Annotated in this window: 52 protein-coding genes and 1 pseudogene (1 of these 53 cut by a window edge); 23 read left to right on the forward strand and 30 right to left on the reverse strand. The window is 74.3% G+C overall.

Features of this window, described 5'->3' with window-relative positions:
• The 6 genes from OP18_RS36530 to OP18_RS36555 all read right to left on the reverse strand — a co-directional run.
• A partial coding sequence (locus OP18_RS36530; RefSeq protein ID WP_033363790.1) for a glycoside hydrolase family 16 protein occupies positions 1–972 on the reverse strand: 972 nt, incomplete at its 3' end.
• Between the two features lie 145 nt (positions 973–1117).
• On the reverse strand, positions 1118–1513 hold the full coding sequence (locus OP18_RS57930) for a hypothetical protein (protein ID WP_162189880.1): 396 nt from the start codon (positions 1511–1513) through the stop codon (positions 1118–1120).
• Positions 1514–1758: 245 nt separating this feature from the next.
• Positions 1759–2106: a PadR family transcriptional regulator gene (locus OP18_RS57935; protein ID WP_033363738.1), complete on the reverse strand. Its 348-nt coding sequence runs from the start codon at positions 2104–2106 to the stop codon at positions 1759–1761.
• 40 nt (positions 2107–2146) lie between these two features.
• Positions 2147–3205 carry a hypothetical protein gene (locus OP18_RS36545; RefSeq protein WP_033363739.1) on the reverse strand — a complete coding sequence of 353 codons (1059 nt, stop codon included), beginning with the start codon at positions 3203–3205 and terminating at the stop codon, positions 2147–2149.
• A 9-nt stretch (positions 3206–3214) separates the two neighbouring features.
• Complete coding sequence (locus OP18_RS53565) at positions 3215–3982, reverse strand: trypsin-like serine peptidase (protein ID WP_052387869.1); 768 nt, start codon at positions 3980–3982, stop codon at positions 3215–3217.
• Between the two features lie 107 nt (positions 3983–4089).
• Positions 4090–4818: a hypothetical protein gene (locus OP18_RS36555; RefSeq protein ID WP_033363740.1), complete on the reverse strand. Its 729-nt coding sequence runs from the start codon at positions 4816–4818 to the stop codon at positions 4090–4092.
• 266 nt (positions 4819–5084) lie between these two features.
• On the opposite strand from OP18_RS36555, the gene OP18_RS36560 reads away from it, so the two are divergent.
• On the forward strand, positions 5085–5618 hold the full coding sequence (locus OP18_RS36560) for a GNAT family N-acetyltransferase (RefSeq protein WP_033363741.1): 534 nt from the start codon (positions 5085–5087) through the stop codon (positions 5616–5618).
• 76 nt (positions 5619–5694) lie between these two features.
• On the opposite strand, the gene OP18_RS36565 is transcribed toward OP18_RS36560, so the two are convergent.
• Entirely contained in the window at positions 5695–7347 is a 1653-nt protein-coding gene (locus OP18_RS36565) for a methyl-accepting chemotaxis protein (protein ID WP_033363742.1), read from the reverse strand.
• 133 nt (positions 7348–7480) lie between these two features.
• Between OP18_RS36565 and OP18_RS36570 the strand changes: the two genes are divergently transcribed.
• Positions 7481–9142: a hypothetical protein gene (locus OP18_RS36570; protein WP_033363743.1), complete on the forward strand. Its 1662-nt coding sequence runs from the start codon at positions 7481–7483 to the stop codon at positions 9140–9142.
• A 123-nt stretch (positions 9143–9265) separates the two neighbouring features.
• On the opposite strand, the gene OP18_RS36575 is transcribed toward OP18_RS36570, so the two are convergent.
• The gene (locus OP18_RS36575; protein WP_052387870.1) at positions 9266–10690 is read right to left on the reverse strand and encodes a condensation domain-containing protein; all 1425 of its coding nucleotides are present in this window, start codon (positions 10688–10690) and stop codon (positions 9266–9268) included.
• A 442-nt stretch (positions 10691–11132) separates the two neighbouring features.
• Positions 11133–11318: a hypothetical protein gene (locus OP18_RS57940; RefSeq protein WP_156090049.1), complete on the reverse strand. Its 186-nt coding sequence runs from the start codon at positions 11316–11318 to the stop codon at positions 11133–11135.
• A 171-nt stretch (positions 11319–11489) separates the two neighbouring features.
• On the opposite strand from OP18_RS57940, the gene OP18_RS36580 reads away from it, so the two are divergent.
• Complete coding sequence (locus tag OP18_RS36580) at positions 11490–12521, forward strand: LacI family DNA-binding transcriptional regulator (RefSeq protein WP_033363744.1); 1032 nt, start codon at positions 11490–11492, stop codon at positions 12519–12521.
• Positions 12522–12546: 25 nt separating this feature from the next.
• On the opposite strand, the gene yicI is transcribed toward OP18_RS36580, so the two are convergent.
• Positions 12547–14895, reverse strand: a complete 2349-nt coding sequence (yicI, locus tag OP18_RS36585) for an alpha-xylosidase (RefSeq protein ID WP_033363745.1) — start codon at positions 14893–14895, stop codon at positions 12547–12549.
• 153 nt (positions 14896–15048) lie between these two features.
• On the opposite strand from yicI, the gene OP18_RS36590 reads away from it, so the two are divergent.
• Both OP18_RS36590 and OP18_RS36595 read left to right on the forward strand, forming a co-directional pair.
• Complete coding sequence (locus tag OP18_RS36590; RefSeq protein ID WP_033363793.1) at positions 15049–15396, forward strand: MmcQ/YjbR family DNA-binding protein; 348 nt, start codon at positions 15049–15051, stop codon at positions 15394–15396.
• 9 nt (positions 15397–15405) lie between these two features.
• The gene (locus OP18_RS36595; RefSeq protein ID WP_033363746.1) at positions 15406–15660 is read left to right on the forward strand and encodes an acyl-CoA-binding protein; all 255 of its coding nucleotides are present in this window, start codon (positions 15406–15408) and stop codon (positions 15658–15660) included.
• Between the two features lie 16 nt (positions 15661–15676).
• On the opposite strand, the gene OP18_RS36600 is transcribed toward OP18_RS36595, so the two are convergent.
• On the reverse strand, positions 15677–16921 hold the full coding sequence (locus tag OP18_RS36600) for an EstA family serine hydrolase (protein WP_033363747.1): 1245 nt from the start codon (positions 16919–16921) through the stop codon (positions 15677–15679).
• 109 nt (positions 16922–17030) lie between these two features.
• On the opposite strand from OP18_RS36600, the gene OP18_RS36605 reads away from it, so the two are divergent.
• Positions 17031–17426, forward strand: coding sequence for a hypothetical protein (locus OP18_RS36605; protein WP_033363748.1), 396 nt, complete (start codon positions 17031–17033; stop codon positions 17424–17426).
• Positions 17427–17563: 137 nt separating this feature from the next.
• Here OP18_RS36605 and OP18_RS53570 read toward each other — a convergent pair whose 3' ends face one another.
• The gene (locus tag OP18_RS53570; RefSeq protein ID WP_052387871.1) at positions 17564–18844 is read right to left on the reverse strand and encodes a hypothetical protein; all 1281 of its coding nucleotides are present in this window, start codon (positions 18842–18844) and stop codon (positions 17564–17566) included.
• Positions 18845–18970: 126 nt separating this feature from the next.
• On the opposite strand from OP18_RS53570, the gene OP18_RS36615 reads away from it, so the two are divergent.
• Positions 18971–19810 carry an alpha/beta hydrolase family protein gene (locus tag OP18_RS36615; RefSeq protein ID WP_033363749.1) on the forward strand — a complete coding sequence of 280 codons (840 nt, stop codon included), beginning with the start codon at positions 18971–18973 and terminating at the stop codon, positions 19808–19810.
• Between the two features lie 52 nt (positions 19811–19862).
• Here OP18_RS36615 and OP18_RS36620 read toward each other — a convergent pair whose 3' ends face one another.
• Both OP18_RS36620 and OP18_RS36625 read right to left on the reverse strand, forming a co-directional pair.
• Positions 19863–20159, reverse strand: a complete 297-nt coding sequence (locus OP18_RS36620) for a MoaD/ThiS family protein (RefSeq protein ID WP_033363750.1) — start codon at positions 20157–20159, stop codon at positions 19863–19865.
• Complete coding sequence (locus OP18_RS36625; protein WP_033363751.1) at positions 20156–21271, reverse strand: WD40/YVTN/BNR-like repeat-containing protein; 1116 nt, start codon at positions 21269–21271, stop codon at positions 20156–20158. Before OP18_RS36625 ends, OP18_RS36620 begins: the two co-directional genes overlap by 4 nt.
• Before the next feature lie 269 nt (positions 21272–21540).
• On the opposite strand from OP18_RS36625, the gene OP18_RS36630 reads away from it, so the two are divergent.
• Positions 21541–21762, forward strand: a complete 222-nt coding sequence (locus OP18_RS36630) for a hypothetical protein (protein WP_245635648.1) — start codon at positions 21541–21543, stop codon at positions 21760–21762.
• A gap of 138 nt (positions 21763–21900) precedes the next feature.
• Here the strand turns inward: OP18_RS36630 and OP18_RS51555 are convergent, their stop codons facing one another.
• The 3 genes from OP18_RS51555 to OP18_RS36645 all read right to left on the reverse strand — a co-directional run bounded on the left by OP18_RS51555 (position 21901) and on the right by OP18_RS36645 (position 27866).
• Positions 21901–25071 (reverse strand): helix-turn-helix transcriptional regulator, encoded by a 3171-nt coding sequence (locus tag OP18_RS51555; protein WP_043788164.1) that lies wholly within the window; start codon positions 25069–25071, stop codon positions 21901–21903.
• Positions 25072–25081: 10 nt separating this feature from the next.
• Positions 25082–26608: a long-chain-fatty-acid--CoA ligase gene (locus tag OP18_RS36640; RefSeq protein WP_052387873.1), complete on the reverse strand. Its 1527-nt coding sequence runs from the start codon at positions 26606–26608 to the stop codon at positions 25082–25084.
• A gap of 85 nt (positions 26609–26693) precedes the next feature.
• Entirely contained in the window at positions 26694–27866 is a 1173-nt protein-coding gene (locus tag OP18_RS36645; RefSeq protein ID WP_033363752.1) for an acyl-CoA dehydrogenase family protein, read from the reverse strand.
• 47 nt (positions 27867–27913) lie between these two features.
• Between OP18_RS36645 and OP18_RS36650 the strand changes: the two genes are divergently transcribed.
• Entirely contained in the window at positions 27914–28678 is a 765-nt protein-coding gene (locus OP18_RS36650) for an alpha/beta fold hydrolase (protein ID WP_033363753.1), read from the forward strand.
• A gap of 10 nt (positions 28679–28688) precedes the next feature.
• Here the strand turns inward: OP18_RS36650 and OP18_RS36655 are convergent, their stop codons facing one another.
• The 3 genes from OP18_RS36655 to OP18_RS36665 all read right to left on the reverse strand — a co-directional run bounded on the left by OP18_RS36655 (position 28689) and on the right by OP18_RS36665 (position 31522).
• On the reverse strand, positions 28689–29885 hold the full coding sequence (locus OP18_RS36655) for an acyl-CoA dehydrogenase family protein (RefSeq protein ID WP_033363754.1): 1197 nt from the start codon (positions 29883–29885) through the stop codon (positions 28689–28691).
• The gene (locus tag OP18_RS36660) at positions 29886–30662 is read right to left on the reverse strand and encodes an SDR family NAD(P)-dependent oxidoreductase (protein WP_033363798.1); all 777 of its coding nucleotides are present in this window, start codon (positions 30660–30662) and stop codon (positions 29886–29888) included.
• A gap of 95 nt (positions 30663–30757) precedes the next feature.
• Positions 30758–31522, reverse strand: coding sequence for an SDR family oxidoreductase (locus tag OP18_RS36665; RefSeq protein ID WP_033363755.1), 765 nt, complete (start codon positions 31520–31522; stop codon positions 30758–30760).
• Between the two features lie 76 nt (positions 31523–31598).
• Here OP18_RS36665 and OP18_RS36670 point away from each other — a divergent pair, with 76 nt between their 5' ends.
• Together OP18_RS36670 and OP18_RS36675 are read left to right on the forward strand one after the other, a co-directional pair.
• Positions 31599–32588 carry a glycosyltransferase gene (locus OP18_RS36670; RefSeq protein ID WP_033363756.1) on the forward strand — a complete coding sequence of 330 codons (990 nt, stop codon included), beginning with the start codon at positions 31599–31601 and terminating at the stop codon, positions 32586–32588.
• A gap of 347 nt (positions 32589–32935) precedes the next feature.
• Positions 32936–33559, forward strand: coding sequence for a hypothetical protein (locus OP18_RS36675; RefSeq protein ID WP_033363757.1), 624 nt, complete (start codon positions 32936–32938; stop codon positions 33557–33559).
• A gap of 72 nt (positions 33560–33631) precedes the next feature.
• On the opposite strand, the gene OP18_RS36680 is transcribed toward OP18_RS36675, so the two are convergent.
• Entirely contained in the window at positions 33632–35035 is a 1404-nt protein-coding gene (locus tag OP18_RS36680; protein ID WP_033363758.1) for a S28 family serine protease, read from the reverse strand.
• Positions 35036–36282: 1247 nt separating this feature from the next.
• Here OP18_RS36680 and OP18_RS36685 point away from each other — a divergent pair.
• Entirely contained in the window at positions 36283–37683 is a 1401-nt protein-coding gene (locus tag OP18_RS36685) for a DUF1996 domain-containing protein (RefSeq protein ID WP_052387874.1), read from the forward strand.
• 149 nt (positions 37684–37832) lie between these two features.
• Here OP18_RS36685 and OP18_RS36690 read toward each other — a convergent pair whose 3' ends face one another.
• The 3 genes from OP18_RS36690 to OP18_RS36700 form a co-directional block, all read right to left on the reverse strand.
• Positions 37833–39425 carry a beta-1,3-glucanase family protein gene (locus OP18_RS36690; protein WP_156090050.1) on the reverse strand — a complete coding sequence of 531 codons (1593 nt, stop codon included), beginning with the start codon at positions 39423–39425 and terminating at the stop codon, positions 37833–37835.
• A gap of 212 nt (positions 39426–39637) precedes the next feature.
• A complete protein-coding gene (locus OP18_RS36695) occupies positions 39638–40753 on the reverse strand; it encodes a GGDEF domain-containing protein (protein WP_156090051.1) in 1116 nt (371 codons plus the stop codon).
• A 169-nt stretch (positions 40754–40922) separates the two neighbouring features.
• Positions 40923–41741 (reverse strand): PIG-L deacetylase family protein, encoded by an 819-nt coding sequence (locus tag OP18_RS36700; protein WP_211273780.1) that lies wholly within the window; start codon positions 41739–41741, stop codon positions 40923–40925.
• Positions 41742–41800: 59 nt separating this feature from the next.
• On the opposite strand from OP18_RS36700, the gene OP18_RS36705 reads away from it, so the two are divergent.
• Positions 41801–42916 (forward strand): glycosyltransferase family 4 protein, encoded by a 1116-nt coding sequence (locus OP18_RS36705; RefSeq protein WP_033363762.1) that lies wholly within the window; start codon positions 41801–41803, stop codon positions 42914–42916.
• Positions 42917–43029: 113 nt separating this feature from the next.
• Positions 43030–43617, forward strand: a pseudogene (locus OP18_RS61140) (phosphatase PAP2 family protein); the annotation flags it as partial.
• Positions 43618–43746: 129 nt separating this feature from the next.
• Here OP18_RS61140 and OP18_RS36710 read toward each other — a convergent pair.
• Positions 43747–44787 carry a lysylphosphatidylglycerol synthase transmembrane domain-containing protein gene (locus tag OP18_RS36710; protein WP_052387876.1) on the reverse strand — a complete coding sequence of 347 codons (1041 nt, stop codon included), beginning with the start codon at positions 44785–44787 and terminating at the stop codon, positions 43747–43749.
• Positions 44788–45032: 245 nt separating this feature from the next.
• Positions 45033–45845 carry a TIGR02452 family protein gene (locus OP18_RS36715; protein ID WP_313900920.1) on the reverse strand — a complete coding sequence of 271 codons (813 nt, stop codon included), beginning with the start codon at positions 45843–45845 and terminating at the stop codon, positions 45033–45035.
• A 119-nt stretch (positions 45846–45964) separates the two neighbouring features.
• On the opposite strand from OP18_RS36715, the gene OP18_RS36720 reads away from it, so the two are divergent.
• The 5 genes from OP18_RS36720 to OP18_RS36735 all read left to right on the forward strand — a co-directional run bounded on the left by OP18_RS36720 (position 45965) and on the right by OP18_RS36735 (position 48379).
• Positions 45965–46216, forward strand: coding sequence for a DUF6343 family protein (locus OP18_RS36720; RefSeq protein ID WP_033363763.1), 252 nt, complete (start codon positions 45965–45967; stop codon positions 46214–46216).
• 54 nt (positions 46217–46270) lie between these two features.
• Positions 46271–46408: a hypothetical protein gene (locus OP18_RS57945; RefSeq protein WP_156090052.1), complete on the forward strand. Its 138-nt coding sequence runs from the start codon at positions 46271–46273 to the stop codon at positions 46406–46408.
• Positions 46409–46528: 120 nt separating this feature from the next.
• On the forward strand, positions 46529–47158 hold the full coding sequence (locus OP18_RS53580; RefSeq protein ID WP_156090053.1) for a hypothetical protein: 630 nt from the start codon (positions 46529–46531) through the stop codon (positions 47156–47158).
• 184 nt (positions 47159–47342) lie between these two features.
• Positions 47343–48116 (forward strand): class F sortase, encoded by a 774-nt coding sequence (locus OP18_RS61145; RefSeq protein WP_245635646.1) that lies wholly within the window; start codon positions 47343–47345, stop codon positions 48114–48116.
• Positions 48117–48139: 23 nt separating this feature from the next.
• Positions 48140–48379, forward strand: coding sequence for a hypothetical protein (locus tag OP18_RS36735; protein ID WP_033363764.1), 240 nt, complete (start codon positions 48140–48142; stop codon positions 48377–48379).
• 26 nt (positions 48380–48405) lie between these two features.
• Here OP18_RS36735 and OP18_RS54545 read toward each other — a convergent pair whose 3' ends face one another.
• Together OP18_RS54545 and OP18_RS36745 are read right to left on the reverse strand one after the other, a co-directional pair.
• Positions 48406–49515, reverse strand: coding sequence for an EcsC family protein (locus OP18_RS54545; protein WP_063745690.1), 1110 nt, complete (start codon positions 49513–49515; stop codon positions 48406–48408).
• A gap of 101 nt (positions 49516–49616) precedes the next feature.
• Positions 49617–50081: a MarR family winged helix-turn-helix transcriptional regulator gene (locus OP18_RS36745; RefSeq protein ID WP_033363765.1), complete on the reverse strand. Its 465-nt coding sequence runs from the start codon at positions 50079–50081 to the stop codon at positions 49617–49619.
• Between the two features lie 76 nt (positions 50082–50157).
• Here OP18_RS36745 and OP18_RS36750 point away from each other — a divergent pair, with 76 nt between their 5' ends.
• The 4 genes from OP18_RS36750 (at position 50158) to OP18_RS36765 (ending at position 54238) form a co-directional block, all read left to right on the forward strand.
• Entirely contained in the window at positions 50158–51420 is a 1263-nt protein-coding gene (locus OP18_RS36750; RefSeq protein WP_033363766.1) for an FAD-dependent oxidoreductase, read from the forward strand.
• 62 nt (positions 51421–51482) lie between these two features.
• The gene (locus tag OP18_RS36755; protein WP_052387879.1) at positions 51483–52532 is read left to right on the forward strand and encodes a serine hydrolase domain-containing protein; all 1050 of its coding nucleotides are present in this window, start codon (positions 51483–51485) and stop codon (positions 52530–52532) included.
• Positions 52533–52648: 116 nt separating this feature from the next.
• The gene (locus OP18_RS36760; protein ID WP_033363806.1) at positions 52649–53893 is read left to right on the forward strand and encodes a L,D-transpeptidase; all 1245 of its coding nucleotides are present in this window, start codon (positions 52649–52651) and stop codon (positions 53891–53893) included.
• 138 nt (positions 53894–54031) lie between these two features.
• Positions 54032–54238: a hypothetical protein gene (locus tag OP18_RS36765; protein ID WP_156090055.1), complete on the forward strand. Its 207-nt coding sequence runs from the start codon at positions 54032–54034 to the stop codon at positions 54236–54238.
• A 309-nt stretch (positions 54239–54547) separates the two neighbouring features.
• Here the strand turns inward: OP18_RS36765 and OP18_RS36770 are convergent, their stop codons facing one another.
• Entirely contained in the window at positions 54548–55279 is a 732-nt protein-coding gene (locus tag OP18_RS36770) for an SDR family oxidoreductase (RefSeq protein ID WP_033363768.1), read from the reverse strand.
• Between the two features lie 2 nt (positions 55280–55281).
• On the reverse strand, positions 55282–56026 hold the 3' portion of the coding sequence (locus tag OP18_RS36775; RefSeq protein WP_052387881.1) for a glutathione S-transferase family protein. 185 nt of this gene lie beyond the right edge of the window; the window shows 745 of its 930 coding nt (coding positions 186–930); its start codon lies beyond the right edge, outside the window; its stop codon occupies positions 55282–55284.

The following is a 56026-nucleotide window of genomic DNA, read 5'->3' on the forward strand; positions in this document are numbered from 1 at the left end:
GCCGTTGCAGTCCCAGATCTGCAGCCGGTTGCCGTCCACGGCGTTGGAGCTGGGCACGTCGATGCACCGGTTGCTGCCCTGGCCGATGATCGGGCCGGCCGTCCCGCCGCCACCGCCGCTGGAGTAGCCGTACACGCGCACGTAGTCGACCGTGAGCGTCTGCGGGAACTGGGTGGTGCCGTCGGGGTAGCCCGGCCAGTAGCCGCCGACCGCGAGGTTCAGCAGCATGAAGAACGGGTGGTCGAAGACCCAGCGGTCGCCGCCCAGGTCGGCCGGGGTGCGGGTCTGGTACAGGTTGCCGTCCACGTACCAGCGCAGGACGTTGGGCTCCCACTCGACCGCGAACGTGTGGAACGCGTCGGCGAACGGCGCGCCGATGCTGTAGCCGGCGCCGATGCCCTCGGCACCGGAGTAGCCCGGGCCGTGGATCGTGCCGTGCACCTGGTTGGGCTCGCGGCCGATGTTCTCCATGATGTCGATCTCGCCGCTGTTCGGCCACGGGTTGCTGCCGATGTCCGCGCCGAGCATCCAGAACGCCGGCCAGATGCCCTGCCCGCGGGGCAGCTTCATGCGGGACTCGAAGCGGCCGTACGCCTGGGTGAACCGGTCCGCGGTCAGCAGCCGGGCCGACGTGTACTGGCACGTGCCGTAGTGGCACTGGTAGTTGGCCGGGTTCTCCCGGCGCGCGGTGATCACGAGCTGCCCGGCGCCGTTGAGCGAGGCGTTGCTCGTGCTGGTCGTGTAGTACTGCTGCTCGTTGTTGCCCCAGCCGCCCCCGCCGACGTCGTACTTCCACTTGCTGCCGTTGGGGGCGCTGCCGGCCGGTCCGTCGAACTCGTCGGACCAGGTGAGCCCGCCGATCGCGGCCTCGGCCGCGGTGTTGCCCGCGTCCCGCACCGCGACCGCGGTGAGGAACGTCATCAGTGTCGCGCCCAGCATGAGCAGGGTGCGAGCCTTGACACGAAGTTGCATGTGGCGCCCTCCCGAGGACTTGGCGGCGTCCGTACGGTTACCGTAAGCAACCTTCACAGATTGACTTCGGTCGAACGTACAAACTCGCGGCCCACCCCGTCAAGAGAGCGCTCTCAGTGGTGTCGTGCCTGCTCTCGGTATGCATTCACCGGTGCAGGGCTCGCCTGACGTGGTGCCTGCGGGCCCGCACCGCGAGGTCGACCAGCGAGACGAGCACGATCAGCCCGGTGAAGCCCTTGGCCGTCTGGTCGGTGGCGGCCGCCGTGAAGACCGGCCCCGCCCCGAGCACCCAGGTGAGCCCCGCGCAGGTCAGCAGGGTGTGCACCGTGTCGACGTGGTGCAGCCTGGTGCCCCACCGCCCGTGCCACACCAGCGCGGCCTGCACCCCGATGCCGGTGACCAGCAGCGCCAGCAGGACCGGCCCGCGCAGCTGCAGGAAGCCTTCGTCGTACGCGAACGACGCCCGCACCTGCGGCGCGGCCCGCTCCCCGACGATCCCGCCGAGCACCCTGGCCGGGTCGAGCAGCACCAGCGTGCCCACGACGAAGCACACCACCCCCGCCGCCCGGCCGGCGCGGCTGATCCGGTCGGTGGGGACCGGCCGCGGCCGCCACCCGTCCCGCGGCCGGCGCCGCCGCGCCCACGCCGCGCCGGCGAAGCCGGCCAGCAGCAGCCCCAGCCAGGCGAGGGCGACCGGGACCGCCTGTCCGGTGACCCGCTCCAGGTCCCGCTGCGCGGCGGGGCAGGAGCTCGACCACCTCGGCCACGTACCCGTCGATCAGCTCGTCAGCGCTCATCGCACCGCTCCCCTTCCAGCAGGAGGTCCAGCGCCGTGTTGAGCCCCCGCCAGGTCGCGGTGAGCCCCTCGAACAGCTCCGCACCGTCGGCGCTGAGCTCGTAGTAGCGCCGGGGCGGGCCTTCGGCGGCGCGCCACTGGCTGCGCAGCACGCCCTGCGCCTCCAGCCGGCGCAGCAGCGGATACAGGGTGCCCTCCTCGATCGGCAGCCCCTGGTCGAGCAGCAGCTGGCGCAGCTCGTAGCCATACCGCAGCGTCCGCAGCTGCGACAGCACCGCGAGCACGAGCACCCCACGCCGCAGCTCCTGCTCGAGCTTCTCGGCCGCCCCGCTTACCATGTGGCGCACAGAACCATGTGCCGCACAGCTCACGGGACGGCTACCGGCTGGACGCCAGCAGGGACGGGCGCAGCTCCGACAGGTCCACGATCGGCGCCAGATACGCCGTGATGTCCTGGATCGCGCGGTCGATGCGCTCGGCGGACCGCCAGCTGGTCGACACCCTGCTGCTGCCGGCGACGGTGGGCAGCCCGCAGATGTCGAAGCCGGCGCACCGCACGCGCCTGCGCGCGGCCGCCTCGATGAACGCCTTGACCGTGGCCCACACCTCGTCCGGCGGGTAGCTCCCGTCGCCGTAGTCGGTGAAGCTGGACGACTCGACGTCCCGGTCGACGGTGAGGTAGAGGTCGTACCCCGTCCACGTCTTCCTGCCCTCGTCGCCCAGCAGCTCGATGACCTTGTCGAGCTGGGCGGCCATGTCGCCCGCACCGAGCTTGACCTTGGTGCTGGGCCGCCCGGCCAGGAAGGCGAAGCTGTCCTGCCATGTGTCGGCCCCGGTGAGCTGCTTGTTGCCGATGCCCACGTACACGTCCGCCACCGGCGCGGGATACACCTCGCCGACCTGGCGCAGGACGTACATCCCCCAGTTGTCGCAACGCAGAGGATCGGTGACGACCGTGTTCGACCTGATGTCGTTGTGGGCGTCGAAGTTCACGACGATCTTCGCCCGGCCCGCCGGGGTCGCCGAGAACGCCCACGCCGCCAGCGGCACAGACAGGTGGTGACACTCGTTGGAGTCGATGATGGCGAAGAAGGGATTCGTCTGCGGCACCGTCGCCAGCCATGCGCCGAGCGCACCGCAGAACGGCACGGCGCGGGTCGCCCCGTTGTGCTGGTTGTCGGCGTTGCGGGAACCGACGGGCTTGTCGAACAGCCGCTCGCCGTGCAGCCACGCCCTGCGGATGTCGGGCGGGAGGTTGGCGGCGTCGTTGCTCGCCGCGTCGATGTACATCACCGGATGCGGGTTCTGCCCGCCCGGCAGGACGGCACCGATCTTCTCGATCATCGGTTTGACATGCTTGTCCGACCATTGGCCTTGCTCAGGGGTGTAGTCGAGGCCCCACCGGCCGGCGTTGAAGAAGATTGGATCGATCCGCATGGACGCCTCCTATCGGGCCAGGCCCGCGGGCGCGAGCCGGGCCCCGTCGGTGGCCGGCATCCAGGCCATGATCTGCGCGTAGACCTCGGTGTTGATCCGCACCGCGAAGTTCGCTTCGTCGCCGAAGCCGGCGACATGGATGCCGACGACGCTGAAGGTGGGCTTCGGCGGTGGGCTCGCCATGCGGATGGCCGCGCCGCTCTGCCCGGGAAACGTGCTGATCCGGTAGAAGAGCAGGTGCGGGTCGGTCACGGCGGGCAGCTTGCCGGATCCGTTCCACATGGTGCCGGGGGTCTTGTCCCCGGGATACCCGGCGATGTTCACCTCCGCCCCGCGCAGCTGCTGATCGGGGGCGGCCACGATCTCGGGGTACAGGCCCCTGGCCGGGTCGAGGGGCTTCGACAGGGTGATCAGTCCGAAGTCGTAGATGTACCGGGTGGCGTCGAGCACCTGGCCGGGCGGGTACGGCGAGCCGGCGAGCCGGTACTCCTCGGGCACCTGCCACTCGCGGGCGGGCACGGGCGGACCGAACGGCGCGGTGCCGCCGTTGAGCGCGAGGGTCACCTCGACCGAGCGGGCCCTCCCGCCGTATTCGTCGCAGTGCAGGGCGTGCGCGCAGGTCAGGACCCGGTCGGGCGCGACCAGCGTGCCGGTGCCCAGCAGCACCGCGCCGCTGGGGAAGGTGCTGCTGACGTAGGCGACCCAGCAGGCGGGGGCGACATCGGTCGGGTCGTACTGGACCCGGTTGTCGTCGGGAAACACGGTCTGGACGGACATCGGCGCTGACTCCTTCGGGCGGGCGGCTTGGGCGTTCGGGCGGGCGGAACGTGCCGTGCCGCCACACACGTGCGGCACGGCACGTCCTCACCTCGGGTCCGGCGGGGTCAGGAGGCGAACGCCTTCTCCCGCTCCGCGTTCAAGGCGACCAGCGCCGGGTCCTGGATGATCAGCAGGCTGTTGAGCATCTCCCGGGAGGCGATCAGCTGCCCCCACGGCTTGCCGGCGTAGGACCAACCGCCGTCGATGTTGTAGCTCACCTCCCTGACCCCGTCGGGCGCCTTGGTGAAGTCCACGAAGATGCCCTGCGTGACGGCCTGCTGGATCACCGTTCCGTTGCTGTACGGGCGGGTCGCGAAGAAGAACGCGGCCTTGAGGATCGGCTGGAACAGGTCGGTGCTGTTGCCGTAGAGGGTGAACGCTCCGGACGGCTGGTAGTTGCCGTTCGTGTCCAGGGTGCAGATGCCGGCGGTGAAACGCTGCTGGACCCCGTTGTCGATCTCGAGGCAGCCGGCCTGGCCGCCCTGGTGGACCTCGCCGGTGCCGGCGGGACTGTCCACTGTGAGCACCGAGCCGAGGTCGGCGGGGTAGTTGTTGGTGGCGGTGATGACCGTGCCCTGACCGTAGGTGCTCTGCTTCGAGGTGTACATCGAGTACTGCTCGCGCCAGGACACCACCGTCTGCTTGCCGATGGTGTCCGTCTTGAGCCAGATGGTCGGCTCGCCACCGGGTGCGGAGGTCGCGACGGCCCGTAGCCCGTAGAGGGCGTAGTTGCCCGCGGTCAACGCTTCGACGGTGTCCTGGTCCATGTCGATGGTCAGTTTGTAGGTGTCCACATCGTTCCCCGTCATCGATCCGGGCACGGCTCTGCCACGGATGAGGTTTCATGGATGCGTGCGGCATGCCTGCCGGCGAGATGCGCCTGGGTCGCGACCAGTGCTGTCGTTGCGCGTCTGATTCTTCCCCAGTCCGCGTTTGGCCCGTCGCAGGATTGGTGAAACTGCTCCCCACCTGGGCAAACGCGTCCAGGCCGGGTCCCCGCGGTGACGACACGGCCGCAAAATCCGTTGACGGCGGAAAGCGGCGGCCCGACGGTTCGGTGATGATGATTCGACGTGAACGCCCCGGCGATGTCGACGCGATCCGCGCGGTGACGGCGGCCGCGTTCCGCGGCGTCGCGCACAGCGCACCGCCGGTGGAGCCGGGTGGCGATCCAGGCGAGGCGACGCTCGTGTCGTGGCTGCGCGAGGATGCCGGCTGGATCCCGCAACTGTCGTTGGTCGCGATCGAGGACGACCGGGTCGTCGGCCACGTCCTCGCGACGCGGGCGCATGTCGAGGCCCGGCCGGCCCTGGGTCTGGGGCCGCTGAGTGTCCTGCCGCGCCGCCAGCGGGCCGGCGTGGGCACCGCCCTCATGCACGCGGCGCTCGGCGCGGCCGACGCGCTCGGCGAGCCTTTGGTCGGGCTGCTCGGCGACCCCGCGTACTACCGCCGGTTCGGGTTCGTCGCGGCACAGCCGGTCGGGATCGCCGCGCCGGACCCCGCCTGGGGTGACAACTTCATGGTCCGGACCCTCAGCCGGTACGACGGCCAGACCGGCCGTTTCCGGTACGCCGGACCGTTCGACCGGCTCTGAGCCCTTCGCCGCACGGGGGCGCTTCGGGTCCGCCGCGCCCCCGGTCACCGCCGTCGCCGCCGGTGATCAGGCCCGGTCAGATGCGGAACCGGCCGACCGCCCGCTGCAGGTCCGACGCGAGACCGTTCAGCTCCGCGACCGTGGCGTCGACCTCGCTCAGGGTCGCCGTCGTGGTGTCCGCGGCGTCGGCGACCCCGGCGATGTTGCCCGCGATGTTCGCCGCCCCGTGCGCCGCGTCGCTGACGCTGCGGCTCATCTCGCTCGTGGTGGCGGTCTGCTCCTCCACGGCCGAGGCGATGGTGAGCTGGTAGTCGTTGATCCGCGCGATGATGCGGCTGATCTCGCCGATGGCGCCGACGGCGTTGGCGGTGTCGGACTGGATGGCCTCGACGCGGCGGGAGATGTCCTCGGTCGCCCGGGCGGTCTCCTGCGCGAGGTCCTTGACCTCGGACGCGACGACGGCGAAGCCCTTGCCCGCCGCGCCGGCCCGGGCGGCCTCGATGGTGGCGTTGAGGGCCAGGAGGTTGGTCTGCTCGGCGATGGAGGTGATCACCTTGACCACGTTGCCGATCTCGGCCGAGGAGTCGCCGAGCTTCGACACGGTACGGTTCGTCGACTCCGCCACGCCGACGGCCTCGGAGGCGACCTGGGCGGCGTTGTTGGCGTTCTGCGCGATCTCGCGGATCGACGCGCCCATCTCCTCGGAGCCGGCGGCGACCGTCTGGACGTTGTGCGAGACGGTGCCGGCGTCGCCCGCCACCACGTTCGCCCGGGACGCGGCGGCCTTGGCGCTGTCCGCGATGCGGGTCGTGACGCTGGTGAGGCGGCCGGTGCTCGCGCCGAGGGTGCCGGCCGCGGCGGCCAGGGTCTGCACGGTGCGCCCGACGCTCTCGTTGGCCCGGTTCATCGCGGCGGCCATCGCGCCGAGCTCGTCGCGGGCGTACACGTCGGCGCGCAGGGTCAGGTCGCCGTCGGCGACGCCGCGCAGGGTGTCGGAGACGGAGCGCAGCTGCTGGTGCATCCGGCGGGCGATGGCGAGGGCCAGCAGCAGCGCCAGGCCCAGCCCGACGAGCAGCGAGCCGATCGTCCAGTCGCGCGCGGTGGCGTAGTCGCCGGCGGCCTCGGCCGCCATCGCGTCGGACTCGACGATCTCCTGCTGCTGCAGCTTCGCGAGGGAGGTGTTCATCTGCGCCTCGAGGTTCTGCCACAGGGTGTTGCGGGCGACCGGGTCGGTGGGCACGGTCACCCCCGCCGGTGCCGTCTTCTGGAAGACCACGACGTCGCGGAGGTTGCTGTAGTCGGTCCAGGCCTTGGCGAAGTCGTTGAGCGCCGACTCGCGGGTGGTGGAGCCGGCCAGCCGGGTCCGGTACCTCGCCACCGCCTCGTCGATCATCGCGTCGCCGTCGGTGATCGCCTTGTCCGCCCGCGGGGCCAGCGACGGGTCGTACGCCGCCCAGGAGAACAGCGACTGGCCCCGGTAGTTCTCGCTGACCCCCTGCCGGATCACCACGAGCTGCTCGACGCTTTCCAGGTGCCGGGACTTGAGCTGGCCGAGCCGGTCGTTGAGCTGCGCCATGCTCGTGATCGACAGGATGCCGACGCCGATCGCCACGAGGGCCATGAGAGCGACGCCGATCAGGTTCTTCGTGCCGACGGACCGGTCGGCCACCCAGCCGACCAGAGCGGCGCGCCGGACCGTCACCTCGACGGTGTTCGTGCCAGTGCTCATGTGCCATCCTCGCCACGGACGCCGGAAGAAACGGGACCGTCCGCAGCATCGGCCGGGCGGCGGCACCGTTGAGGAAATCCCGTTCATGCGGTCAATCGCCCCCGTGCCCCGTTCGCCCGGGTAGAGCGGCGTGATGTCCGACGACGTGCGGCTGCTCATCCGGTACGAACCGGTCATCCGCTACACGGCCGGTGAGCTGTTCCTGCCGACGACCGTGGACGGGTTCCTCCGCCAGGCGTCGCTGTGGCGCGGCGCGGGGTGCCTGGTGCCCGCCGGCGAGCTGGACACCGGCACGCTCGCCGAGCACGGGCGGCGGCTGCGCGGCGAGCCGCTGCACCTGCGGTTCGTGGACCGTCCGCTGCGTGGGCGGGCGTACCGCGACTGGCGCCGCGACATCGGCGCGACCACGATCCGCCCCGGTGACCGGCTCGCCGCGGTGGGGCTCGCCTCCCGGCTCGTCGACGCGGCGCTGCGCGTGTCGCTGCTGGTGCGCGGGTCGGTGCCCGGCGGGACGCGGGCCGCGGCGCAGGTCCGCTACGCCGCGCGGCCCTCGCCGGACGTGCGCCCCTACTACGGCCGGGTGTCCCGCGACGGCGGCTACCTCGTGCTGCAGTACTGGTTCTTCTACGCCATGAACGACTGGCGCTCCACGTTCGGCGGCGTCAACGACCACGAGGCCGACTGGGAGCAGGTGACGGTGTTCGTGGCACGGCCCGGCGGGCCACCCGCCTGGGTGGTCTTCTCCAGCCACGACAAGCTCGGCCCCGAGCTGCGCCGCCGCTGGGACGACCCGGAACTGGAACGCGTCGGCGAGCACCCCGTCGTCTACGCCGGCGCCGGGTCGCACGCGGGGGCGTACCGGCGCGGCGACTACGTCACCACGGTCAGCTGGCCGTGGCTGGAGGCCGCCGGTGCCTGGTGGCGTGCGGCGCGGCGGCTCGTCGCCCCGGACGCGGCGGCCGGCGGGGACGGGTTCGGCCTGCCGTTCCTGGACTACCACCGCGGCGACGGCCCCGGCATCGGCCCCGGCGAGCGGCACGCGTGGACCCCGGTCCTGATCGGCGACGACACCCCCTGGGTCCGCGACTACCGGGGGTTGTGGGGCCTGGACACCGAGGACCGCTTCGGCGGCGAACGCGCCCCTGCCGGCCCCCGCTACGAGCGGGACGGCACCGTGCGGGCGTCATGGGGGTACCCGGTCACGTGGGCGGGCCTGGACGCCGAGGGCCCCGACCCGGACGCCGCCGCCGGCGCCCGGCTGCGCGAGGTCACCGCGCTCATCGACCAGCACCGCGAGCGGGCCCGCCGGCTGCGGGCCGCGGCGAAGGCGGCGGGCCGCCCCGCCCCGCCGCGCCCCGACCCTGACCTGGTGCGGCTGCAGGCGGAGCGGGTGGCGTTGCAGGACGGCGACCCGCCCCCGGCCCCGGCCACACCGGCCCGCCGGCTCGCGCCGCCACCGGGGCCGGCGCGGCGCCGGTTCCTGATGCTGTGGTCGGCGGTCTCGGCGTCGGTCGTGCTCGGCGGCGCGGCGCTGATCGTGCTCAACCCGCCGCTCGGCGTGTTCTGGTCGGCCGTCGCGCTGCTGGGGGTGCTGGTCGCGGTCGAGGCCGTCGCCCGGGGACGGCTGCTGCGGCTGCTGCGGTGGTGTGTCATGGCGGCGGTGGTGCTGCTCACCGCCTGGACCCTCGTGGAGGCCGCCGCCCGGCACTGGCGCGTCACCGTGGCGGCGCTGCTCGCCGTGGGCGCGGTGGCGCTGTGGGTCGCCAACCTCCGCGCCTGGCTCGCCCGCCGCTGACCGGAGCGCCCCCGGCGCGGCGCACGCGCCCGGCCGACCTTCCGCATCGCTCGCGCGCGTGACCGGCCGGCCGCGACCCGCCACGACCGCGCAGTGGCGCCCCGGCGCGAGCGCGGCGCCGGTTCAGCGCGCCGGGACGGCCGGCTCCGCCAGGGGGGTGCCCGCGTCCGGTCCGGCCGCGGGCTTCCGCGGAGCGGCCGGACCGGACGGCGCCGGGTCGAGGGCGGCGGTCACGATGAGGGACTCGATGCCGCGCAGACAGGTCTCCACCATCGTCGGGGAGACCGCCGCCGTGTCGACCCGCCAGGTGAGCTCGACCGCGTCGGTGGCGGCGTCGACGTGCAGGAAGCAGGTCGGATCCCACTCGTCGGAGCTCGGCCCCCAGCGCAGCGCGCCGGCGGCGAAGGCGTCGGCGATCCGCGCCGCCGACGGCACGCCCGCGGCGGGGGCCTGGGCGGCGGAGCGGCGCCGGTCGTTGAAGTAGCAGCCGGTGTCGAGGTCCACGCCGCGTTCGGTGCCGACGCGGTCGACGAGGGACCACAGGTCGCGGGGGTGGTAGTAGGCGTACATGCCGGCGGTGAGCTGGGCCTTGAACGTCCGGGCGACCGCCTCGTCGAACGTGCACCCGCCGGTGTCGATGACGGCGAGCCCGGCCTGTGCCAGGTTGCTGACGGACTCGGCGAACCCGGGCCGGAAGCGGTTGCTCACCACGATGCGGAACGCGCCGACCGGCTGGCCGGACAGGCGGCCGAGCATGACGGCGTACGCGGCGAGCAGGATCGTGCCGGTGTGCACCTTGGTGCGCGCGGCGACCGCGGCGAGGGCGAGGTGCGTCGCGGGTGAGGTGAGGGTCGCCTCGCACCACCGCGGCGGCTGCGGGGTGAGCGGCACCGGGAAGCGCCGGGGTTCGATCGCGCGCAGGTGCTTCTCCCAGTACCGCAGCGACGCCTGGTGGGCCCGGCGGGCCGCGGGGCCCTGCTGCGCGGCGGCCAGCTCCAGCGGCTGGACGCCGGCGACCGGGGCGAGGTGCCGGCCGGTCGCGGTGTCGAGGTTGGCGAGGTCGGCGATGAGCGCCTCGAACCCGTACCCGTCGATGACCATGTGGCAGTACAGCGCGACGAACCACAGGGCCCGGTCGGGGTTCCCGGCGTCGGCGACCACCGCCATCCGCACCGGCCAGTCGGTGTACGGGTCCCACGGCGCCGCCTCGTACGCGGCGCGGATCGTGGCGGCGAGGGCCTCGGGGTCGCCGTCGTCGTCGTACACCTCGAGCGTGACCGTGCCGGAGTTGGACAGGATCTGCCGGGGCGGGCTGTCGCCGTCGCCGTCGCCGGGGAGCAGGCGGGTGCGCAGCGACTGGTGCCGGCTCATGATGAACCCGAGCGTGGCGACCACGTCCCGGACGGTGGTGCCCTCGTCGAGGGGCATCGTGCCGCCGGCCCATTCGGTGGCCTGGACGACCCGCATCGAGCGCCACGCGGCGAACTGTCCCCAGGTGAGCTCCCCGACCCCGCTGCCTTCCCCCGCGAAGGGGACCGTGATGCGCATTGTCACGAGGGTTTCCAGTTCTTCCGGTGAATGGTTGAAAACCTGCGCCGGCGTCGTTTATGACAAACGCCGCCGGCGCAGTATCGGCGACAGTTGTCAGCCTCAGAGCGAGCGCACGGCCTTCATGGTCTGCCCCCTTTCGCATGGCTGCCCGTCGATCCGTTGACACGGTCGCGGAGCGTCCGGCAATGCTCGGGAGCCTAGCGTTTCCCGAGCATCAGGAGAAAGGGCGAGCCGAATGATCCAACGGTAATTGCGGGTCAATGTCCGCATTCAGGGTACCCGAAAGAGGGTCCCAGCAAGGGGGACGAAATGGATTCTACATTGAGCAGAATCCATGATTGACGTTTACCGTCGTCAATTCACACCGGTCCGGAAATTTCCGCACCACGGGGCGAAAAAGGACACGCCCCGTGGTGGGGGTCGCCGGGCCGCGGCACGGTCAGCCGCGGGTGACCGCCACGCCGAGCCGCCGCTGGTGCCGCCGGCCGGCCGCCAGGATGCCCAGCGCGAAGACGAACATGCTGGTCAGGACGGTGTAGAGGCGGCCTCGGGGCGTTGAACGCGACCATGAACGCCGGCGGTGCGCCACGTCCGGCCCGCTGGGTGGCGCCGGGGCCCGTACCACGACCGGGAAAGTTTCGCGGTCGGCCGCGACGGTCCCCACCCACCGCGCACCGGCCCGGCGGGGTGGCGTCGCGGCGCGGGAGCCCGGCGCCCCGGTCGCCTATTGTCGTGGCGGTGGGCTGGGCAGCGGCGACCGGCCACGGTGGGCCGGCGCGGCGACGGGTGGGGTGGGATGGCGACGATCGGTGACGTGGCGCGGCAGGCGGGGGTGTCCCCGAGCACCGTGTCCTATGTCCTGAGCGGCAAGCGCACGATCTCCGAACTGACCCGGCAGCGGGTGCTCGCCGCGATCGACGTGCTCGGGTACCGCCCGCACGCCGGCGCCCGCGCCCTGGCCAGCAACCGGTCCAACGTGATCGCGCTCATCATGCCGCTGTACACGGGCCTGTACGTGCCGGTGCTGATGCAGTTCGTGACGTCGGTGGTGACGGCGGCGCGGCGGTTCGACCACGATGTGCTGCTGCTCACCCAGGACGAGGGCGAGCAGGGCATCGAGCGGGTCGCGGCCAGCTCGCTCGCCGACGCGCTCATCGTGATGGACGTCGAGCTGCACGACCGGCGGCTGCCGCGGCTGCGGACCCTCGGCCGCCCGTCGGTGCTCATCGGGTTCCCCGCCGACGCGACCGGGCTCACCTGCATCGACCTGGACTTCGCGGCGGCCGGCGCGGCCTGCGTGGAGCATCTGGCGGACCTCGGGCACCGCTGCGTCGCCCTCGTCGGTTCGCCGCCCGAGGTGTACGAACGTGAGCTCGGCTTCGCCAGCCGCACCGCCGCCGGGTTCGACGAGGCGCTGCGGCGGCGCGGCCTGCGGGGCACGACGGTGCCGTGCGAGCCGACCCCGGACGCGGTGCTGGAGACGGTGACGGGGCTGCTGCGGGCGCACCCGGACCTGACCGGGGTCGTGGTGCACAACGAGCCGACGGTGCCGCCGCTGCTGGACGCGTTCGCCGCGCTCGGCCGGCGGGTACCGCGGGACGTGTCGGTGGTGGCGATCTGCCCCGACGACCTCGCCGAGCGCGGCAAGCCGCGGCTCACGTCGGTGAGCATCCCGGCGGAGGAGGTCGGCCGGCGCGCCGTCGAGCTGCTCATGGCGCAGCTGGACGGCGGGACGGTGCCGGAGGCGACGCTGCTGCCGCCGGCGCTGACGGTCCGCGACAGCGCCGCCGCGGCCCGGAACACCCGGTCCGGACCGCGGCGGCGCTGACACACACCCGAGCAACGTCTGGCGCTCAGGGCAGGTGTACGGTCACCTGCCCCGTCTCCGCGTCCGCGGCGACGATGACCCCCGCGGGGTCCGCGGTGACGGTCGGAGTGAGCCGGCCGGCATCGACGGCCGCCACCGCCGCGATGCCGGCCAGCTGCACCCGCCAGGGCGCCGGGCTCCCGTGGTCCCGGCGCACCTCGACGGTCGTCCCGGCCCGGCGCACCGTGAAGGTCGCACCGTCGGTGTCGCTGAGCCGGCCCTGCGGCGAAGGGATGTCCACGGTCGTGCCCGCGCCGTCGGGCAGCTCGAAGACCCGCAGGGTGACGCCGTCGGCGTATGGGTAGTCGGGGCGGTCGTCGCGCGCGCCGAACGGCACGACCGAGCCGGGCCGGACCAGCACCGGCAGGTCACCGATGCCGTACCGGCGGCGGATCCAGCCGGGCCCGGTCAGCACCTCCCCGCTGCGCAGGTCGGTCCACCGCCCCGCGGGCAGGTAGAAGGTGACGTCGCCGTCGGCACTGAACACCGGCGCGACGAGGATGCTGCCGCCGAGCATGTACTGCCGGTCCAGGTGGGCGCAGGCCGGGTCGTCGGGGAACTCCAGGGCGAGCGGGCGCAGCACCGGCAGGCCCTCGCGGTGCGCGGTGACGGCGGCGCCGTACAGGTACGGCATCAGCCGCGCCTTCAGCCGGGTGTACTCGCGCAGCACGTCGACGGCCTCGTCGCCGAAGTGCCACGGCACCCGGTAGGACTCGTTGCCGTGCAGGCGGCTGTGCGAGGACAGCAGCCCGAACGGGATCCAGCGGGTGAACACCGCCGGGTCCGGGGTGCCCTCGAAGCCGCCGATGTCGTGGCTCCAGAACCCGAACCCGGACATCGCCAGGGACAGCCCGCCGCGCAGGCTCTCGGCCATCGACTCGAACGTCGAGGAGCAGTCGCCGCCCCAGTGCACCGGGAACTGCTGGCCGCCGGCGGTCGCGGACCGGGCGAACAGCACCGCGTCGCCGGCGCCGCGGCGCTCCCGCAGCACCTCGAAGACGGCCTCGTTGTACAGGTGCGTGTAGTAGTTGTGCATCCGCAGCGGGTCGGACCCGTCGGCCCAGACCACGTCGGTGGGGATCCGCTCGCCGAAGTCGGACTTGAAGCAGTCGACGCCGAGGTCGAGCAGGCCGCGCAGCTGGTCCTGGAACCAGCGGCGCGCGTCGGGGCTGGTGAAGTCGACCAGCGCCATCCCCGCCTGCCACTGGTCCCACTGCCACACGTCGCCGTTGTCGCGGCGGACCAGGTGGCCGGCGGCCGCCGCCGGCTCGAACAGCGCGGAGCGCTGCGCGATGTACGGGTTGATCCACACGCAGATGCGCAGCCCCTTCGCCTTGAGCCGGGCCAGCATGCCGGCCGGGTCGGGGAAGGTCGCCGGGTCCCACTCGAAGTCGCACCAGTGGAACTCGCGCATCCAGAACGTGTCGAAGTGGAACACCGACAGCGGCAGCCCCCGCTGCGCCATGCCGTCCACGATGGACGTCACGGTCGCCTCGTCGTAGTCCGTGGTGAACGACGTGGACAGCCACAGCCCGAACGACCAGGCGGGCGGCAGCGCCGGGCGGCCGGTCAGCGCCGTGTACTTGCGCAGCACGTCGCGCGGCGTCGGGCCGTACACGACCAGGTAGGACAGGACCTGACCGGGGACGCTGAACTGGACCCGGGACACCACCTCGGAGCCGACCTCGAAGGAGACCGGGCCGGGGTCGTCGACGAAGACGCCGTAGCCGGCGCTGGTCAGGTAGAACGGCACGTTCTTGTACGCCTGCTCGCTGCTGGTGCCGCCGTCGGCGTTCCAGATGTCGACGGTCTGGCCGTTCTTCACCAGCGGGCCGAAGCGCTCGCCGAGGCCGTACACCACCTCGCCGACGCCGAGGCTCAGCTGCTCGCGCAGGAAGTGCCCGTCGCCGGTGCGCAGCGCGGCCAGGGCCTTCGGCGCGCTGCTGGTCAGGACGCGGCCCTCGGCGAGGAAGTCCAGCCGCCACTGCTCGCCGAGCGCGAACCGGGCGCTGAGCGCGCCGGCGGTGAACGTGACGGCCTCCTCGTCACGGGTCACCTTGCCGTCGGCGGCCGGGTCGGTGTCGATCCGGAAGCGGGGACCGCGGGCCCGCCCGCCGGTGTGCCGGCTGACCCGCACCGCGACGACGTCCGGCGCCGGGGTGGTGCACTCGACGGTGATCAGGGGCGTGTTGAGGGTGTCGCCACGGCCGATGACCCGGCGGGTCGGCGCGTACACCGACAGGCTGTTCGCGCCGACGGCCACGTCGCGGACGTGCACGGGGTAGAGGGCGTGCACCCCGTCGCGCAGCTGCCAGTACCCGTCGCTGAACTTCATGCACGGCCCCATCGTGTCGAAGCGCCTCCTTGTCGAAGCGCTTCGACGATGACGCTACGAACCCGTCACCGGCGTGTCAATCGCCGGGCCGGGCCGGGCGCGACCCGCCCCGGCGGGGCCGTGAAACTTCCACCGGTGCGCGAGAATGCGACGGTGGCGGTACCGGATGCGCAGTTCCTGGCGATGGTCGAGCGGCTGGCCGAGGTCGAGCGGGCACACGCCGCCGACTACACGTCCTTCAGCGTGCGCGGCCGGCGGTTCGGCTACTACTGGCCCCGCACCCACACCACCGGGCTGAAGCAGACGCTGTCGGAGCAGCTCGCCCTCGTCGCGGAGCGCCCCGACGTGTTCGAGGTGCAGTTCACCTCCGGCGGTTTCGGGTGGGTCGTGGTGTACCTGCAACGCGTCGACGCCGACGAGCTGGGTGAGCTGCTGTACGAGGCGTGGCAGCTGTCCGCGCCGGAATCCCTCGTCGAGGCTCACCCCCTGCCCTTCGGCTAGTCTGCGCTCATGTCACTCACCGCGGAGTTCGAGCAGGCCCAGATCGACGTCAAGCAGCTCGACCAGCGCCCGGCCAACGACGTGCTGCTGCGGCTCTACGCCCTGTACAAGCAGGGCACCCACGGCGACGCCGAGGGCAAGCGCCCCGGCGTGTTCGACATGGTGGGCCGCGCCAAGTTCGACGCCTGGGCGGCCCTCGCCGGCACCGGCAAGGAGGACGCGCAGCGGCAGTACGTGGCGCTCGTGCAGCAGCTGCGCGGCTGAGCGTCCCGCCGGGGTATCAGCGCGGGTCGGGGCGCTGGGTGCGCTCGCCGAGCACCGTGCGGTAGAGCGCCTCGCGCAGCGCCAGCTCCCGCGGGTCGTCCCACAGGTGGAAGCCGGCGCGGTTCATCGCGTACGCGAACCCGATCCCGGTCTCCGGGTCGGCGAAGCCGAACGACCCGCCCGCACCGGGCGTGCCGAACGCCTGGTCGCCGGCGGCGCCGAAGCGCAGCCGCGGGAAGGGCTTCACGTAGCCGAGCGAGAAGACCGTCGGCACCCGCAGCACCACGTCCAGCAGCCCGCCGGTCGGCGGCTGCGCCGGGCGGACCAGCGCGTCCAATGTGGACTGTCCCAGGCCGAGGGTGGCGCCGCCGGTGGCCGCGTCGCCGTAGGCGCGGGCGATGGCGCGGACCTCACCGGTGCCGTTCGCGGCGGGCAGCTCCAGGCGGCGCACCTCCGGCAGGTTGTAGTTGCCGGTCTGCGACAGCACCTTCGGGTTGGCGAACGAGCGGGCGGTCACGCTGCGCGGGTTGAGGAACCCGAACACGAACCCGCGCGGCATCGTGCCCAGGTGCAGCAGCAGCTCGGCCGGCCGGTACCCGTGGACGTACGCGATCCGGTCCGGGTCCACCGTGTCGGGCACGCCGACGTAGAACTCGGCCCCGAGCGGCGCGGCGACCTCCTCGGCGAAGAACCGGCCCAGCGACCGGCCCGCCGGGTCGACCCGGCGCAGCAGCTCTCCCTCGTACCAGCCGAGTGAGATCGCGTGGTAGCCGTGCCGGGTGCCGGGCCGCCACGCCGGGCGCTGCTCGGCGAGGGCGTCGGCGACCACGTCGAGGTCGGCGAGGTCGGCGACGGTGAGCGGCCGGTCGATCGCGGCGAGCCCGGCCTGGTGCGCGAGCAGCTGCCGGACCGTGACGCCGGCCTTGCCGTTGCCGGCGAACTCGGGCCAGTACGTGGCGACGGTCGCGTCGTAGTCGATCCATCCGCGGGCGTGCGCGACCGCGACCGCCAGCCCGGACACGCCCTTCGTCGTGGAGAACACGGTGACGAGCGTGTCGCGCAGCCACGGCGCGCGGGTGCGCCCGTCGCGGTAGCCGCCCCACAGGTCGACCACCTTGCGCCCGTCGCGGTAGACCGCGCACGCCGCCCCGATCTCGCCGCGCTCGGCGAAGTTGCGCCGGAACGCGTCGGCGACCGGCCCGTACCCCTCGTCGACGTCGCCCTGGACGAGGCCGGGCGGGACGTCCACCTTGAACACCATGACGGCCTCCTGCGGCGGCGCCTGGAGCGGCGTGCGCCGACGATACACCCGCACCCACCACTTTCGGCACTACCCGTGCATGTTGGTTGCGTGGCCTAGGCTGGCGCCGGTGACGCACTTCCCCGGCGCGACCCGGTTCGACGCGCTGCGCACCTACGCGGCCCCCGGCATCCACATCACCACGACCTGGTTCGCCACGACCGCCCCGGTCACCGCGGTCCTCGACTGGTACGCCCAACACCTGGCCGACCACGAACGCGTCACCGACGGTGACTGGACGAGGGACGAGTCCGCCGCCGGCGCCCGCCGGTTCCACGGCGTCACCGTCCACCCCGCGGACACGTTCCCCGCCGGCCCGCGCCCGTCGCACCCCGCGCCCCCGGGCACGGCCACGGTGATCCGCGAGGACGCCGGCACCTTCCCCGTCCCAGCCGCGCCCGCCACCCCCGCCGCGCGCCCCTCGCTGCTGCAACGCATCCGCGCCAGGCTGATCACTCCCCGCTGAACCCTCGGCCGTCCTTTCGGTCAGCTCTGGCACACGCCCGCCCAACCGTGCGCTCGTCTGTGCCGGTTGCGCCGCGTAACAGCCCTGCGGCCACGGGCCGTCGCGCCGGGTCCCGTGCCGCGCGGCGGCCCGTGCTGTTACCGGTCGGCGCTGGCCGGTGCTGGCCGCGCGCGGCGCCGCAGGGTGTCCGTGGCGGCGGACGTGGCGGTCGCCGCGGTCAGGAACAGCGCCGCGGCGAGGAGGATCCGCACCTCCGGGTAGGTCGGCGGGGGCAGCAGCGCCCCGCTCGCCGCGGCGCAACCGGCCAGCGCCGCGACCGACAGCTGCGCCAGCCACCGGCCGGCTGCCCGCCGGCCACCACCGAGTCCGGCCACGGCGTCGCGCGCGGCCAGCACCAGCGCCACGCCGGCGACGAGGGCGGTCCCGGCGACGGCCAGCCACAGGGTGCCGAGGTCCAGGGCGTACCGGACCGGCAGCGCCGGCACGAAGAACAGCGCCGCGAACCAGGCCAGCCCGCCCTCCACCGTCGCCACCCCCGGCCCTCCCGCCGGACCCGGTCCCGCTGCCACGCCCGGTCCCGCCGACGGGTCCGGGCTCGCCGACGGGTCCGGGCTCGCCGACGGGTCCGGGCTCGCCGACGGGTCCGGGCTCGCGGCGCGGCGGTGGGCGAGCAGGCGGGCGCCGGCCAGGGCGGCGGCCGCGGCCACGGCGACGGGCAGCAGCCGCGGCACGTGGCCGAGGTTGTAGAGCAGGGCGGTGTCGTACACGAGCAGGACGATGACCCCGAGCGCCGCGGCGGAGGCGACGGCGAGCAGCACGTCCACCGCGGTCCGCGGCGCGGGCAGGGCGGGCCGGGCACGCCACCGGCCGACGAGGACCGCGGTCGCCACGCAGGACACGGCCCGCAGCACCAGGTCGTCGACCGTGTACGGGTTGCGCAGCCCCCACTCGACGAGCCCGAACACGACCGAGTACGCCACGCACCCGGCCCACAGCACGGCCGGCGTGGTGAGCAGCCGGGCGCGGGCCGGGTCGAGCCAGCGGCACACGCACAGGTAGGCGAGGACCACGAACGGCAGCTCGAGGACCGCCTGCACCCGCAGCACGGTCACGGCGAGCAGCCGCGGCGCGGGGAACGCCGCCGCGACGGCCCGCACCGCGTCGCCGCCGGCGAGGTCGAACCAGCCGGGCGGCAGGTACCGGGCGATGAACGCCGGGTCGCCGTCGTGGACGCGCAGCACGTACACGGTGAACAGCACCTGGTTGAGGTAGACCGCGGCGACGACGGCGGCCAGCCACACCCCCGGGCCGCGGGCGGTGCCGGGCGGCGCGGCCGGCGGGCGGCGCGGCACCAGGGCCAACCCGCCGAGGACCGAGACGACGACGAGCAGGTCGACCGCCGCCCCGACGCTGATCATGCCCGAACCGTACCGAACGGGGGTTCATCAGCGAAGACCGGTGATTTCGCCGATACACCCGGGGCCGCCACCTGCACACACTGACACGCATCGAAGTTACGAAGGTGTTTCGAGAGGAGTGCAGCGTTGCGAACCATCCTGCTCAGGCTGGCCGTCGTCCTCACGCTCATGGGCGGCGGGGTCGCCGCGGTCGCCACCCCGGCGCTCGCTGACGAGATCGGCCAGGCACCCACCGCCTCCAATATCACCGGCAACGGCAGCTTCGCGACCACGTCCGAAAGCATCTCCAGCCTGGTCTCCGGCTTCGGCGGCGGCCGGGTGTACTACCCGACGGCCACCGGCCGCTACCCGGTGATCGCGATCTCGCCCGGGTTCACCGCCACCTGGTCGAGCCTCGCCTGGATCGGCCCGCGCCTGTCCTCGTGGGGCTTCGTGGTCGTCGGCATCGAGACCAACAGCATCTACGACCAGCCCGGCAGCCGCGGCAACCAGCTGCTCGCCGCGCTGAACTGGGCCGTGAACTCCTCCTCCACCGCCGTGCGGTCCCGCGTCGACGGCAGCCGCCGCGGCGTGGCCGGCCACTCGATGGGTGGTGGCGGCACCCTCGAGGCGCTCGCCGCCGACACCAGCGGCCTGGTCAAGGCCGGGGTGCCGCTCGCACCCTGGAACACGGACAAGATCTGGAGCAACGTCAGCGAGCCGGTCCTGATCGTGGGCGGGCAGGCCGACACCATCGCGCCGGTCGCCACCCACTCGGTGCCGTTCTACAACACCCTGGCCGGCCCGAAGACGTACGTCGAGCTGACCGGGGCGAGCCACTTCTTCCCGCAGACGACGAACGCCACCACGTCCCGAGCGCTGGTGTCGTGGTTCAAGCGCTGGCTCAACCAGGACTCCCGGTTCACGCCGTACACCTGCGGCTTCGGTGGGCTGGCGGTGTCCGACTTCCGCAGCAACGCCTGCTGATACACCCGCACAGGGTCCCCGTCGCCCGTCCGGGCGGCGGGGACCTCGCGCGTCAGCCGCCGGCCATCGCGCCGATGATGAGCAGCGGCTCCCTGCCGGTGGCGACCGGGTCCGGCAGCGGGTCGTCGGGTTCGTCGTTGGACAGGTCCTCTTCGCAGCCGTACAGCCGCACGAACGCGCGGCGGCGACCGCTGGCCCGGTCCCGGATGGTGCCGCGCAGCGCCGGGTAGCGGGCCTCGAGCGCGTCCAGGACCAGCCGCTGCGTGACCGGGCCGGACACCTCCAGCTGGACCTCGCCGTCGACGCGGGCCAGCTGCCGCAGGTGGGCGGGGAGCACGACACGGATCATGGCAGCGTCTGCACCTCGACCGACAGCACGGCCGGCAGGTCCCGCACGATCGGCATCCAGCTGTCGCCGGCGTCGGCGGAGACGTACACCTGCCCGCCCGTGGTGCCGAAGTAGATGCCGCACTCGTCGAGGGTGTCCACGGCCATCGCGTCGCGCAGCACGTTGACGTAGCAGTTGGCCTGCGGCAGACCCTCGGTGAGCGGCTCCCACCGTTCGCCTCCGGTGCGGCTGCGGTACACCCGGAGCCGGCCGTCGGGCACGTAGTGCTGCGAGTCGCTGGTGATCGGCACGACGTACACCGTCTCGGGCTCGTGGGCGTGCACCGCGATCGGGAAGCCGAAGTCCGTCGGCAGGTCGCCGCTGATCTCCCGCCACGAGCCGCCGGCGTCGTCGGTGCGCAGCACGTCCCAGTGCTTCTGCATGAACAGCACGTCGGGGCGTGACGGGTGCATGGCGAGCCGGTGCACGCAGTGGCCGACCTCGGCGTCCGGGTCGGGGATCTGCCCGGACACCAGACCCCGGTTGATCGGCTGCCACGTGACGCCGGCGTCGTCGGAGCGGAACGCCCCGGCCGCCGAGATCGCCACGAAGATCCGGTCCCGGTGCACCGGGTCGAGGATGATCGTGTGCAGGCACATGCCGCCGGCGCCCGGCTGCCAGCGCGGCCCCGACTCGTGCGTGCGCAGGCCGGTCAGCTCCTGCCACGCCCGGCCGCCGTCGGTGGAGCGGAACAGCGCGGCGTCCTCGGCGCCCGCGTACACCGTGTCGGGGTCGTCCCGGGACGGCTCCAGGTGCCAGATCCGCTTGAACTCCCAGGGGCGGGGCGTGCCGTCGTACCAGAGGTGGTCGCCGACCTTGCCCTCGTAGGTGAAGTCGTTGCCGACCGGCTCCCAGTTGGCGCCGCCGTCGTCGGAGCGCTGGATCAGCTGGCCGAACCAGCCGCCGGACTGCGACGCGTAGAGCCGGTCGGGATCGGCCGGGGAACCGTTGACGTGGTAGACCTCCCAGCCGCCGAACAGCGGCCCGTCGACCTTCCAGTCCTTGCGGGCACCGTCCGAGGTCAGGATGAACGCGCCCTTGCGCGTCCCGACCAGCACCCGTACTGCGCTCATGCCGTCACCTCCGCTGCGCTCCGGCGCCGACCTGAGCCAAGACTGCGCCAATGATGAGACTCCCCTGCGCTGCGCTCCGGGTCGCTCATGCCGCACCTCCGTCTCCGTGTGCCGACCTCTCGCATCGTGCCACGGTCCGGGCCGCCCGCAACCCCGCTTCACCCGGTCGCGCGCCTGCCGGCGGCGGCGCGGCGGCTGCGGCGGTGTGTGAGCGGGGTGACGCCGGGTAGGGGAGCCGGCAGCCAGCACGAGTGAAGGGAGCACCGCACATGGGCGACGACGACCCGATCATCTCCGGCGTGCCCGCGGCCGCGCGCAACTCCGAGCCGGGTGACCGGCCGGTCAAGGTCCGCACCGGCGCGGAGCAGCCGTGGGACCCGGAGGACCTGGCGGTGGCCGAGGGGCGCGACCCGACCCCGAAGAACGTCGAACGCAGCCGCCGCGAGCTGGAGGAGCTGGGCGCGGCCGCGATCGAGAAGACGGTTCCCTGAGGGGCGGTGGTGCACAGTCCGGGTACGCACGTCGGTGTGCGCACCCGGACCGTGGCTCGTGGCGCCGGCGGGCGCACCGTGAGCGTGCCGCCCGGCGTACCGCCGCCGCATCGGTGGAATCGCCTGCGTGCGCGGCGGTCAGGACACCACCTTCGCCAGCTCCGTGCGGGAGCGCACGCCGAGCCGGGTGAAGATGTTGCGCAGGTGGTGGTCGACGGTGCGGGGGCTGAGGAACAGCACCTCGGCGACCTCGCGGTTGGTGGCGCCGCCGGCGACCAGCTCGGCGATGCGGGCCTGCTGCGCGGTCAGCGCCTGCTGCGCGGTCAGCGCCTGCCGGGCCTCGTCGGTGGGGGTCACGTGGTCGCCGGCGGCCCGCAGCTCGGCGGCGGTGCGCTGGGCCCAGGTGGCCGCGCCGAACTGCTCGAACGTGGCCAGGGCGCGGCGCAGGTGCTCACGGGCGGCGGCCGGGTGCCGGCGGCGGCGCAGCTCCTCGCCGTAGAGCAGCTCGGTGCGGGCCCGGGCGAACGGTGAGTCGCCGGCCAGGTGCAGCCGGATCGCCTCGCGGTACCGAACGTCGGCCTCGTCCTCGGTGTCGGCGAGCAGCGCGTGGCAGCGGGCCGACAGCGCCAGCCAGGTCGGGTTCGCGGTGCTGTGCGCCCACAGGTCGTACGCCCACAGGATCTGCCGGGCGGGGGCCCGGTCGCCGCACCGGGCGACCGCCTCGACCAGCGTCGGGGTGGCGGGGATCTGCACGCCGAGGTGGCCGCGGCCACCGGCGGTGCGCATCACGCCCCACAGCCGGCCGGCGGCGTCGGCGTAGCGGCCCTCGGCGACGTCGAGCAGCGCCGAGGCCCACACGCACATGGCGCGGGCCTGGCTGTCGACGTCGACGCCGGCCCTGGCCCGGCACCGGCGGGCCCACGCCTGGCTGGCGGGGGCGTCGCCGAGCATGCCGAGCACCACGGCGAGCATCCCGCGGCAGTTGTCGGCGACGGCGTCCTGGCCGGTGGCGGCGGCGAGGCGCTGGCCCTCGGTGGCGGTGGCGACGGCGAGGTCGAGGTCGCCGAGCGCGAACGCGGCGGTGGCGGCCAGATCCAGGGCGTGCGGGACGGTGGCCCGGTCGCCGGCGCCGCCGGCGAGGCGGGCGGCTCGCACCGCGAGGCGGTACGCCTGCTGGTCCTCGCCGATGAGGATGCCGGCGCCGGCGGCGCGGACCAGCGTCGGCGGGTCGTCGACGGCGGCGGCGAGCTGCAGGACCCGCCGCAGCGGCCCGACCCCCCGCGACGGGTCGCCGGAGAACAGCGCCGACACCCCGGTGAGGTGCTCGAACAGCAGCTCGGCGGCGGGCGGGTCGCCGGGGCGGCGCAGCCGCAGCGCCCGTTCGGCGAGCGCGGTGAACTGGTCGTGCCGGCCGGTCGTCAGCAGCGCCTCCCCGGCCAGCAGGAACGCGCCGAGGCTGCGCCGCCGGTCCCGGGCGACGAGCCGGCCGGCCGCGGCGACGAGGGTGTGCTGCTCCCCGCCGCCGACGCCGGCGCGCAGGTCGATCTCGCCGAGCAGCAGCTCCCGTTCGGCGTGCAGATGCTCCGGTACGCCCGGCGCGAACACCGACCGCAGCAGCATCCTGGCCTGGTGGGGCTCGCCGCCGCGCCAGGCGAGCCGGGCCGCCGCGAGGGTGCGCTCGGCGGCGAGGACCGGGCCCGTGGTGAGTGCGGCGGCGTGCCGCAGCGCGGTCGCGGCGAGGGCGGGCGGCACCCCGGCGGCGGCGTCGGCGAGGACCGCGGCGAGGGCGTCATCGGGCCCGTCGGCGACCGCGGCGAGGTGCAGCGCGGCGGTCAGCACGGCCCCGGCGTCGCCGGCCGGCGGCGTGCTCAGCTCGGCCGCCGGTAGCGTGCCCAGCTCGGCGGTCGGCAGCGTGCCCAGCTCGGCGGTCGGCAGCGTGCCCGGGTCGGCCGCCGGCGCTGTGCCGGGTCCGGTGGGCGGCGGTGTGCTCGGCCGGCCCGCCGGTCGGGGGCCGGGTTCGGCGGTCGGCAGGGCGGCGAGGAGCCGGTGCGCGGCGTGCCGTTCGGCGAGGGCGGCTTCGGCATACAGGACGGGGGCGAACAGCGGCGGCACGAACCGGACCCGGCCGTCCTCGACGTGGACGAGGTCGGCGCGTTCGGCGGCGGCGAGGTCGCCCGGCCGGTGCCCGGCGGCGAGGAGCGGGGCCACGCCGCAGCCGGGCCGGCCACCGGGGGTCCGGGGGCCGGTGAGGGCGGCGGTCGCGGCGAGCAGCAGGACCCGGCGGGTGGCGTCGGGCAGGGTCCGCAGCACTGCCCGGTACTCCCGGCGCAGCGGGCTGTCGCGGGGCAGCGTGTCGGGCGGGGCGGCCTGGCCGTGGCGCTGCTCGGCGTCCAGCGCGGCGGCCAGCTCGGTGAGGGCCCGCGGGTTGCCCTCGGCCATGGCGGCGAGGACCCCGGCGACGTCGCCGGCGAGGTCCGGCACGGCGTCGGTGAGCAGGTCGCGGCTGTCGCGAAGGTCGAGCGGGGCGAGCCGGCGCACCGGCAGGCCGGCGAGGGCGGCCTCGCTGCCGGCGGCCGCGGGCGTGTCCCGCAGCGCGAACAGCAGCGCGACCCGGTCGCCGCCGGCGTGCCGGGCGGCCAGGGCGAGGGCGTCCAGCGACGGGCGGTCCAGCCATTGGGCGTCGTCGACGCGGCACACCACCGGCCCGCGGGCCCGGCCGCCGAGCGCCCGCAGCGCCGCGAGGGTGGCCAGGCCCGCGGCGAGCCGGTCCGCCGCCGCGCCGCCGGAAACGTGACCCGCCACGTCGCCCGGCACGCCGGCGACGTGCCCCGCCGCACCGCCGGGCAGCCCGGCGAGGTGCCCTGCCGCGCCGCCGGACAGCCCGGCGACATGACCCGCCGCGCAGCCGGGCAGGCCGGCGACGTGGCCCGGCAGGCGGGTGCCGGCGAGGAGGCGGTGCAGGCCGGCGTACGGCAGCGCGGACTCCGCCGGGCACCCGGCCACGGCCAGCTCGACGGCCGGACCGGCGACGCCGCCCGAACCGCCCGAACCGCCCGAGCCACTCGGACCACTCGGACCACCCGAGCCGTTCGAGCCGTTCGAGCCGCCGGAGCCGAAGGAACTGAAGGAACCGGGCCCTGCGGCCGTGGCGGCGGCGAGCAGGGCGGACCGGCCGATGCCGACCGGTCCGGTGACGACCAGGGCTCCCCCGCGCCCCTCGGCGGCGGCGGCGAGCAGGGCGGCGATGGCGGCACGGTCGGCGTCGCGGCCTCGCAACGAAACTTTCTGCACGGTCGATGCACTAACCATGCCGCCAGTGTTACGTGTCGGTAACACCAATGGAAGGGGTCATCGCGACGACGGTCCGCCGCAGCTCCCGTTTGAGCACCTTGTGGCTCGGCCCGAGCGGCAGGGCGGCCACGACGCGCACCTGCCGCGGGTACTTGTGCCGCCCCAGGTGCTCCCTGGACCAGGCGACGAGGTCCTCGGCGACCAGTGCGGCGCCGTCGGCCGGGACGACCACCGCGCAGATCTCCTCGCCGTGCACCGGGTCCGGCACGCCGATCACCGCGACCTGCGCGACGCCGGGGTGCCGGGCGAGGACCTCCTCGACCTCGCGCGGGTACACGTTGAAGCCGCCCCGGATCACGATGTCCTTCTTGCGGTCGACGATCGTGACGAACCCGTCGGCGTCCTTGGTACCGAGGTCGCCGGAGCGGAACCAGCCGTCGACGACGGCGAGGGCGGTGTCCTCGGGCCGGCCCAGGTACCCGGCGAAGACGTTGTGCCCGCGGATGACGATCTCACCGAGCTCGCCCGGCGGCAGCAGCTCGACGCGGTCGTCCACCTCGGCCCGGGCGACCTCCACCTCGACGCCCCAGATCGGGTGGCCGACGGTGCCGGCGCGGGTGCCGAAGTGGGGCTGGTTCGTGGTGGCGGTCGGGGACGTCTCCGACAGCCCGTACCCCTCGAAGATCGACGTGGCGAACGCGGCGTTGAACCGCTCCAGCACCGCGACCGGCAGCGACGCGCCGCCGGAGATGCACAGCCGCAGCCGGGGCAGCTCGGCCCGGTGCGCGGCGGCGTCGAGCAGCGCCAGGTACATGGTGGGCACGCCGTGGAACACGTCGACGCCCTCGGCGAGCATGAGGTCCAGGGCCGCGTCGCCGGTGAAGCGGGCCAGCATGACGAGGGTGGCGCCGAGGCGGAAGGTGCCGTTCATGCCGACCGTCTGGCCGAACGTGTGGAACAGCGGCAGGCAGCCGAGCACGACGTCGGTGGGGCGGGCGTCGTTGGCGTCGAACACGTTGACCGTCGCGTTCAGCACCAGGTTCAGGTGGGTCAGCACGGCACCCTTGGGCTGCCCGGTGGTGCCGCTGGTGTACAGCACGACCGCCGGGTCCTGCGGCTCCCGGGAGGCGTAGGAGCGCAGCGGCGCGGCATGCGCGAGGTCCGCCGGCGCGACCACGGTCACGCCGGCCAGTTCGGCGGCGGCGGCACCGGCGGCGGCGACCGCCGGGTGGCACACGAGCAGCCGGGCGTCGCTGTCGCGCAGCGTGTACGCGACCTCCGGCGCGGTCAGCAGCAGGTGCACGGGCACGACGACGGCGCCGAGGGCGAGGATGCCGTAGTAGGCGCGGGGGAAGTCCACGACGTTCGGGCACTGCAGCGCGACCCGGTCGCCTGGGCGCACGCCGAGGTCGCGCAGGGCCGCCGCGTACGTGAGCGCCTCCCGCCACAGCTGCGCGTACGTGACCCGCTGGTCCCCGTCGACGACGGCGACGCGCTGCGGGTACCGGCGCGCGGACTCGGCCAGGATCGCCGCGACCGACAATGTGGCGGTCATGCCGTCACCTCCGCTGCGCTCCGGCGCCGGCCTGACCTCCACACTGCGCTGCTGATTCGCAGCCCTCCGCTGCGCTGCGGCCCACTCATGCGAGGTGCCCGCCGATCTGGGTGAAGCCGCGCAGCAGGTCCCGGGCGATGATCATGCGCTGCATCTCGTCGGTGCCCTCGAAGATGCGCAGCAGCCGGACCTGCCGGTACCAGCGCTCGATCGGCAGCTCACGGGTGTACCCCATGCCGCCGTGGATCTGCATGACCCGGTCCACGACGTGGTTGACCATGGTGGCGCCGTAGAGCTTCGCCATCGACGACGTGTGCCGCGGGTCGAGGCCCTGGTCGACGGTCCAGGCGGCGCGCAGCACCAGCCAGCGGGCCGCCTCCAGCTCGACCTCGGAGTCGGCGATCATCCACTGGATCGCCTGGTTCTGCCCGATGGGCCGGCCGAACGTGTGCCGGGTGTTGGCGTGCTCGATCGCCATGCCGAGCGCGCGCTCGGCGATGCCCAGCGCGTGCGAGGGGATGACGTAGCGACCCTTGCCGATCCAGCGCATCGCCAGGTCGAAGCCCTGGCCCAGCTCGCCGAGGATGTTGCGGCCGGGCACCCGCACGTCGTCGAAGATGAGCGACGCCGGGCCGCCCTCGCCCATGGTCTGGATGAACTCGGAGCGCCAGCCCATCGACCGGTCGACGAGGAAGGCGGTCGCGCCGCCCTTGCGCACGTCCTTGTCCCGGTCGGTGACGGCGATGACGATCGTGAAGTCGGCGTCGTTGCCGTTGGTGATGAACGTCTTCTCGCCGCTGAGCAGCCAGTCGTCGCCGTCACGGCGGGCGCTGAAGCTGATGTTCGCCGCGTCGGAGCCGGCGCCGGGCTCGGTGATCGCGAAGCACGACACGCGCTCGCCCTCGATGGTCGGCACGAGGTACTCGCGGCGCTGCTCCTCGTTGGCGAAGTACAGGATGTTGTCGGCCTCGCCGCCGAAGCGGAACGGCACGTAGGAGCGGCCGACCTCGGTCCACACCAGGGACTGCAGCACCGCGGGGAGGTCCATGCCGCCGTACTCCTCGGGGGTGGACAGCCCCCAGAAGCCGAACTGCTTCGCCTTGAGCTGCAGCTCGCGCAGCTCGCCGCGCTCCAGCCCGGGCTGGTGGCGGCGTTCGCGGCGCAGCACCTCCTGCTCGAGGGGCTCGACCTCCTTGCGGATGAAGGACCGGGCGGTGTCCCGGATCGCCTTCTCCTCGTCACTGAGCGAGAAATCCATCGCTACCCTCTCCTATTTGCACTCGGAGTGCACTAATCTTCGCCGGCATGGATCGGTTCAGTTCTTTCGACGGGGTCGGCATCGCGTACCAGGTGTGGGGCGGCCCCTCGGCGCTGCCGCCGGTGGTGCTGCACCACGGGTTCGTCGTCGACGCCAATGTCAACTTCGTCGGCCCCGGCCTGGTCGACGCCCTGGTCACCGCGGGCCGGCAGGTCGTCGCCCCGGACGCGCGTGGCCACGGCGCCTCAGACAAGCCGCACGACGCCGCCCGCTACGGCGAGGCCGTCATGGCCCGTGACCTCGGCTGCCTGCTCGACACGATCGGCGCCGGCACCGTGGACCTGGTCGGGTACTCGATGGGCGCCGTCGTGTCCGCCATCTTCGCCAGCGGCGACCCGCGGGTGCGCCGGCTCGTGCTGTCCGGCGTCGGTGCCGGCGTCGTCGAGCTCGGCGGGCTGGACACCCGGGTCGTGCCGCCCGCCGAGATCGCCGCGGTCCTGCTCACCTCGTCGCCGGCGGCGGTGGAGGCGTCCCCGGCCGCCGCGTTCCGGGTGCTGGCCGACGCGATCGGCGCGGACCGGGCCGCCCTGGCCGCCCAGGTGCACGCGGCGCACCGCACCCCGATCGCGCTGGACCGGATCACCGCACCCACCCTCGTGCTCGCCGGGCGGGACGACAACCTCGCCGCGCGGCCGGAGGTCCTGGCGGGCGCGATCCCCGGTGCCCGGTGGCGGCTGGTGAGCGGCGACCACATGACCGCGGTGCGCGCCCCCGCGTACGCGCCGGCGGTCGTGGAGTTCCTGGCGGGCTGAGTCACCGCGGTCACCGGTACCGGCGCAGCTCGCGGCGGGCGAGCGAGCGGCGGTGCACCTCGTCGGGGCCGTCGGCGATGCGGATCGTGCGGGCCCGGGACCACAGCCCGGCCAGCGGCGTGTCCTGGCTGACGCCGGCGGCGCCGTGCGCCTGGATCGCCTTGTCGACGATCCACTCCACCGCCGACGGCACCGCGATCTTGATGGCCTGGATCTCGGTGTGCGCGCCCTGGTTGCCGACGGTGTCCATCAGCCACGCGGTCTTGAGCACCAGCAGGCGGGCCTGCTCGATGCGGACCCGGGACCCGGCGATCCAGTCCTGCACGACGCCCTGCTCCGCGATCGGCCGGCCGAACGCGACCCGGTCCGTCACCCGCCGGCACATCAGCTCCAGGGCGCGCTCCGCCATGCCGATGAGCCGCATGCAGTGGTGGATGCGCCCGGGGCCGAGCCGGGCCTGCGCGATCGCGAACCCGTCGCCCTCCCCGCCGAGCAGGTGTCCGGCCGGGACCCGCACGTCGCGGAACTCGATCTCGGCGTGCCCGCCGTGGTCGCCGTCGTCGTAGCCGAAGCTGCGCAGGCCGCGCCGCACGGTGACGCCCGGGGTGCCGCGCGGCACGAGCACCATGCTCTGCTGCCGGTGCCGGGGCCCGTCCGGGTCGCTCTTGCCCATCACGACCAGCAGCTCGCAGTGCGGGCTCATACCACCGGTGGCGAACCATTTGCGGCCGTTGACGACGTACGTGTCACCGTCGCGCTCGATCCGGGTGGCGACGTTCGTCGCGTCGGACGAGGCGACATCCGGCTCGGTCATGCAGAACGCCGAGCGGATCCGCCCGTCCAGCAACGGCTCCAGCCACCGCTCCCGCTGCCACGGGGTGCCGAACCCGGCGAGCAGCTCCATGTTGCCGGTGTCGGGGGCGGCGCAGTTCAGCGCGGCCGGGGCGAGCGACGGGCTGCGCCCCATGATCTCGGCGAGCGGCGCGTACTGCAGGTTCGTCAGCCCCGCGCCGTGCTCGCCGGGCAGGAACAGGTTCCACAGCCCCCGCGCGCGGGCGTGCCGGCGCAGCTCGTCCAGGACCGGCGGCGGGCCCCAGTCGCCGGTGCGCTCGCCCAGCCGCGCCTCGGCCGGGTACACGTGCTCGTCCATGAACGCCAGGAGCCGCTCACGGTACCCCTCGGTCACCGCGTCGTACGTGAAGTCCATCTACGGCCGCCCTTGTTCGAGCTTCTGCTGGAGCCGGTTCATGCCGCCCAGCCACCGGTCCGGGTCCTCGCCGCGGCGGGCGTAGTACGTGGCGACCTCCGGGTGCGGCAGGATCAGGAACCGGTCGCCGGCCAGGGCCTCCACGACGTGGTCCGCGACCCGCTCCGGGGTGATCGCGGTGCGGTCCAGCAGCCCGCGGCTCGGACCGGTGCCGCGCGCCAGCATCGGGGTCTGCACCCCCTGCGGGCACAGCGCCTGCACGACGACGCCACGGTGGGCGTACGTGGCGCGCAGCCACTCGGCGTAGGCGAACGCGGCGTGCTTGGTCACCGCGTACGGCGCCTTGCCGAGCAGGGTCAGCATGCCCGCCGCGGACACGGTGGCCAGGAACCGGCCGTGGCCCCGGGCGAGCCAGCGCGGCAGCAACGCCCGCGACGCGTACACGTGCGCCATGACGTTGACCTGCCACGCCTGCTGCCACAGCGCGTCGGGCGCGGTCGCGTCACCGCCGTGCGCGACACCGGCGTTGGCGCAGAACAGGTCGAGCGCGCCGAGCTTGTCCCAGGTGAAGTCGACGAGCCGGTCGGCCTCGTCGGGGTCGGCGACGTCGCCGGAGAAGGCGAGGCCGTCGATCTCGTAGGCGACCCGGCGGGCCGCGTCGGTGTCGAGGTCGTTGACGACGACCTGGGCGCCGAGCCCGGCGAAGCGGCGGGCGAGGGCGGCGCCGATCCCCGAGCCGCCACCGGTGATGACCACGGCGGCACCGTTGAGCTGCAGCGCGGCGCCGTGGTGCTGCGGCCCGGTGCCGTGCTGTTCCGGCCCGGCGCCGTGGTGCTGGGGCCCTGCGCCGTGGTGCTGCGGCGCGGCGCCCATCAGCCGGCCCGCCGGGCGAGGGTGACGCCGCCGTCGACGACGAGCGTCTGGCCGGTGATCCAGCTCGCCTCGTCGGAGGCGAGGAACGCCGCCGCGCCGGCCACGTCGCGGGGCACGCCCAGGCGGCGCATCGGGTACAGGGCGGCGGTCTGCTCCTCGTGCCCCTCGTACAGGGCGGCCGCGAAGCGGGTCTTCACCACCGCCGGCGCGATCGCGTTGACCCGCACCGCCGGCGCCAGCTCGACCGCCAGGCACGCGGTGAGATGGTTGAGCGCGGCCTTGGTCACGCCGTAGAAGGCGATGCCGGCCGGCGGCTGCACCGCCGACACCGACGACACGTTGACCACCACGCCCCCGGCGTCGGGCGGCTTGCGGAACACCTCCTGCACCCAGCCGAGCGCACTGAGCACGTTCACCTCGAAGATCTTGCGGGCGGCGGCGAGGTCGAGCTCCAGCAGCGGGCCGTACACGGGATTGATGCCGGTGTTGTTGACCAGGACGTCCGGCGGGCCGAACAGGTCCGACACGTGCCGCACGGCCTCGACGCGGTGCTCCGGGTCGTCGGCGCGCCCGGGCACGGCGACGGCGTTGACCGGCCCGCCGAGGGCGCTGACCGCCTCGGCGAGCGCGTCGGGCTTGCGGGCGGTGATGCAGACCTTCGCGCCCTCCTCGACGAACCGCCGGGCGATGGCCAGCCCGATGCCCCGGCTCGCGCCCGTGACGACCGCGACCCGGCCCGCGAGCCGGCCCTCCTGTGCGCTCATACAGCTCCTTCCGCGCGGGTATGTGCACTTGGAGTGTATGTTGTTCAGCGCGGCCGTCAACTGGCAAGCTGGGCCGGTGCGCGTGCTCTTCGCCAGCCTCGGCTCCGTCGGCCACACCTATCCCCTGATCCCTCTGGCGGTCGCCGCCCGCGCCGCCGGCCACGAGGTGCACTTCGCCGCCGGCGAGGAGGTCCACCCGCCGCTCGCCGCGCACGGGCTGCGGCCGTTCCGCCCCGCCGACGCCTTCTACGAGATCTACGCCGAGGACCTGGCGCCCGAGCTCGACCGGCTGCGCCCCGACCTCGTCGTGCACGGCTGGGGCCTGCCGGGGGCGGCGGTCGCCGCGCGCCAGGCCGGCATCCCCGGCATCTGGCACGGCTTCGGCCGCATGATCCCCGACGGCATCGGCCTGCAGCTGCCCGACACCGCCGTGCCCGGCCTGCCGCACCTGGACATCTGCCCGCCGTCGCTGCAGGACAAGGACTTCCTCGCCACCGCCGAGCGCATCGAGCTGCGCCCGGTGCCGTTCACCCACCCTGACACCCCCGCGGCGCTCCCCCGCGACACCCGGCCGCTGGTGTACCTGACGCTCGGCACCGTCTTCGGCACCGCCGCCCTGCTGCGCACCGCGATCGCCGGGCTGTCCCGGCTGGACGTCACCGTGGTCGCCGCCGCGGGGCGGGTCCCGCCGCAGCAGCTGCGCGACGTGCCGGCCGGCGTCACCGTCGCACGGTGGGTGCCGCAGGCGCAGCTGCTGCCCCAGGCCGACGTCGTCGTCCACCACGGCGGCAGCGGCACCACGCTGGGGGCGCTGGCGGCGGGCGTACCGCAGCTGCTGCTGCCGCAGGGGGCGGACCAGTTCGCCAACGCCGAGGCGGTCACCGCCGCCGGTGCCGGCCTGCGACTGGACGCCGGCGAGGTCACCGCCGACGCGGTCGCCGCGCAGGTGTCGGCGCTGCTCGGCACGCGCGGCGACGACCACCGCGACGCCGCCCGGTCGATCGCCGGCGAGATCGCCCGCATGCCGTCCCCGGCCGACGTCGCCCGGCGCCTGCCGGCGCTCTGACGGTGCCACGGCCCGGTGTCGCCCGCCGGCCCGCCGACCGCCCACGGGACCTGCTGACGGTTGCCCGGCCGGCGCTTGCGGGGCCTGCTGACGGTTGCCCGGCCGGCGCTTGCGGGGCCTGCCGACGGTTGCCCGGCCGGCACCCGCGGGCCGGCTGACGGTTGCCCGGCCGGCGTCGCCCGGTGGCCCGATGACGGTTTTCTCATCGAACTCTTATCCGCGCGGACCGGCCCTCTTAAGCGCCCGGCCGATCCTTGCGGGTGCCGGCCCACCGTGGACCCCTGCCACGCGCGCCGGCGGTCGCCGGCGGATGCCGGCCGACCATCGCCGGCCACGGAGGACCACTGATGAGCGACACGAAGCCACTGCCGGACGACCCTGACCGGACCGCGGCTACCCCCGCCGCCCCCGCGCCGACCGCCGCGGGCCCGGCGCCCACCGCTGCCGGGCCGGCGCCCACGACTGCCGGGCCGCCGCTCTCCTCCTCCGGGCCGGCGCATGTCGATGCCGAGCCGGTCGACCTGACGCCCGGTGAGCCGGTCTGGGCGGCGCAACCCGCTCCGGGGCCCGCGGCGACCACCCACGCCCCGGCCGCGACCGGCTCGGGCGGGTTCCGCGCGGCGGGGTCGGGCCTGCGCCGGTCCCGAGTAGGGATCCCGGTGCTGGTCGGTGTCGTCGCCCTCGTGCTCGGCCGCTGCCTGGGCGCCGGCCTGGTCGCCGCCGGCGCCTTCGTGTTCGGCGACGGTCACCGCGGCGACGACCGGGGCCGCATCAGCCGCGACGAGCGCGCACCCCACGGCGGCCCGGCATGGCGCGGCGACGAGCGCGGCGACGGGCGCGACGGCCGCAAGCCGGCGCACCCCGGGCAGGACGGCATGCACCGCCGGCCCACCCCCGGGGCGACGCCGCCGGGGCCCGCCGCCTCGTCACCCGCGACCCCGGCCGCCCCGTCCAGCCCCGCGACGTCCTGACCACTCCCGGCCGCCGCTGCCGGCAGCAGCCCGCCGCGCGGTGCGACGGGATGCTGCCGGCGACCGGGTCGGTCAGGGACGGTTGAACCGGCGGTCGAGGACCGGGTCGCGGTCGTCGAGCACCGGGATGTACGACGGTGCCGCCGCGGTGAGCGACGCCGGTGCGGGCACGCCCGCCCAGCGCTGCACGGCCGCCGTGGCGGTGGCCGCCTCGTCCGCGGTCAGCCGGCTGATGTTCGCGCCGTGGTTGGCGCCGGCCGCCGTGTACGTCAGCGAGTCCCACGTGCCCGGCCCGAGCCGGAACGGCTCGGCGCCCCAGGGGTCGTTCTGGCCGTACACGAACAGCAGCCGCCGCCCGGAGAGCTTCACCCACGCGTCGACGTCCAGCATCGCGAACGGCTGGAAGCGCGGGACGAGCTCCTGCGGGATGTAGGACTGGGCCCGGTCCTGACCCCGGTAGTGCTGCAGGCCGGCGAGGTGCGGCAGCGACACGTCCGGGTACCCGAGCTGGTAGGACGCCTGGAAGTAGTACGGGATGTACGGGGTGACACCCTGGTCGGTGTTCGAGTCGAGGCCGTAGATCTCGTCGAGCCACGCCCAGATGTCGTCGCTGGACGCGGTCGCCGGGGGCACCGCCGCGCAGTCGCTCTCCAGGCTGTACTGCCAGAACGCCCACGTCGTGCCGTTCACCATGAACTCGAACGCCCGGTCGGCGCTGCCGATGACACTGAACGTGCGCGCGTTGTCCGCCGCCCACGCCTCGTAGCGGGCGACGAGCTCCGCCCGCCGGCGCAGCGCCTCGACCTGGACCGCGTCGAGCGCCGCCCGGCACTGCGCGGTGCCCACCTTCGTGAAGAACCGGTCGTACGCCGAGTCCTCCCCGTTGACGACGTCCTGCGGTGCGACGTACGCGACGGTACCGTCGACGTCGCCGGGGTAGAACCGGCGGTGGTAGACCGACGTCATGCCACCCTTGCTCGCACCGGTGGAGATCCACCGCTGCCGGTAGATCGGCTTGAGCGCGGCGACGATACGGTGGTGGTCGGTCGCGGCCTGCCAGATCGTGAGCTTCGACCAGTCCGCCGGCTCGGGCCGGGACGGGGTGAAGAACCGCTGCTCCACGGAGAGCTGGTTGCCGTCGATGAGCCGGGTGGGTTCGGAGCGGAACGCGTACCCGGGCACGTTGTACCCGGTGGTGTGCAGCACCGTCGGCCGGTCGGTGCCCCGGTGCAGCAGCGTGAACCGCTGCTGGAACGTCCCCGCCCCGGGCCGCAGGTGGTCGACCGGCTGGGTGATGCTCAGCACGAAGAACCGGTACGGCGCGGCGACCGGCTGCTCCTCCAGCACCGTCACCCCGGGCGCCGCCTCGAGCTGGTCCCGGATGTCGGTCCCGGCCGCCACCGCGGGGCTGCCGCCGACCCCGACCAGCCCCACCAGGACCACCACCGCCAACAGTGCACGCCTCAGGCGCGTCATACCGTACCTCCTATCGACAGGTTGGAGTACGTCGATGCACGGTACCGAGGGATGCGCCGCCTTCCGCCCTCGTCGCAGCCCTCGCATGTCGGCGGCCGCCGGGCGACGGGTAGACTCACACAGCGCCGGCAGACTACGGAGCGTGCCCGGCTCGAACATCAATTAGGACGGCCCGAGTACCGTCGTGTTAGGACGCCCGCTCGACGCGGTCAGGTAGACGTGCCGGGCTGTGTGCGGTGTTGCGTACCGGGCCTTCGGGGATGCGGCAGGCATGCAGGCCTTCGGGCGCGGTGCGGGTGCCGGGTCGCCGGGTCGGACGCCATGTCAGCGCGGGTGTTGCCGGCAGTGGGCCCGTTGGAGCGGCCGCGGGCCCGTTGGAGCGGCCGCGGGCTCGTTGGAGCGGCCGCGGGCTCGTTGGAGCGGCCGCGGGCGTGGGAACCGCGGCCCTCGTGGGAACTCCGGCCCCCGGTGGGAACTGCCGCCCTCGCCAGACAGCCGCTATGGACCGGCTCGCCGCCTCAGGGCGGTCGCGGATCGAGTCGTTCGCCACGGCCACCCGGGGACCATCGGCCGCCCCAGTACTGCGGCGCCCCACAGCGCGGCCGCTCCAAAATGCGGCCGCCCCAGAGCGCGGCCACCCTCGCCGTGGTGGCCGCCCGCCGAAACGGCCACCGTCGCCGGGCGGCGGCTGCAGACCGGCTCGCCGCCTCAGGGCGGTCGCGGATCGAGTCGTTCGCCACGGCCACCCGGGGACCACCGGCCGTCCCGCACCTCGGCGCCCCACACCGCGGCCATCCAAGAGCACAGCCGTCCCACGCAGCCACCCCAAACCGCAGCCGCCCCAAACCGCAGCCACCCCAAACCGCAGCCACCCCAAACCGCGGCCGACCCCAAACGCGGACAACTCAGAACACGGCCGGCCCACAGCGCGGCCGACCCACAGCGTGCGGCCGGCCCACAGCGCGGCCGGCCCATAGCACGCTCATCGCCGCTGGAGAGCGCTCCCTCCCAGCCGAGATCGATCACCGCCACTGGAGCGCGAACGACCAAAGAGCGCGCAGCATGCTGGAAGACCGATCCTTGGAGAGCGCTCTCCCATTTGTCCGGATCCATTGACACGGGTCGCTTGCGCAGTTCAGTGTGAGATGACAGAGAGCGCTCTCTGGCAAGATCGTCGGCTCGCTGCCATGGGCCGGCGCCGGTCGGACCCCGCCCCCGGCCGTTTCCGCAGAACCGGAGGATCCGTCATGTCCCGTAGTGCCCTCGCGGGCAGGATGCGGCTGCGCACCCTGGTGCTCGGCGCCGCGCTCACCGCGCTGCTCGGCACGTTCCTCACCAACCAGGCCCTGCAGTCCGCCGACGCCGCCGAGACCCCGCTGTCGCAGGGGCGGCCGGCCACGGCGTCCTCGACCGAGAGCGGCGGGACCCCCGCGTCCGCCGCGGTCGACGGCAACACCGGCACCCGGTGGTCCAGCGCGTTCAGCGACCCGCAGTGGCTGCAGGTCGACCTGGGCGCCCCCGCCACGATCAACCGCGTCGTGCTCACCTGGGAGGCCGCATACGCGAAGAGCTTCACCATCCAGACGTCCGCCGACGGCACCTCGTGGACGACGGTCAACACCACCGTGAACGGCACGGGCGGGGTGCAGACCCTGACCGTGAGCGGCTCCGGCCGGTACGTGCGGCTGAACACCACGGCCCGCGCCACCCAGTATGGGGTGTCGCTGTGGGAGTTCCAGGTCTTCGGCACCGGCGGGGTCCAGCCGACCCCGACGGCCACCGGGTCGTCCGGCGCCGGCTGGGTCAAGATGGACCAGGCCAAGTGGGCCGCGCAGCTCGCCGAGTTCAACGCGATGACCATCAACCCGGCGCCGGCCAACGCGGTTCGGGTCTCGGAGTTCAACGCCGCGTGTACCTACAGCCACTCGTTCAAGGATGACCCGATCGTCTTCCCCGGGCTGCCCGGCGCGTCGCACATGCACAGTTTCCTGGGCAACCGCGGTACCAACGCCAACACCACCACCGAGTCGCTGCTGGCGAACACGTCGTCGAGCTGCGGACCGGCGCTGGACCACTCCGCCTACTGGATCCCGACCCTGTACGAGCGGGGCGTGCCGATCGAGCCGCGCGGCGTGACCGTGTACTACGGCTCGCGGCTGGCCGATCCGACGAAGACGGTGCCGTTCCCGCAAGGGTTCCGGATGATCGCCGGTGACGCCAAGCGGCAGGTGGCGACCCCGGCCGGCGCGCCCGGCCAGTTCTGGTGCGCCGGGCCCGGCGGCGAGATCGGCCGCAGCGCCGACGGCAACTGGCCGATCTGCGCGCAGACCGCCAACCTCACGTTCCAGCTCGTCTTCCAGGACTGCTGGGACGGCGTGCACCTGGACAGCCCCGACCACAAGTCGCACGTGTCGACGAACCTGGTCGACGGCCGGTGCGGCGGGGCGTACCCGGTCGCGATCCCGAACGTGTCGTTCGTCATCGACTACAACACGCACGGCAGCGCCGACGGCTACACCCTGGCGTCGGGCATGGCGTCCTCGATGCACGGCGACAACTTCTTCGCCTGGGACAACGCGGCCCTCGGCCACCGGGTGAAGGACTGCATCGTCCAGAAGGCCAAGTGCAACACCAACGGCACCTTCTGACCGGCCGTCCCGCCGCACCACGACGCGGCCCCGGCCGGCGGGCCGGGACCACGCCGCACCACGCCGCACCACGACGCGCCCCCGGCCGGCGGGCCGGGGCGCACGGACGCCCGGGACGGTCAGCACCGTCCCGGGCGTCCCCGCGGGGCTCAGCCCCGGCGCCACTTCTGGTTCGAGCTGCCGGTGCAGGTCCACTGGATGAGCTTGGCCCCGTCGTTGGTGTTGAACGACTGGATGTCCAGGCACTTGCCCGACTGCAGGTTCACGATGTCGCCGGCGGCGTTGAGCGTGAAGCGCTGCGCGCCGGTGCCGTTGCACGTCCACAGCTGGATCTTCGCGTCGTTGGCGGTGGAGCCGGACGCGACGTCCATGCACTTGCCGCCCGCGGAGATGGTGTCGCCGCTGAACGTCCAGCTCTGCGCGCCGGTGCCGTTGCAGGTCCACATCTGCAGCTGGACGCCGTCGGTGAAGTTCGACGACGGCACGTCGACGCACTTGTTGTTCATGTTGCTGATGATCCGGTTGCCGGTCGGCTGCGGGTTGCCGCCGCCGCTGAACGGCGTGAGCACGATGCCGGCGGCGCGGGGGTCACCGTCGTGCACGAGGGACTCGAAGGCGCCCACGTCGTCGAAGGGGAAGGCGTACGCCTTGCCGTCGACCATGTTCGCGTGGATGATCCGGGCGTACTGGTTGGTCGGGTTGCTCTTGTAGAAGTCCGCCGCGTTGGTGCTCGGCTGGGTGTCGATGGTGCCGAGCGTGCCCCGGTTGAGCGCGGCGCACAGCGTGCGGGAGATCGGCCCGACGACCTGGTCGTTGGGGGCGGCCAGGCGGCCGGCGCAGCCCCACACGTCGGCGCTGGTGGGCCGCTGGAACGACGCGACCTGCTGGCCGGCGCTGTTGGTGAAGTTCATGACGGTGCCCGACGTGCGCCCGAAGTACCTCGTGTTGGGCTGGTCGCCGAACGGCACGACCGTGAGGGTCTTGGTCGCGTAGGCGCCCCAGGCGCTGTTGATGTACGAGTCGAGGTACGTCGAGCTGAGCCCGCCCGTCTCGGCCGCCTTGCCCGGGGCGAGCACGCGCAGCACGGTGCCGTCGGAGCGGGTGTAGACGGTGCCGGCCCAGCCGGACTGGTTGCGGATGCCGTTGATGACCGCGTCCCGGCCGCCCGCGACGAGGTCGCCGGTGCGCTTCGTGGCGCCGCCGGCGCCGGTCACGGTGACCGCGTGCGGCACGGCGAACATGTCGACCTGCGAGCTGTTGAGCCACAGCCCGGCGTCGTTGTACGTGAACTCGCTCCAGTCGAACAGGATGTCGCGGTTGGAGTCCCCGCCCGCCCACGGCGCGGGCTGCACGAGGCCGTCCGGGGTGAGGAAGAAGTTCAGCCGCTGGCCGAGGGAGAAATAGACCCGGCCGGACAGGCCGCGCGGGATCTGGATGGTGCGGGTGCCGCCGTTGCCGGGGCCGGCGATCGACACGTCCGGCGCCGGGGTGGGCGGCAGCCCGCCGGCGGGCCAGTTGTTGAACGTGCCGGCGGCGTTGACGTACCCGAGCCGGCCGGTGGCCAGGTTGACGCCGAGCACGTACAGGTACACCGCGTCGCCGCGGCCGGTGGTGTTGGTGACGGTCAGGGGCAGCAGGCTCGGCCCGATCGCCTGCGCGGGGGCGCCGGCCACGAGACCGGCCGCGAGGGCGGCCGGGGCGGCCAGCAGGAGGGTCGCGGCTGCGCGCAGCAGCCTGGTCATGGTGCGCAAGGTGGCTCCTCAGTTCCGCTGGACGGCCCAGGGTGCCTCCGGTGGCGGCCGGACTGGGCTGTCGCGACGTTGTGTGGTCCGCCGTGCGCTCCCGCTCGAATCTGTGAAGACTCTTTAGAGAGAGCGCTCTCACAGCATCGAGGCGAGATCGGAGCATGTCAATAGTCCGGAACTGGCCGGGTGGCTGCCTGTTCCGCCGGCCGTCACGGCTGCGGCACCGTGCGGGGCCGCCGCCGCGGCGCCGCCTCCACCACCGAGACCCGGTCCCGGCCGTGGACCTTCGCGTCGTACAGCGCACGGTCGGCGGCGGCGAGCAGCGCCTCGGGCTCTGCCCCGCCGGAGCGGGTCGAGGCCAGCCCGACGCTCAGCGTCGGCAGCCCGTCGGGCAGGTCGCTGGTGCGGGCGACCTCGGCCCGCACCAGCGCGGCGATGCGGTGCGCGCCGCCCACGTCGCCGTGCACGACCACGGCGAACTCGTCGCCGCCGAGCCGGGCCGCGGTGGCCCCCACCGACCCGGGCGCCGTTGCCTCCCGCAGCGCCGCCGCGACCCGCACCAGCACCGTGTCGCCGGTCGCGTGCCCCCACGTGTCGTTGATCGTCTTGAAGTGGTCGACGTCGATGATGAGCAGGCAGCGTTCGGCGCCGGTGCGCCGCGCCGCGTCCAGCGCGGCGACGAGGTCACGGTCGAAGGCGCGCCGGTTCGGCAGGCCGGTGAGCGGGTCGCTGAGCGCCTGCTGCTCCAGCATCGCCACGAGCGCGTCGGCGCGCGCCCGCAGCTTCGTGACCACGACCGTCAGCACGCAGTACGCGGTGACCAGGGCCGCGACGTCGGTGACGCCCACGCCGAACGGCTGCAGCGAGAACGTCACCGCCGCGTCGGTCACGCTCGCCGCCGCCAGCAGCAGGTACGCCAGGTCGTGGCGCAGGAACGTCGCGGCGTACAGCAGCGGCCACAGGTAGTACAGGTGCGCGCTGACGCTGACGTCCTCGGTGGCGAGGTTCAGCCCACCGATGATGAGCACGCCGAGGACCGGCACCGCGACCCAGAACGACTCCGGCATCCGCTGCGGCATGACCCGGCAGCAGGCGCCGGCCAGGACCGACGCGCCGCCCACCACCAGCGTCGCGAGCACGCCCGCGGTCGTGCCGCCGGCGAAGCCGGGCACGAGCAGCGCGCAGGTGCCGACGACCGCACCGCCGACCATCAGGAAGTACGCGACCGCACGCGTCGCGGCCACCCGGTCCCGGGCGAGGATCATCGACCGGCGCAGTGACGCCCGCTCCCCCACTCCGCCCCATTCGGCACAGACCCGCCGCATCTGAGCACAACGCGGTGACCGGCGGGTGTGCCTGCCCCCTGCTCCGGAAAAGGACCACCTACAATTCCCCAGCGGTTCGCTGATCGTTGGTTGCCGACGCAGCGCTCGCGGTGCACGGCCACTGGCATGATCGACGATCGGGGGCGCATTGCCTGTTCGGAGCGACGGCTTACCGGCTGTCCGGCAGTCCGGCGAAGACGTCGCCGATCAGGGGACGGGCGGGGGCGCGGCCGTGCTGCACGTACCACTCCCTGCCCAGCAGCATCCGGAACAGCGGCCGCGGCAGCTTCAGCAGCACCGCCAGGGTGCGCCGCCCGGTGTCGGCCCCGGCCTGGCTGGTGTGCGCGGCCATCGCCGCCCGCTTCTGCGCGGCGAAGGCACGCACGTCGACACGGTGCGTGATGCGCTCCGGCTCGGCGAACGCCGCCGCGAACCGGGCCGGGTGGAAGTCCGCCGGGATGCCCGGCAGCCAGTGCACGGCCCGCAGCGCCCGCTGCAGCAGCCGCCGGTCGACGGTCGCCTCCAGCACCACCGGGGTCCCGGCCAGCTGCGCGGCGCGGGTCCCGACCCGGTGCACCTGCACGTGGTCCGGGTGGCCGTAGCCGCCCGCCGGGTCGTAGACGGTGAGCACGTCGGCCCGCTCCTGCCGCAGCAGCTCGGCGAGGCGCCCCGCCGCCTCCTGCGGGTCCGCGTCGGCGAACGCGCCGGCCGCGCCGGACCGGGCGTCGGCCATCCCGGAGTCCTCGTAGCCGAGGCACTCGACCCGGGCACACCCGAGCGCCTCCGCGGAGCGGTGCAGCTCGGCCAGGCGGCGCCGGGCGAGGGGCCCCTCGGCGAGGACCTCGGAGGACGCCAGCCCCGCCCCGCCGGCGGTGGCCACGACCAGGACGACGCGGTGCCCTTCGGCGGCCGCGCGGGCGAGGGTCCCGGCGGTCAGCAACGCCTCGTCGTCCGGATGAGCATGAAACGACACCATCGTGTACGGCACCGGCCAATGCTCCCATCTCCCCCCGGGCGCCGGCCGCGACCGCTTCGGAGTCCCCGTTCATGAGAATCGCGCACGTCACCGACTTCTTCCTGCCCCGGCTCGGCGGGATCGAGGTCCAGGTGCACGACCTGGCCGTCCGGCAGCAGGCGGCCGGCCATGACGTCGAGATCGTCACCACCACCCCCGGCGGCCCCGTCGACGACGGCGAGCTGCGGGTGCACCGGCTGTCCGAGCGCCTGTGGCTGCCCGCCGAGGTGCGCCCCGGCATCCTGCGGGACGGCCGGGAGCTGCTGCTGCGCGGCCGGTACGACGTCCTGCACGTGCACGCCGGTCCGGCCTCGCCGCTCGCGTTCGCCGCCGCGGCCCTGGCGGACCAGGTGCCGGTGGTCGTGACGATCCACTCGCTGCTGTCGCACCTGGAGCACGCGTTCCGGGCGCTGGACACCGCCGCCGGCTGGACCCGCTGGCCGGCGGTGTGGACCGCGGTGAGCGACGTCGCGGCGGCACCGCTGCGCCGGCTGGTCTGGCCGGCGCCGGTGCACGTGCTGCCGAACGGGATCGACGTGGACCGCTGGCGGGTCGACCCGCACCCGGCGGACCCGCACGGCGCGCTCGTCGTCGCGGTGATGCGCCTGGCCGCCCGCAAGCGCCCGATGCAGCTGCTCAGGCTGCTGCGCCGGGCCCGGATGGCGCTGCCGGAGACGGCCGGGCTGCGGGTGGTGATCGCCGGGGACGGCCCGCGCCGCCCCGCGATGGAGCGCTACCTGCGCCGGCACGGGATGACCGGATGGGTGAGCCTGCCGGGTAGGCTGTCCCGACCGCAGATCAGGTCCCTGTTCGCGCAGGGTGACCTGTTCGTCGCGCCGGCGATCCTGGAGTCCTTCGGGATCGCCGCGCTGGAGGCCCGGTGCGCCGGGCTTCCCGTGGTCGCGCGGGCCGAGGGCGGAATCGGCCAGTTCATCACCGACGGCAGGGAGGGTGTCTTGGTCGACAGCGACGCCGCGATGGCCGACGCGATCGCCGCGCTCGCCACCGATCCGGACCGGCGCGGCCGCATCGCCGCGCACAACCTGGCCACGGCGCCGCCGGTGGCGTGGCCCGACGTCCTGGCCCGGACCGCCGGGCTGTACGAGCTGGCCGCGGCGCACCGCGCTCCGATCGGCGCGCGCGCGTGACCCTGCACCCCGTCACGGACCGCCCCGCACCGACCGCACCGCCCGCCCGCCGCCGACGCCCCCACCTGCTCGGCGAGCTGCTCATCGTGGTGCTGCTGGTCAAGGTGTACGACATGATCCGCTCCCTCGCCGCGGTGCGGGAGGCGCCCGCGCACCGGCACGGGGCGGAGGTCCTGTCGATCGAGCGGCTGCTGCACCTGGACTGGGAGCTGGCCGCCAACCGGTGGCTCACCGACCACCCGCCGCTCGCGATCGCCGCCGTGTACTGGTACCAGTTCGCCCACATCGGGGTGGCCCTGGCGGTGCTCGTCTGGTGCTACGTCGCCGGCCCGCAGCTGTACCGGCCGATGCGCAACGCCCTGGTCATCACGAACGTGACCGGGATGACCGTGTTCTACCTGCTGCCGGTGATGCCACCCCGGCTGATGCCGGGCGGCGGCTACGTCGACACGATCGCCGCGGCGGGCTTCAGCCTCGACCACGGCGGCCAGGTCCCCGCCGACCAGTACGCGGCGATGCCGTCGCTGCACCTGGCGTGGGCGGTGTGGAGCGCCTGCGTCGCGGCGGCGCTGCTCAGCGGGCGGCGCGGGCGGGCGCTGTGCTTCCTGTACCCGACCGTCACCGGTGTCGTCGTGGTCGTCACCGCGAACCACTGGGTGCTCGACGTCGTCGCCGGGGTGGCCGTCGGGCTCACCGCGGTCGCCCTGGCCCCGGCGCTGCCGCCGCTGCCGGCCCACCTCACCGGCTGGCCCGCGCGCCTGCTGCCGCCGCTGCCCTCCTGGCTGACCCCGCCCGCCCGGCTGACCCCGCGGCCCGGGTGGTGGCGCCGCTCAGATGATGCGCCGGCGCAGCAGCACGGCCAGGACGAACGCGCTGGGCACCAGCGGCAGCCATACCGTGATCAGCCGATACCCCACCACCGCACCGAGCGCGACGGCCGACGAGACGCCGATCGCGGTGAGCCCGGCCAGCATGGCGACGTCCAGCGCGCCGATGCCACCGGGTGACGGCACGAACGCCGACAGCGACGACACCACCAGGTAGAGCACGACGGCCGTGCCGACCGTCACGGCCACGCCGAGGCTGCGCAGCACCGCGTACAGGATGACGGCGTGCAGCAGCGGCGTGGACAGCGACCCGAGCCACAGCGCCGCCGCCCGGTACGGGTCGCGCAGCACCCCCCACAGGCCGCGCAGCTCCCCGGCCACCCGGCGGCCCGCCGCGACGACCCGGTCCACCATGCGGCGGCGCCAGGCGGGCCGCACCGACGCCGCGAGGGCCGTGGCCAGCAGCAGCCCTGCGGCGGCGAGCAGCACCCAGGCCGCCGGCCCGGCGGCGCGCGCCGCCGTGTCCCGCCACGACCCCGGCACCTGGATGCCCCGGGCCAGGGCCGGGCTGACCGCGACCGCCACGACCAGCAGCAGCACGTGCGTCACCATGCCGACGAGCGAGTTGAGCCCGACGGAGCCGACCGCGGCGCCCGGGCCGAGGCCGTGCCGGCGCAGGAACCGGATGTTGATGCCCATCCCGCCCGAGCCGGCCGGCAGGATGTGGTTGGCGAACGACGCGGCGACCTGCACGGCGAGCAGCTTGCCGACCGGTGGCCGCAGCGACATCGAGCCGATCTGGGTGATCGTGCCGGCGACCCAGATCGAGGCGGTGCCGAGCGCGGCGACGACCAGCCACGCGCTGTTGGCGCGGGCCAGGCCGGCGGCGCCGGCGCTGACGGTGCTCCAGTGCGTCACGGCCAGCACGACGACCGTGACCGCGACGGCGACCGCGAGGAGCATCCGGGGCACCGACGAGCGCCACACCGACTCGGCCGGGGCGGCGTCGGCCGCCACATCGGCCGTGACCTCGTTGACTGTCATTGCGCTCCTACCGCTCGCGGGCCGATGCGCCGGGACCATCGCACACGGAAACGAGCGGGCGGCAGGCGGATATCACTATCAATCCGTCCAAATCCTGCAACTCGCTCAATCCGGGCGCTAATTCTACAGGTGACCGGGTGTGGCCCTATCAGGCGCCAAGCTAGCCGGACCGGCCGGCGACCAGCTGAACCGTGGGTGACGCGGCGGCTACCGCACGGCCTGGACCCGGTGCCGGCGCCGCACCGTCAGACCTGATCAGGGGCGAACACGGCGGCGAACGCCGCGCGGACCGGGGTGCCGCGCAGCCGGTCGTACACCGCGAAGACGACCCGGTCGAACCGGTCGACGTCGGCGAGCGCGGCCGCGAAGGCGGCGGCCACGTCGGCCGGCACGTTGCGGAACACCCCGCAACCCCACCCGCCGAGCACGAGGGTGCGATGCCCGTGGGCGGCGGCGACCGCCAGGACCCGCCGGGCCCGGCGGCGCAGCACCGCCGGCACGTCCCCGGCGTCCTGCGGCTGGCCGCGCAGGATCGCGCCCAGGTTCGGCGCGGCGGCCGTCAGGAACGCGGCGTGGTGCGGCGCGTCGAGCAGCCGGCCCTTGTCGTCGCGGAACACCGGCACGCCCGGGGAGTAGATGACCCGGTCGCTGTAGCGCAGGTCGTGCTGCTCGCGGTGGAACGCGTAGAACTCCGGCGCGGCCCGCAGGCACGGGTACAGGGCCGAGGCGCGGGCCAGGCTCTCCTCCTGCGCCTCCGCGCCGCCGAGGAAGCCGCCGCCGGGGTTCTTGGCCGAGGCGAACACCAGGCACGCGACGTCGTCACCGAGCCGGCGCGCCGCCGCCAGGGTCGACTCGCCGGTGACCTCCACCCGGGGCACCGCGGCCGGCCCGGCCGGCGGCGCGACCGGGTCGTCCGGCAGGTACAGCCTGGTCCCGGCGACGGCCGCGGTCACCGCAGGGCCGATCCGCACGAGGTCACCGGCCTGGTTGCGGTACTCACCGGCGGTGGCGATGGCGACGCTCTGGCGGGCGATCTCCCGCAGCCGCCCGCTCACCACGTCCGCCGACGGAGATCATGTCCTGGCACGCCGACACGGTACCGGCCGGCGGCGCCGTTCTTCGACCGTGTTCTTCGTCCGGCTTGTTCAACGGCGCTCGGGGCGGGTACGGGACCGGTATGCCTCTGGACGCGCAACCGCCCCGGCGGCGGGGCACCGTCGGGCACCCGTACAGCGCCCTGAACCTGCGGCTGGTCCTGGCCACCTTCGGGCTCGTCATGTCCGTCGTGTTCGCGGTGCTGCTGTTCCGCGCCGGCCTGCCCCTGCCGGCGTGGCTGTTCGTGCTGCTCGCCGCGGTCTCCGTGGTCGACCTCGTCGTCGTGCAGCGCCGCCGCCGGGCGCGCGGCGGGCACCATTCGCTGTTCGAGTGACGTTTTCTCATCGACTTCTGATTGACGCATCGAGCGGATGGGCATCTGTCCGCCATGCCGTGGATCGTGTGGGTGTTGGCCGGCGCCGTCGCGCTGCGTGCCGGCGTCGGGTTGCTGCTGCTGTGGGACCGCCGGACCGGAGCCGCCCCGGCCGTCCGGCCGGTCCGCCGTGCCCCGGAGACCGCCGGCTGAACGCCGCGGCTCGCCCACGTTCGAGCTGACAGGTGCTATCGACCGGCGGTTATGCCAGGCTGACGGTTGGGTACCACCTCCTCCACACCCGTGACCCCCGTTCACGTCAGGGATGGCTCGATGTCCGAACCCGTGAGGCGAGCACACGCGAGGCGCACCCTGGCCGAGCGTCGCATGGTGGCCGCGGTCGTCGCGGTCGCGCTCCTGGTCCTGCTGGTGCTGCTGCTGTCGTACTGCGCCGCGACCCGCCCCGGCCGCAACGGCGCCGCCCCCGGCGCCACCGGCACCGCCTCCCCCACGACCCGCCCCGGCGCCGGCGCCCCGGGCACCTCGGGCGGGCCGAACACGTCCGGTGGACCGGGCGCCTCGGGTGCCTCGGGTGCCTCGGGCGGATCGGGCGCTTCCGGCAACGCCGGCCGGACGGCCGCGCCCGGCGGCACCTCCACCGGCGGCGCGACCGGCTCCTCGACCGGCTCCTCGACCGGCGCGGGCGGCGCGGCGGGCCGGACGTCGACCCCCGGGAGCACCCCGACCGGCGGCTCATCGGCCGGCGCGGGCAAGTCCGCCGGTGTGGCCGGCGCGACGACAGCGACCGCCGGGCCATTGACGCCGAGCGGCGCACCCGGCACGGGCGGCGGTGGTGGCCTGGGCATGCGCGACCCGCTCCTGGCCGGCACCGGCATCGCCCTGCTGCTGGTCGCCGCGGCGCTCGTCGTGTTCCGGCTGCGTCCCGGCGCCCGCTGGCGCTGACGTGGCACCGGACCCTGCCGCGCCGGGCCCCGCCGCGCCGGACACTGCCCCGCCGGACACTGCCCCGCCGGACGCCGCCCCGCCGGACACTGCCCCGCCGGACGCCGCCCCGCCGGACACTGCCCCGCCGGACACTGCCGCGCCCGACCCTGCCCCGACGGCCGGCGCCCGGACGCCCGGCGCGGTGACGACGCTCGCTGCCCGGGTGCGGGACCGGGTCGTCGCGGCGCAGCCGCGGCAGCGGCGGCGGGCGCTCGATGTCCTCACCGCGGTGTGTGCGGTGGCCGGGCTCGCGTTCGTGGTGATCGGCGCCGCGCCGGCCGAGCGGCCGCAGCGCCGCGACGACGCCCCGCTCGCCGCGGGGCAGCGGGCCGCCACGGACGAACCCCTCGGGCCGCCGGCGCCCGCACCCGCCGTCCGCGTGGCCGGCACCACCGCGACCACCGCCCCCACCGGCGCGACCGGTGCGACCGGCCCGCCGGCGGCGGTGGGGATGGGCGCGTCGGTGCCCGTACACCTGGAGATCCCGGCGATCGGGGTCAGCACGGCGCTGATGGAGCTCGGGCTCAACGGCGACGGCACGATCGCGGTGCCGCCGCTGCGGGCCGACGCGCCGGCGGGGTGGTACCGGCACCTCGCCACGCCCGGCGAGGTCGGGCCGGCCGTCATCCTCGGCCATGTCGACACGGCCAGGGACGGCCCGGCGGTCTTCTACCAGCTGCGGGACCTGCGACCCGGGGACGAGGTCAGCGTGCGCCGCGCCGACGGCAGCACCGCGGTGTTCGGCGTCGACCGGGTCGCGCAGTACCCGAAGGCGCAGTTCCCGTCCGCGGAGGTCTACGGCGCCGCCGACCGGCCGGTGCTGCGGCTCGTCACGTGCGGCGGGACGTTCGACCGCCTGCAGCGCTCGTACCGTGGCAATGTCGTCGTCTTCGCGACGCTCCTGCGGACCGCGTGAGGGCGTGCCCTAGGGTCTGCAGGATGTTCGCGACGATGTCCGTTGCCGTGCTGCTCGTGGTGACCTACTGCGTCCTGATCGCGCGGCACCTGGCGGCCGCCCGCGCCGAGCACCGCGACCGGTCCGGCCTGCTGCGCCCGCTCGACGTGGAGACCACCGCGACCCGGGGCCTGCTCGACGGCACGGTGACCAGGGCCGCGTACCGCGCGACGATGGAGTCCGTCGCCCGGCAGGCCGGACACCTGATCCGCGTCCCCGACTGACAGCCGGCCCCGGCGGGGCCCCGCGGTCAGGGTTTGCGGGGTTCGCCGCTCGGCAGCTGCAGCGGCGGGCGCTGCCCGGGCAGCTGCGGCCGGGCGTACAGCTCGATCGCCTTCTTCGCCAGGTTCTTCGTGGCGCCGGCGTTGGCGAAGCTGCCGAGGATGATCGCGGCGCCCGGGACGAGCTTGGCGAAGATGCGTTTCGCGGCGCGGATGCCGGCCATCTGCGCGAGCTTCAGCCCGAGCCGCATCAGCATCTGGTTCACCGGCGGGCGCTTGGACGGCAGCAGCGTCTCGATCCCCTGCCGCCCCCGCGCGACCTGCAGCGCGGCGCGGGCCGTGTCGGTGTACTTGTGCACGCCCTGCAGCACGAGCAGCTCGGTGGCCCGCTCGGGGTCGGACGGGTCGCGGCCGTAGATGACGGCGATGAGCAGCACCATCTTCGCCTGCGTCCAGGCCAGGACCCCGACGTCGAGGACCGCGCCGGCGAGGCCGACGGCCCCGGACACCGCCCCGGACAGCCGCGCGTGGTTGGTGTACCGGTAGACCACCATGCTGGCCAGGGCGTCCGCCGGCGCGCCCGGGTTCATGGCGCGCAGCTTCTGCAGCTCGATGACCATCTTCGGGCCGATCCTGGTGACGGCCTCGATCGCGAGGTGCTCGGGCGCGTACTCCGGGTCGGCCCGCATCTTCGCCCACAGCCCCGGCGGCGGCCCGTCGTCGACCCCGTCCGGCGACGGCGGCACCTGCCCGGCGCCCGGGACGTCACCGGCGTCGGCCACCTGCCCCGGCCACACCGTCGGCTCCTGACCGGCCCCGGCACCGGGCGCCGCGAACGGCGCGGCCGGCGCGGCCGGCGCCTGCGGCGGCACGAACGGCGCGGACGGCGCGGCCGGCGCGGACGGCGCTTGCGGCGGCACGAACGGCGCGGACGGCGCGGCCGGCGGTGCTGACGGCGCCGCGAACGGCGGGAGCGGCTGCTCGCCCCCGGCGACGGACGGCGCGAGCGGCGGCTGCCCGGCCCCGGCGGCCGGCGCGGCGGCCTGGCCCGGCCACAACGGCGACGGATCGGTGGTGCCCTGGGTGCGCTGCGGCCCCTGGTCGGCGTGGTCGGGGCTCTGCGGCGGCACGTCGGTCACGGGGACGACTGTAGGAGATCCGCACAACCCCGGGACAGACCGGCGACCGATCCGCACCCGTGCCGTGACCCGGGGTCGTCACGCGGGTCGGGGCCCCGGTGTCAGGCGCCGGCCAGCCGGTCCGCGTGCAGGTACTGCTGTTCGGTGGCGAACGACAGGAACTCGGCCATGGCCGTCAGGGTCGCGTTGTCGTACCGGGCGAGATGCGCGTTGCCCTCGGCGACGATCGGGCCGTAGATCTCCTCGACGAGCCGCCGGGCGTGCCCGGTCGGGTGGACCGTGACCCGGCGCCGGTCGGTGGCGGCCCGCTCGCGGGTCACGTACCCGGCGCGTTCGAGCCGGTCGATGGCGGTGGTCACGCCGCCCGTGGTGAGCCCGGCGGCGGCGGCCAGCTCGCCCGGGCTGAGCGGCTCGGGGGCGAACAGCAGCTCCAGGCACCGCATGTCGGTGCGGTTCAGCCCGAGCCGGTCGGCGACCCGCTGGTCCAGCACGTCGGTGGCGCGCTGGTACGCCTGCATGACCCGGCCGAGCCCGGCGATCAGCTCGGCGCGTGCGGTGTTCCCCACGCTTGCCGATCCTACGGGATCCCTCGTACGCTGAGACACTAGAAAATCTAGTTACTCGACTTTCAAGGAGTACAGCGTGCGCGTGATCGTCATCGGCGGCGGCACCGGCGGCATGTGCCTCGCACACGGCCTGCGCCGGGCCGGGATCGACGTGCGGGTCTTCGAGCGGCACCGGACCAGGACCGACGGGCTGCACGGCTACCGGGTCGGCATCGACCCCGACGGCAGCCGCGCACTGAAGGCGTGCCTGCCGCCGGAGGTGTACGACCTGTTCGTGCGCACCTGCGCGCGACCGCCGGAGACGTTCGCGTTCCTCGACGAGCGGCTGCGCCGCACGCTCACCGTCCCGCTGCGCCCGCCCGCCGACGACGTCAACGACGAGAAGTCGGTGAGCCGGATGACGCTGCGGCAGGTCCTGTACACCGGCATGGCCGACGCGGTCCGCTTCGGCAGCGACTTCACGCACTACGAGCGGCACCCCGGCGGCACGGTCACCGGCCACTTCGCCGACGGCACGAGCGCCACCGGCGACCTGCTCGTCGGCGCCGACGGCACGGGCTCGCGGGTGCGCGCCCAGCTGCTGCCGCACGCCCGCGTCGAGGACGCCGGCATCGTCGCGATCGGCGGCAAGGTGCCGCTCACCGACGAGACCCGGGCGCTGCTGCCCGAGGACGTGTTCCCCGGCATCGGGCTGGTGCTCGCCCCGCACGGCATGGCCTGCATCCTGCACGTGATGGAGTTCCCGTGGGGCCCGGACGGCAGCTCGCCGCTGCCCGGCGACCCGACGGCCGACCACGTCAACTGGGGGATCTCGGCGCACCGCGACCGCTTCCCGGCCGGCGTGACCGGCTTCGACGGCCCGCGGCTGGTCGCGCAGACCCTCGCGATGACCCCGCGGTGGAGCCCGGCGCTACGCCGGCTGTTCACGCTGACCGACCCCACCAGCTGCTTCCCGATCACCATCCGCACGTCGGTGCCGGTGCCGCCCTGGCCGACCGGGAACGTGACCCTGCTCGGCGACGCGATCCACACCATGACCCCGGGCCAGGGGGTCGGCGCGAACACGGCGCTGCGCGACGCGCACCAGCTCGTGCGGACGCTCACCGCCGGCGGTTCCCTCGAGGCGTACGAGCGTCGGATGCGCGACTACGGCTTCGCCGCGGTGGCCGCCTCGAAGGCCCGCACCGGCGGCGACCAGCTGGTCCACCGGCCGGTCGTCGGCCGGCTCGCCCTGGCCGGTCAGCGGGCGTTCCTGCGGACCGTCGACCGGGTCCCGGCGCTGAAACGGCGGTTCGAGGCGTCGCTGTACACCAGCCGCGGCGGTGACCGCGAGCCCTGAACCGGCCCGGAACTGCCTGCGGCGGCGGGCCGGCCGCCGGTAGGGTGCGGCGCGTGACACAGATGGTGCGGGGCAGCGTGGCGCCCGGGTTCGAGACGGTCCGCGCGACGTTCGAGGAGCTGTTCGCCGGCGGGGCGGAGACGGGGGCGTCGGTCGCGGCGTACGTGGGCGGCACCCTCGTCGTGGACCTCTGGGGCGGCTGGGCCGACGCGGCGCGGACCCGGCCGTGGCAGGAGGACACCCTGGCGACGGTGTTCTCCGCGGGCAAGCCGGTCGCCGCGCTCGCCGTGCTGCGCCGGGTCGCCGACGGGCGGATCGACCTGGACGCGCCGATCGTGGCGTACTGGCCGGCGTTCCCGCACCCCGCGGCGACGGTCCGGCACGCCCTGGCACACCAGGCCGGCGTACCGGCGGCCAACGTGTCGGACATCTCGCAGATCCTGGACGCGTCCCGGTTCGCCGCGGCGATCGCGGCGACGCCCCCGGAATGGGAGCCGGGCACGGCCCTCGGTGAGCACGCGCTCACGTACGGCACCATCCTCGGCGAGATCCTGCGCGGCGCCACCGGCGAGACGGTCGGCGAGGTCGTGCGCACCTTCGGCCTCGACGTGCACTTCGGGCTGTCCGCGGCGGACCAGCGGCGCTGCGCCGAGGTCGAGCACGCCACCCCGGACTGGCCGCAGCGGCAGCTGCGGGGGCACGGCGAGCTGTGGGCCCGCGCGCTCGGCCCGGCCGAGCTGCTCGCCACCGGCGTCGTCAACGGCCCGCTGTGGCGCGGCGGCGAGCTGCCCGCGGTGAACTGCCACGCGACCGCCCGGGGCCTGGCCACCTGTTACGACCGCCTGCCCGAGCTGCTGCCCGCGCCCCTGCTCGCCGAGGCGACCGGCCCGCAGGCGGTCGGCTTCGACCGGCTGCTGGAGCAGGACGCGACCTGGACCCTCGGCTGGCGCCGCGACGGCGCCTGGTTCGGCATGGGCGGCATCGGCGGTTCGTCGGCCGGCAGCGACGAGTCCCTCGGGTACAGCCTCGCCTACGTCACCCGCCGCCTCGGCGACCACGACCGGGGCAACGCCATGTACGACGCCCTCGAGGCCGCGCTGCGCACCGGCTGACCGCATCGCCCCTTTCACGGCGATTGTCCGTGAGGTTTCCCTCGGCGGGTGCAACCCGAGGGGTTTTGCGAGACGTCTTCGTGTGGGTAGCGTTCGCCACGGGGAGGGTGCAGATCATGCTGAGTCGTCGAAGGATGCTGGCCACCGGTGCCGGGGTCGCCGCCGGGATCGCCGGGGCCGCCGTGCTGACGGGGTGCTCCGACGGGGGGAAGAAGACCGGCACCGCCGCGGGCGCGACCGGCGGCGAGGGCGGCGGCGGTGGCGGCGGCGCGCAGCCGGCGAAGCTCACCATCACGCCCGCCGCCGACAGCAAGGACGTCGCCCCGTCCAGCCCCGTCACCGTGGCGATCGAGAACGGCACCCTCGAGTCCGTCACGGTCGCCGCCGGCGGCAAGGCCCTGGACGGCACCCTCGCCGAGGACAAGCACAACTGGCAGTCCACCGGTGTCCTCGCGTACGGCCAGACGTACACCGTCACCGTCACCGGCGTGGACGCCGCCGGCGCCGCGGTGAACCAGACCGCCACCTTCACCACGCTGAAGCCCACCGGCACCGTGTCGATCACGTTCCAGGCCAACCCGATGCTCGCGCTGAAGAACGGCGGCACGTACGGCGTCGGCCAGCCCGTCATCGTCTTCTTCAACAAGGCCGTCACCAACAAGGACGCCGTCGAGCAGGCGATGCAGGTCACCACGTCCCCCGCGGTCGAGGGCAAGTGGCACTGGGTGAGCGGCCAGAGCGCGCACTGGCGCCCCGAGAAGTACTGGACCCCCGGCACCACCGTCAAGGTCAGCGCCAACCTGCTCGGCGTCGACATCGGCAAGGGCGTCTACGGCGGCGGCAACGCCTCGGCGAGCTTCACCATCGGCAAGTCCCGCATCGCCATCGCCGACTCCAACACCAAACAGATGGAGTGCTTCATCGACGGCCAGATGGTCCGCCGGATCCCGTGCAGCATGGGCAAGGGCGGCAAGGGCACCATCGGCTCCAAGGGCGAGAAGATCGACTACCTGACCGCCAGCGGCGTGCACGTCCTCATGACGAAGGAACCCCTCGTCACGATGAGCTCCGCCAGCTACGGCGTGACCAACAAGAGCGACCCGAACTACTACGAGGAGAAGATCCGGCTCGCCTGCCGCATCTCCCTCTCCGGCGAGTACGTGCACCTCGCCGACTGGAACATCCCCAAGCACGGCAAGGAGAACACCTCGCACGGCTGCATCAACGTCGCCCCGGACCACGCGAAGTGGTTCTACGACAACTTCGACGTCGGCGACGTCGTCGAGGTCCGCAACACCCCGAAGCAGCTGCAGCTCACCGACGGCCTCGGCGACTGGAACGTCCCGTACGCCCAGTGGTGACCGACCTGCCACACCCTCGTGGCGACCACGCCCGCCCGATGTGACGCCGCGGTGCCCGGCCTTCGCTCACCCCGCCGACTTCGCCGGATTTTTCGGATATGTCGGTCGTGAGGTGGGTCCGGCGCCGAGAATCATCCGGTGCGGGGGATGCGGGTGCTGGTCACCGGGGACGGGCGGTGGCGGCTGGAGGTCCGGGCCAGGGGCGTCGACGTCTACGACCGCGGCGCGCAGAGCGCCCGCCGGACCCGGGTCGGCGCGCTGGTCCTGCGGCAGGCCGACCTCGACCGGGCGGTGCGCTACCTCCTCGACCAGGGCGCCGACATCGACACCCTGTACGAGCGCTGACCTCGCCCGCCGAACCGCCGCCCGCACCGCCGGACAACCGCCCCACATGCCGGCCCGAACGCTCCGCACGCTTGGCTGACCGCCCGCACGCCAAGCCGACCGCCCGCACGCCAAGCCGACCGCCCGCACGCCAAGCTAACCGCCCGCACGCCAAGCTAACCGCCCGCACGCCAAGCTGACCGCCCGCACGCCAAGCTGACCGCCCGCGCGCCAAGCTGACCGCCCGCACGCCAAGCTGACCGCCAAGCGCACCGGACCAACCGCCCCCGTGCCCAGCCGACCGCCGGGCGCGCCGGCACGCCGGGCGGGTCAGCGGCCGCCGGCCACGCGCAGGATGGTGCCGGTGGTGTACGACGCCGCGGGGCTCAGCAGCCAGGCGATCGCCTCGGCGACCTCGGCCGGCTCGCCGGGGCGGCCGAGCGGGGCGCCGGCGCCGGCCCGTTCGGCGCGGTCCGGGTCGCCCGACACGGCGTGGATCTCGGTGCGGATGATGCCGGGGGCGACGCCGTTGACCCGGATGCCGGCCGGGCCGAGCTCCTTCGACAGGCCGATGGTGAGCGTGTCGAGGGCGGCCTTGGAGGCGGCGTAGTGGATGTACTCGCCGGGGCTGCCGAGGGTCGCGGCGGCGGAGGAGACGTTGACGATGGCGCCGCCGCGGGGCAGGACCCGGGTCGCCTCGCGGGCGCACAGGAAGGCGCCGACGATGTTGACGTCCACGACCCGGCGCAGGTCGGCGGTGGCCAGCTCGGCGAACGGGCCGATGGTGGACGTGGTGCCGGCGTTGTTGACCAGGCCGGTCACGGCGCCGAGCTCGGCGGCGGCGGTGGCGAACAGGCGCACCACGTCGTCCTCGACGGCGGTGTCGGCGCGCACGGCGACGGCGGCCCCGCCCGCGCCGGTGATCGCGGCGACGACCGCCTCGGCCGCCGCGGCGGCGTGCTGGTAGGCGACGGCGACGCGGTGGCCGCCGGCGGCCAGGCGGGCGGCGGTCGCGGCGCCGATGCCCCGGCTGCCCCCCGTGATGACCGTGACGTGATCCATGGTCACGATGGTAGGTCCGCGCGGGTGTGCGGCAGGTCCCAGCCGGACAGGTCGGGCCCGAGCGGCACGACGCCCGACGGGTTGATGTCGCGGTGGACCTCGTAGTAGTGCCGCTTGATGTGCTCGAAGTTCACCGTGTCGCCGAATCCCGGGGTCTGGAACAGGTCGCGGGCGTAGTCCCACAGCACGGGCAGCTCGGTGAGCTTGTGGCGGTTGCACTTGAAGTGGCCGTGGTAGACCGCGTCGAAGCGCACCAGGGTGGTGAAGAGGCGGACGTCGGCCTCGGTGAGCTGGCCGCCGACGAGGTACCGCCGGGTCGACAGCCGCTGCGACAGCCAGTCGAGCCGGGCGAAGAGCCGCTCGTACGCGGCCGAGTACGCCTCCTGCGTGCCGGCGAACCCGGCCCGGTAGACGCCGTTGTTGACGTCGCGGAAGACGACGTCGTTGACCTCGTCGATCTCGGCGCGCAGGTGCTCCGGGTACAGCTGCGGCGCGCCCGGCCGGTGATACTGCGCCCACTCGGTGGACAGGTCGAGGGTGAGCTGCGCGTAGTCGTTGGTGACGACCTGACCGGTGGTCACGTCCACGACGCACGGCACGGTGATGCCGCGTTCGTACCCGGGGAACCGCGCGAAGTACGCGTCCTGGATGCGCTCGATGCCCAGCACCGGGTCGCGGCCGCCGGGGTCGAGGTCGAAGGTCCAGCTGCGCTGGTCGTGGGTGGGGCCGCAGACGCCCATGGACAGC

This window comes from Dactylosporangium aurantiacum (genome assembly GCF_000716715.1).
GTDB classification, from domain to species: domain Bacteria; phylum Actinomycetota; class Actinomycetes; order Mycobacteriales; family Micromonosporaceae; genus Dactylosporangium; species Dactylosporangium aurantiacum.

Excerpts from the sequence above, each read along its gene's own strand:
- OP18_RS36695 (WP_156090051.1), bottom strand. The coding sequence starts at position 40,753 with ATGCGGCGGGTCTGTGCCGAATGGGGCGGAGTGGGGGAGCGGGCGTCA.
- OP18_RS51555 (WP_043788164.1), bottom strand. The coding sequence starts at position 25,071 with ATGGTTAGTGCATCGACCGTGCAGAAAGTTTCGTTGCGAGGCCGCGAC.
- OP18_RS36545 (WP_033363739.1), bottom strand. The coding sequence starts at position 3,205 with ATGCGGATCGATCCAATCTTCTTCAACGCCGGCCGGTGGGGCCTCGAC.
- OP18_RS36650 (WP_033363753.1), top strand. The coding sequence starts at position 27,914 with ATGGATCGGTTCAGTTCTTTCGACGGGGTCGGCATCGCGTACCAGGTG.
- OP18_RS36595 (WP_033363746.1), top strand. The coding sequence starts at position 15,406 with ATGTCACTCACCGCGGAGTTCGAGCAGGCCCAGATCGACGTCAAGCAG.
- OP18_RS36665 (WP_033363755.1), bottom strand. The coding sequence starts at position 31,522 with ATGAGCGCACAGGAGGGCCGGCTCGCGGGCCGGGTCGCGGTCGTCACG.
- OP18_RS53565 (WP_052387869.1), bottom strand. The coding sequence starts at position 3,982 with ATGTCCGTCCAGACCGTGTTTCCCGACGACAACCGGGTCCAGTACGAC.
- OP18_RS57945 (WP_156090052.1), top strand. The coding sequence starts at position 46,271 with ATGCCGTGGATCGTGTGGGTGTTGGCCGGCGCCGTCGCGCTGCGTGCC.
- OP18_RS36645 (WP_033363752.1), bottom strand. The coding sequence starts at position 27,866 with ATGGATTTCTCGCTCAGTGACGAGGAGAAGGCGATCCGGGACACCGCC.
- OP18_RS36675 (WP_033363757.1), top strand. The coding sequence starts at position 32,936 with ATGAGCGACACGAAGCCACTGCCGGACGACCCTGACCGGACCGCGGCT.
- OP18_RS36680 (WP_033363758.1), bottom strand. The coding sequence starts at position 35,035 with ATGACGCGCCTGAGGCGTGCACTGTTGGCGGTGGTGGTCCTGGTGGGG.
- OP18_RS53580 (WP_156090053.1), top strand. The coding sequence starts at position 46,529 with ATGTCCGAACCCGTGAGGCGAGCACACGCGAGGCGCACCCTGGCCGAG.
- OP18_RS36710 (WP_052387876.1), bottom strand. The coding sequence starts at position 44,787 with ATGACAGTCAACGAGGTCACGGCCGATGTGGCGGCCGACGCCGCCCCG.
- OP18_RS36570 (WP_033363743.1), top strand. The coding sequence starts at position 7,481 with ATGTCCGACGACGTGCGGCTGCTCATCCGGTACGAACCGGTCATCCGC.
- OP18_RS36690 (WP_156090050.1), bottom strand. The coding sequence starts at position 39,425 with ATGACCAGGCTGCTGCGCGCAGCCGCGACCCTCCTGCTGGCCGCCCCG.
- yicI (WP_033363745.1), bottom strand. The coding sequence starts at position 14,895 with ATGAAGTTCAGCGACGGGTACTGGCAGCTGCGCGACGGGGTGCACGCC.
- OP18_RS36625 (WP_033363751.1), bottom strand. The coding sequence starts at position 21,271 with ATGAGCGCAGTACGGGTGCTGGTCGGGACGCGCAAGGGCGCGTTCATC.
- OP18_RS36770 (WP_033363768.1), bottom strand. The coding sequence starts at position 55,279 with ATGGATCACGTCACGGTCATCACGGGGGGCAGCCGGGGCATCGGCGCC.
- OP18_RS36575 (WP_052387870.1), bottom strand. The coding sequence starts at position 10,690 with ATGCGCATCACGGTCCCCTTCGCGGGGGAAGGCAGCGGGGTCGGGGAG.
- OP18_RS36580 (WP_033363744.1), top strand. The coding sequence starts at position 11,490 with ATGGCGACGATCGGTGACGTGGCGCGGCAGGCGGGGGTGTCCCCGAGC.
- OP18_RS36705 (WP_033363762.1), top strand. The coding sequence starts at position 41,801 with ATGAGAATCGCGCACGTCACCGACTTCTTCCTGCCCCGGCTCGGCGGG.
- OP18_RS36720 (WP_033363763.1), top strand. The coding sequence starts at position 45,965 with ATGCCTCTGGACGCGCAACCGCCCCGGCGGCGGGGCACCGTCGGGCAC.
- OP18_RS36565 (WP_033363742.1), bottom strand. The coding sequence starts at position 7,347 with ATGAGCACTGGCACGAACACCGTCGAGGTGACGGTCCGGCGCGCCGCT.
- OP18_RS36685 (WP_052387874.1), top strand. The coding sequence starts at position 36,283 with ATGTCCCGTAGTGCCCTCGCGGGCAGGATGCGGCTGCGCACCCTGGTG.
- OP18_RS36560 (WP_033363741.1), top strand. The coding sequence starts at position 5,085 with ATGATGATTCGACGTGAACGCCCCGGCGATGTCGACGCGATCCGCGCG.
- OP18_RS36735 (WP_033363764.1), top strand. The coding sequence starts at position 48,140 with ATGTTCGCGACGATGTCCGTTGCCGTGCTGCTCGTGGTGACCTACTGC.
- OP18_RS36755 (WP_052387879.1), top strand. The coding sequence starts at position 51,483 with ATGGTGCGGGGCAGCGTGGCGCCCGGGTTCGAGACGGTCCGCGCGACG.
- OP18_RS36760 (WP_033363806.1), top strand. The coding sequence starts at position 52,649 with ATGCTGAGTCGTCGAAGGATGCTGGCCACCGGTGCCGGGGTCGCCGCC.
- OP18_RS53570 (WP_052387871.1), bottom strand. The coding sequence starts at position 18,844 with ATGATCAGCGTCGGGGCGGCGGTCGACCTGCTCGTCGTCGTCTCGGTC.
- OP18_RS36655 (WP_033363754.1), bottom strand. The coding sequence starts at position 29,885 with ATGGACTTCACGTACGACGCGGTGACCGAGGGGTACCGTGAGCGGCTC.
- OP18_RS57935 (WP_033363738.1), bottom strand. The coding sequence starts at position 2,106 with ATGGTAAGCGGGGCGGCCGAGAAGCTCGAGCAGGAGCTGCGGCGTGGG.
- OP18_RS36620 (WP_033363750.1), bottom strand. The coding sequence starts at position 20,159 with ATGATCCGTGTCGTGCTCCCCGCCCACCTGCGGCAGCTGGCCCGCGTC.
- OP18_RS36600 (WP_033363747.1), bottom strand. The coding sequence starts at position 16,921 with ATGGTGTTCAAGGTGGACGTCCCGCCCGGCCTCGTCCAGGGCGACGTC.
- OP18_RS36630 (WP_245635648.1), top strand. The coding sequence starts at position 21,541 with ATGGGCGACGACGACCCGATCATCTCCGGCGTGCCCGCGGCCGCGCGC.
- OP18_RS36640 (WP_052387873.1), bottom strand. The coding sequence starts at position 26,608 with ATGACCGCCACATTGTCGGTCGCGGCGATCCTGGCCGAGTCCGCGCGC.